A 54,852-nucleotide genomic window follows, 5' to 3' on the forward strand; every position below is an offset into this window, starting at 1 on the left:
TCTTCAAGGGCTACCGCCCGCAGTTCTACTTCCGCACCACGGACGTGACGGGCTCGGTGAAGCTGCCGGAGAACGTCGAAATGGTGATGCCGGGCGACAACATCGCCATCGAGGTGGAGCTCATCACCCCCGTGGCCATGGAGAAGGAGCTGCGCTTCGCTGTTCGCGAGGGTGGCCGCACGGTGGGCGCCGGCGTCGTGGCGGAAATCATCGAGTAGCGCAAACCCCCAGTGGCTCCCTGCGTTCCCAATTCCGGGAAATTTCAGGGAGCCGTTGGGAATCATGTTGCACACCCTGGGGCGGGATGGTACACACCGCGCCCCTTCGTTCTGAAGAAACGGCTCTGTGAAATCCAGGGGACGTCGGTCGTAACGCCCTCCCGCGGCAGAGGCAGAGTCCGTTCAAAGAGGTTCTTGCGAATGGCGACACAGAAGATCCGCATCCGGCTGAAGGCGTACGACTCGAAGCTCCTGGACCAGAGCGCGGGTGAGATCGTCGAGACGGCCAAGCGCACAGGCGCGAAGGTGGCCGGTCCGATCCCCCTTCCCACGCGCATCAACAAGTTCACGGTGCTGCGGTCTCCGCACGTGGACAAGAAGAGCCGTGAGCAGTTCGAGATCCGCACGCACAAGCGCCTGCTCGATATCCTCGAGCCCACGCAGCAGACGCTGGATGCGCTGATGAAGCTGGATCTGTCGGCTGGCGTTGACGTCGAGATCAAGTCCTAGGAAGCGGGTGGGCGTTCGAGTGGTTTCACTCCGACCCCCGCGAGGAAAGTGCCATGGCGAAGTTTGACGTTGTCGACCTGGATTTGAAGAAGGTGTCGGAGATTGAGCTCTCCGACGATGTCTTCGGCACCGAGCCGAACGCCCACCTGTTTTACGAGGTGGCGAAGATGCAGCAGATCAACCGGCGCCGCGGCACGGTCGGGGTGAAGAACACCTCGCTGGTCAGCGGCGGCGGCAAGAAGCCCTGGAAGCAGAAGGGCACCGGCCGCGCTCGTCAGGGCTCCATCCGCGCTTCCCATTGGGTGGGCGGCGGTAAGGCGATGGCTCCCAAGGCGCGCGACTACTTCTACCGCCCGCCCCGCAAGGTGCGCCGCGGCGCCCTGAAGTCCGCGCTGTCCCTGCGGGCCCAGGAGAAGACGCTCATCATCCTGGACGGATTCTCCCTGGATGCTCCGAAGAGCAAGCAGGCCTTCGAGGTCCTCACCAAGCGTCTGAAGCTCCAGAACGCCCTGGTGATTGACGACAAGGGCAACACCAACCTGCACCGCAGCGTGCGCAACCTGGCGAAGTTCGACGTGCTGCCGCCCGAGGGCCTGAACCTCGAGGCCGTTCTCCGGCACTCGCACCTCGTCCTCACGTCCGCGGCCGCGAAGACCCTCGAGGGGGCGCTGTCATGAATCTGAACGACGTCATCAAGGGCCCGCTCATCACCGAGAAGCTGGACAAGGCCCGCGAGAAGTTCCGCCAGTACTCGTTCATCGTCGACCGCAAGGCGACGAAGCACGACGTCGCCCGCGCGGTGGAGACGCTCTTCAAGGTCACCGTCGAGGGCGTGAACACCAACATCGTCCGCGGCAAGATCAAGCGGGTGGGTCGTAGCATCGGCAAGCGGCCCAACTTCAAGAAGGCGGTTGTGACGCTGAAGCAGGGCGACTCGATCGAACTCTTCGAGGGAGGGGCGGCCTGACGCCACGGCGTCGAGCCAGCCTGAGGAACACACCATGGGCATCAAGAAGTACAAGCCGACTAGCGCCGCCCGCCGTCTGATGACGGTGTCCGACTTCGCGGACATCACCAAGGACTCGCCCGAGAAGAGCCTCACCGAGCCGCTCAAGCGCTCCGGTGGTCGCAACGTCCACGGGCACATCACCCGCCGGCATCAGGGCGGCGGCCACAAGCGCCGCTTCCGCGTCATCGACTTCAAGCGCCGGGACAAGGATGGCGTCCCCGCGAAGGTCGTGGCCGTCGAGTACGACCCCAACCGCACCGCCAACATCGCTCTGCTGCACTACGCGGACGGCGAGAAGCGTTACATCCTCGCTCCGGTGGGTCTGAGCGTGGGTGACACGGTGTTCGCCGGCGAAGGCGCGGACATCCGGCCTGGCAACAGCCTGCCGCTGCAGAACATCCCGGTGGGTACGGTCATCCACAACGTGGAGCTGAAGCCGGGCCGTGGCGCCCAGGTCATCCGCTCCGCCGGCACGTCCGGACAGCTGATGGCGAAGGAGGACCGTTACGCGCAGGTGCGTATGCCCTCCGGCACCGTCCGCAAGGTCCTCATCGAGTGCCGCGCCACCGTGGGCCAGGTCGGCAACATCGAGCACGAAATCATCCGTATCGGCAAGGCGGGTAAGAGCCGCTGGCTGGGCATTCGTCCCACCGTCCGCGGTCTGGCGATGAACCCGGTCGACCACCCGCACGGCGGTGGTGAAGGCAAGTCCGGTCAGGGTAACCCGCACCCTGTGTCGCCCTGGGGCAAGAAGACCAAGGGGCTCACCACGCGCACCAACAAGCGCACTGACAAGTTCATCGTGTCCGGCCGCCGCCAGGGCGCGCGCAGCCAGTAAGAGGATTCCATGGCTCGTTCGATCAAGAAGGGTCCGTTCGTCGACGACTTCCTCGTGAAGAAGATCGAGGACATGATCAAGACGAACAAGAAGGCCGTCGTAAAGACGTGGTCCCGTCGCTCCACGATTCTTCCGGAGTTCGTGGGTCACACCTTCGCGGTGCACAACGGGAAGAAGTTCATCCCGGTGTTCGTCACGGAGAACATGGTTGGCCACAAGCTCGGCGAGTTCGCCCCGACGCGTACGTTCGGCGGTCACTCGGCGGAGAAGAAGGTCGCCAAGGCCCCGGGCAAGTAGCCTGGCGCATTGCCTGAGAGCCTGAGGAGAAGACCATGGAGTCGACTGCACATCTGCGTTTCCTGCGCATGAGCCCCCGCAAGATTTCCACCGTTGCGGAGCTCATCCGGGGCAAGCCTGTTGAGGCGGCCCTCAACATCCTGAAGTTCACCAAGCGCGCCGCGGCCAAGCCGGTGGAGAAGCTCATCAAGAGCGCCGTGGCCAACGCGACTGACAAGTCCAAGGGCCAGGTCGACGTGGACACGCTCTACGTGAAGACCATCTCCGTGGACCAGGGTCCCACCCAGCGCCGGTTCATGCCGCGCGCCATGGGCCGGGCCACCCCCATCAAGAAGAAGACGGCCCACGTCCACGTGGTGCTCGCCGAGGCGAAGAAGTAGGACCCGTCGGGCCCTGCCCGGACGCTTCAAGGAGAATCACGTTGGGACAGAAAGTTCATCCGATCGGGTTCCGGCTTGGTGTCATCAAGACCTGGGACTCCAAGTGGTTCGAGCACAAGAACTACGCGCAGTGGCTCCACGAGGACATCCGCATCCGCGAGTTCGTGAAGAAGTCGCTGAACCACGCGGGCGTGTCGAAGGTGGAGATCGAGCGCGCGGCCAACAAGGTCAAGGTCAACGTCCACACTGCGCGGCCGGGCATCGTCATCGGCAAGCGCGGCGCGGGCATTGAGACGGTGAAGAAGGACCTCCAGCAGTTCACGAAGAACGAGGTCTTCCTCAACATCGTCGAGGTCCGCAAGGCTGAGACCGACGCGCAGTTGGTGGCGGAGAACATCGCCACGCAGCTCGAGCGCCGCATCGCGTTCCGCCGGGCCATGAAGAAGGCCCTGCAGACGGCGATGAAGTTCGGTGCCAAGGGCATCCGCGTGGCCTGCTCGGGCCGCCTCGGTGGCGCGGAGATGGCGCGCTACGAGTGGTACCGCGAGGGTCGCGTGCCCCTGCACACCCTGCGCGCGGACATTGACTACGGTTTCGCCGAGGCGAAGACGACCTACGGCAAGATCGGCTGCAAGGTCTGGGTCTGCAAGGGCGAGGTCCTCCCGGGCAAGGGTGGCCAGGCCCCCATGCCCTCCAACCGGTAATCAGCCCACCCGCGCCGGGCGCTCCCAAAAGGGGCGCCCGGGGCAGGGCGGCGAAGGACAGCGACGATGCTTCAGCCTGCTCGTACGAAGTACCGCAAGATGCACAAGGGCCGCATGCCTGGCAGTGCCCACCGGGGTAGCGACATGACCTACGGTGAGTACGGCCTGATGAGCCTCCAGCCGGGGTGGATCACCTCCCGGCAGATCGAGGCGGCTCGTATCGCGATGACGCGTCACGTGAAGCGTGGCGGCAAGATCTGGATCCGTATCTTCCCGGACAAGCCCATCACCAAGAAGCCCGCTGAGACCCGTATGGGTACCGGTAAGGGTGGCGTGGAGTACTACGTCGCGGTGGTGAAGCCCGGCCGCATCCTCTACGAGATGGAGGGTATGACGCCGGAAGTGGCCACCGGGGCGCTGAAGCTGGCGCAGGCGAAGCTGCCGGTGCTCACGAAGATCGTGAAGCGGGCGGACCTGAGCCTCTAAGGCACCGAGCGGCGGGAGCTGGTCCCCTGGACAGCTTCCGCTCGCATGGAGAGTGAAATGGCGACTGCGAAGGAATTGAAGGAACTGTCGGCGGACGACCTGAAGCAGCGCGCGGCCGAGCTGCGCGAGACGCTGTTCCAGGACCAGCTGAAGCGGCGGACCGGTTCGCTGGACAACCCGGCCGAGCGCACCCAGCACCGACGGGACCTGGCGCGGGTTCTGACCGTGCTGACCCAGAAGACGAAGGCTTAAGGGCTGAACACCCACGACTCCAAGCGCGCTCAGCTGATAGAGGAGCGCGTGCGGCCATCCGGGCGCCAATGCCCGGGTGCATGAGAGACAGTGAGAGAGAAGATGGCTGAAGCGACCGAGACGCAGGCTTCCGAGACTTCCACCCGTGGCCGTCCCAAGACGCGCGTGGGGATTGTCACCTCCAACAAGATGCAGAAGACGGTGGTCGTCACCGTCCAGCGCCGGGCTCCGCACCCGAAGTACGGGAAGATCATGAGCCTGCGCGAGAAGTACAAGGCGCACGTGGAGGATCACGACTACCCCAAGAAGGTCACCATCAACGAGGGTGATCGGGTCCGGATCGCCGAGACCAAGCCCGCTTCGAAGGACAAGCGTTGGCGCGTGGTCGAGGTGCTGGAGAAGAGCAAGAACGTCTAGCACGCATGTCCCTTCCGCGCGGCCGTGAGGCGGCGCGGGATGGTCACCGGCGACAGGAGATTCCCAGATGATTCAGATGACGAGCGTGCTCGACGTGGCGGACAACTCGGGCGCGAAGAAGGTGTTCTGCATCAAGGTGCTCGGTGGTTCGAAGCGCAAGTATGCGTCCATCGGCGACGTGATTGTCGTCTCGGTGCGCGAGGCGCTTCCCAACTCGAAGGTGAAGAAGGGTGACGTGGCCAAGGCCGTCATCGTTCGCACCAAGCGCGAGGTGGGTCGTCCGGACGGCAGCTACATCAAGTTCGACGGCAACTCCGCGGTCCTCATCAACAAGGACATGGAGCCCATTGGTACGCGTATCTTCGGGCCGGTGGCCCGTGAGCTCCGCGCCCGCAAGTTCATGAAGATCATCTCGCTGGCGCCCGAAGTCCTCTGAGAGGACGGCAGGCCGGACGGCGAGCAGCCAGAGAGAGGAAGCCATGCAGAAGCTGAAGGTTGGAGACACGATCCAGGTCATGGCCGGGGCCGAAGCCTCCGAGAAGAACCCGGCGACCAAGCGCGGCAAGGTACTGAAGATCGATCGCGAGGCTGAGCGCGTGACGGTCGAGGGCCTGCGCCTGGTCAAGCGTCACATGAAGAAGACGCCCCAGAGCCCGGAAGGCGGCATCGTCGAGAAGCCGGGCACGATCGCGCTGGCGAACGTGCAGGTGGTTTGCGCCAAGTGCGACAAGCCGACCCGAGTGGGCATCCGTACTGAAGGTGAAGAGGGCAAGAAGAAGCGGTTCTGCAAGAACTGCGACGCCCTGATTGACTAGGTGTCCGCGTTGGTGCATGTATGCGCGCCCTTTGCCCACCCTGGTGGTGGCGAAGGGCGGGCGTGCAGGCATGGAGGGCCCGTGGAGCAACAGGGGCCCTCGCGGTGTTTCCAGGTTCCATACGAAGGACTGATCGGGCGTGCTGGGTCCACGACGGCGCCCCGAAGCAGAGGACAGGACGATGGCTGACGAGAAGAAGGCCGAGCAGAAGGAAAAGAAGGCGAAGCGGGGCAAGAAGGAAGAGGCCAAGAAGGTTGGCTTCGCCGCTAATATCGAGGAGGGCCTGGAGTCCAAGCCGGCCCGACTGAAGGTGCGTTTCTTCAAGGAAGGTGTTCCGTCCCTCCTGAAGGAGCTGAGCCTGAAGAACCCGATGCAGGTTCCCCGGCTGGAGAAGATCGTCGTCAACATGGGTCTGGGCGAGGCGCTCGCCAACAACAAGATCCTGGAGTCGGCGGTGGAGCAGCTCGCGGCGATCACCGGCCAGAAGCCGATCGTCACGCGCGCCCGCAAGTCCATCGCGAACTTCAAGCTGCGCCAGGGGCAGGCCATCGGTGCCGCCGTCACGCTGCGCGGCGACCGTATGTACGAGTTCATGGACCGCCTCATCACCGTGGCGCTGCCGCGCGTGCGTGACTTCAAGGGCGTGTCCCCCAAGGCGTTCGACGGGAAGGGCAACTACACGCTCGGCGTGCGCGAGCAGATCATCTTCCCTGAGATCAACTACGACCAGATCGAGAAGGTGAAGGGGCTCAACATCAGCTTCGTCACCACTGCTGCCAACGACGAGCAGGGGCTGGCGCTGATGCGTCACTTCGGCATGCCGTTCCGTCAGTAAGCCCTCGAGTCAAGGACCCGACGAAACATGGCCAAGCTCTCCAAGATCGCCCAGGCAAAGCGCAAGCCGAAGTTCTCGGTGCGCCAGTACAACCGCTGCCCGCTGTGTGGCCGGCCGCGCGCGTTCCTGCGCAAGTTCAAGATGTGCCGTATCTGCCTCCGCAACCGCGCTCTCCGCGGCGAGGTCACCGGCGTTACCAAGTCGTCCTGGTAGCCGGAAGGGCAGGGTGCCTGGCGGGCCTCATCGGCCGGCCAGGCACATTGAAGTAGGAAGTTCGTAGTGGCGGTCAGCGCGAACCCCCGGGATGGGCCCGGCAGGCGCGATGGCCGCGAACACGGGGCGCCCGGTACGGGGCCTCGTTTGGGAAGGTACTCCATGCCGGTCAATGATCCCGTCGGCGACATGCTGACCCGCCTGCGCAACGCTTCGCGCGCGCGTCACGACAAGGTCGTCATCCCCCACTCGAAGCTCAAGCTCGAGATCATCAAGGTCCTCAAGGACGAGGGCTACATCGGCGAGTTCGTGGTGCACGAGCAGACCGTGCAGAACAAGCGCACGGTGTTCCCTGAGATCTCCGTGCAGCTGAAGTACGGTCCGGACCGTGCGCCTGCCATCACCGGTATCCGTCGCGTGTCGAAGCCGGGCCTGCGTCGCTATGCCGCCGCGCGTGAGATTCCGCAGGTGCTGGGTGGCCTGGGTATCTCCATCCTGTCCACCTCCCGCGGCATCATGGTGGATTCCGAGGCCCGCAAGCAGAAGGTCGGCGGCGAGCTGCTCTGCACCGTCTACTAGCCAGCCGCCAGGGTGCGGCGCCCCGTGAGGGAGCGCGCCCCAGGCACACAGGACCGAGGCAACCATGAGTCGGATTGGAAAACTGGCGATCAAGCTCGGCGACAAGACGAAGGCCGTCATCGCCGGCGAGCAGGTGAACTTCGAGGGCCCCAAGGGCAAGCTGTCGGTGAAGCTGCCTGGCAAGGTCAAGGTCGAGATCAAGGACGGCGAGATGACCGTGCAGCGCGAGGATGACTCGCGCGAGGCGCGCAGCCTGCACGGCCTGACCCGGACCATCCTCGCGAACGCTGCGAAGGGTGTGAGCACGGGCTTCGAGAAGAAGCTGGACATTCGCGGCGTTGGTTTCCGCGCCGAGGTGAAGGGCAAGGCCATTCACTTCGCGTTGGGGTTCTCGCACCCGGTGGTGTTCAACCTGCCCGAGGGCGTGACCGCCGAAGTCGACAAGGCGCCGCGCAACGAGGACAGCTTGCCCACCGTGGGCCTGACGCTCCGTTCTTCGGACAAGGAAGCGCTGGGCGCGACGGCGGTGAACATCCGCTCGCTGCGTCCTCCCGAGCCCTACAAGGGCAAGGGCATCAAGTACGCCGAGGAGCGCATCCGCCGCAAGGAGGGCAAGACCGGTACGACCTAGTCGTCCTGTCTTTCCTAAGTGTTCCAAACTCCACCGGGTCCTCGGGACCTGGTGGCATCATCCGGAGGCGGAAGGCCGCATCGCCTCCGGACGGAAAAGGAAGCAGCCATGCCTACGAAGATTGAAGCCCGTCTCAAGAGGAAGAACCGCATCCGCAAGAAGCTGTCGGGTACGACAGAGCGGCCACGGCTCACCGTGTACAAGAGCCTCAAGCACATCTACGCGCAGGTGGTGGATGACACCACGGGCAAGACGCTCGCGTTTGCCTCGTCGCTGTCCAAGGACCTGAAGGGTCAGGACGAGGGCGACAAGAAGGCGGATGCGAAGCGGGTTGGTGCTCTGATTGCGCAGAAGTGCAAGGCCGCCAACGTCGAAGCGGTGGTGTTCGACCGCAACGGCTTCCCTTATCACGGGCGCATCGCCGCCGTGGCCGACGCCGCGCGCGAGGCCGGGCTGAAGTTCTAAGAATTCGAAAGGAATCCCCCAAGTGGCAACTCCGATCAATCCGAACGATCTGGACCTCACCGACCGCGTGGTGAATATCAACCGCGTGGCCAAGGTCGTGAAGGGCGGCCGCCGTTTCTCGTTCGCCGCCCTGGTGGTGGTGGGGGACGGCGCCGGACACGTGGGCGTCGGCCTGGGTAAGGCCAACGAAGTCCCCGAGGCCATCCGCAAGGGTGGTGAGAACGCGAAGAAGAACCTGTTCCGCGTCCCGCTCGTGGGTCACACCATTCCGCACGAGGTGCTCGGGCACTTCGGCGCTGGCTGGGTGCTGCTGAAGCCGGCCACCCAGGGTACGGGCGTCATCGCCGGCGGCGCGGTTCGCGCGGTGCTGGAGGCGGCGGGCATCCGGAACATCCTGACCAAGAGCCAGGGGTCGCGGAATCCGCACAACGTGCTGAAGGCCACTGTCGCTGGTCTGAAGCTGCTGCGCAGCGCGGAGCAGGTTTCGCGTCTCCGTGGCAAGGACGTCGAGCCGGCGAAGCTCGCCGGGGAGCAGAGGGGCTAGCCCATGGCGCTCAAGGTGAAGCTGGTGAAGAGCTTTGCGGGTGCGTCCAGCGACATGCTGGACACCATCCGTGGGCTGGGCCTGAAGAAGTTCGGTGACGAGCGGCTCCTCAAGGACACGCCTGCGGTTCGCGGGATGGCGTTCAAGGTGAAGCACCTGGTCACCCTGGAAACCGTTTCCGGCGACGCGCCGGCGCCCAAGCGCCGCAAGCCCGCCAAGATTGCCCTGCGGGAGCGGGCGATCGCGTATCAGGCCAAGCAGAACAAGGCCTGAGTCACGAGAGGATCGAGACGATGAGCACTCTGAACAAACTGCAGCGTCCGGCGCGCTCGTGGCACCGCAAGAAGCGCGTAGGCCGCGGCCAGGGTAGTGGTCTTGGCAAGACGGCCGGCCGTGGTGGCAAGGGCCAGAAGGCCCGCACCGGCAACATGCGGTTCGAAGGCTTCGAGGGCGGCCAGAGCCCCCTGCAGCGGCGCCTGCCGAAGTTTGGCTTCACGCCGCCGAACCGGACGGTCTACGCGGTCGTCAACCTGTCGGACCTCGAGCAGCACTTCGATGCCGGCGCCACGGCGGACGTGGAGACGTTGCGCAAGGTCGGCCTGGTCAAGGGCCGCTACCATGGCGTGAAGCTGCTGGCCCGCGGCGAGCTGACCAAGAAGGTCACCGTGGTCGTGCACAAGGCGTCTGAGGCGGCGAAGGCGGCCATCCAGAAGGCGGGCGGCGCGGTGGAAGAGATTCCGCTGGTGGCCCACAAGCCGGAGTCCGCGGCCAAGGCGCACGCTGGCAAGGGCGTCAAGGCTCCTCGGCAGCCCAAGGCCTGAGCGTGCCTGGCGCGCATCACTTGCTGGTGGTGCGCGCAGTTTCGCTTGTGTAGGCTTCTGCGCCCCTTTCCCACTCGTGGAACAGGGGCGTTTTGTCGTCCTGGCAGAACCCTCTCGAAGAGGATGGCTACCCCGTGGCTCTGAACGCCTTCGCCAACGTCTTCCGTATCGCTGAGCTGCGCAGTCGGCTCGCGTATACGCTCGCGCTGCTCGCCGTCTATCGCATCGGCATCTTCATCAACACGCCAGGCGTGGACCGTTCGGCGATGAACGCGTTCATGGACGCCCAGAAGCAGTCGGGCGGCCTCGTCTCGCTGTTCAACCTCTTCTCCGGCGGCGCGCTGGAGCAGATGTCCATCTTCGGATTGGGCATCATGCCGTACGTCAGCGCCTCCATCATCATGCAGCTGCTCGCCGTGGTGGTACCCAGCCTGGAGCGGCTGCAGAAGGAAGGCGCCGGCGGTCGGCAGAAGATCAACCAGTACACCCGCTACGGCACGATCGCGCTCTCCGTCGTGCAGGGCATCGGCATCTCGCGGTGGCTGGCGTCGCTGGGCCGCTCCGACGGTGGCCAGAGCGGTTTCAACCAGGTGGTCGTCCCCGACGACAGCGCCTGGTTCACCTTCATGACGGTGGTCAGCCTCACGGCCGGCACGGCCTTCATCATGTGGCTGGGTGAGCGCATCACCGAGCGCGGCATCGGCAACGGCATCTCGCTCATCATCTTCGCCGGTATCGTGGCGGGCCTGCTCCCGGGCGCGAAGCAGCTGCTGGACCTGACCCGTCAGGACGTCATCTCGATGGCCGAGGTGCTGGCGCTGGTCGTCTTCATGCTCATCATCATCGCCGCGGTCGTCTACGTGGAGCGCGGCATGCGGCGCATCCCCATCCAGTACGCCAAGCGGATGGCGGGACGGCGGATGTTCGCCGGCCAGGCGACGTACTTCCCGATGAAGGTGAACACCTCGGGCGTGATTCCTCCCATCTTCGCGGGCGCGGTGTTGTCCTTCCCGGCCACGCTGGGAACCTGGTTCCCGTTCCTGCAGGGATTCCAGCGTGCCATCGAAGGCAACCTGTGGATCTACAACGGGCTGTTCGTCGTGATGGTCATCTTCTTCGCCTACTTCTATACGGCGCTGACGTTCCGGCCGGACGACGTGGCGGACAACATCAAGAAGCAGGGTGGCTACATCCCGGGCATCCGTCCGGGCCGTCAGACGGCGGAGTTCATCGAGCGCGTGCTCAACCGGCTCACGTTCGGTGGCGCCATCTACCTGTCGGTCGTCTGCGTGATTCCGTCGGTCATCAGCGGCTTGCTGGGGGTGCGGTTCACCTTCGGCGGCACGGCGCTGCTGATCGTCGTGGGCGTGGCGCTCGATACGGTGCAGCAGATCGAGGGCCACCTCATCAGTCGTAACTACGAGGGCTTCGCCGGCCCTCGCGGTCCGCGCATCCGGGGCCGGGTGCGCGTGGCGGCCTGAGCCTCCGCGCGGGCGTTCCGGGCGCCTCTCCCCGTCGCGGGGAGGGGCGCCTCGTCGTTCCCAGGCTAGGTGTTGTTCAAGGATATTCGCTGGTGCACACGGAGCGCGCTCGGGGGTTTGAGTCCTACGACTTCCGTGCCTTCCTTCGGAGCTGAGAGGACACATGAACCTGATCCTGTTGGGGCCGCCGAACGCGGGGAAGGGTACGCAGGCGAGGCGACTGTTCGCCGACTTCCAGATCCCCCAGATCTCCACCGGGGACATCCTCCGCAAAGCAGTCGCGGAGGGCACGGAGCTGGGCCGGGTGGCTGGCCCGCTGATGGCCGCCGGGCAGTACGTCCCGGACGACGTCGTGATTGGCATCGTCGAGGAGCGCCTCAAGGAGGCGGACGTGGCCAAGGGCTTCGTCCTGGACGGCTTTCCGCGAACGCCGGGCCAGGCGGACGCGCTGGACAAGATGCTGGGTCGCCTGGGCAAGCAGCTGAGCGCCGTCATCTCGCTCGAGGTGCCGCACGCGAAGCTGGTGGAGCGCGGCTCCGGCCGCCGGGTCTGCCCGGTGGACGGCAGCGTCTACCACGTCTACCAGAGCCCGCCGAAGCGGGCGGGGTACTGTGACAAGTGCAATACCGGGCTTGTCCAGCGCCCGGATGACATGCCCGAGGTCATCGAGAAGCGCCTTCAGAAGTACGACTCGGAGACGGCGCCACTGAAGGCCTTCTATGAGAAGAAGGGCCTGCTCAAGAGCGTGGACGGCGTGGGTGCGCCCGAGGGCATCTACGAGGAGATCAAGGCCGCTGCGGGCAAGGCCTGATCCATCTGGCGGGTGGGGTACCGGCCTGGCTGGTACCTCCTCGCCGGTTCGTCGCTTCAGCGACGGAGCTTGCTTTCGCTGGACATGGGGAGCTCCGGCCTGGGGGGTCTGGACTCCCGTCAGGGATGGGCGCATTTTCACCCCGCCGGGAGAGCACCCGCTCCAGGTGTGGGCCTTGACGTGGGTCTCACAGATTGAGTTGATTTTCCCATGACTGCGGGTGAAGTAGCCCGCTGTTATGAGGGGTTAGTAGGAAACCAAGTTTTGCAGTCGCGCGACGCTTGCCACTTGCGGACCAAAGTGCTATCCCGCCGCGCTTCCAAGAGGTTCGTGGTCCGGGGAAGAGAGTCTGACGCTTGCCGAAGGATGATTCCATCGAAGTCGAGGGGACCGTGATGGAGCCCCTCCCGAACGCGATGTTCCGCGTGGTGCTGGACAACGGCCACAAGGTGCTCGCGCACATCTCGGGCAAGATGAGGATGCACTTCATCCGCATCCTCCCGGGTGACAAGGTGAAGGTCGAACTGTCTCCGTACGACCTGACGCGCGGGCGGATCACGTACCGGGCGAAGTAGTAGGGTGCACCCGCCTGGGAATGGCGGGCCGCCCGTTGGGCTTTTCTTTAGCTGAGGAAGGAAGTTCGCTCCAATGAAGGTACGGGCGTCCGTCAAGAAGATCTGCGACAAGTGCAAGATTGTTCGCCGTAAGGGAATCGTGCGCATCATTTGCGCCTCCAACCCCCGGCACAAGCAGCGCCAGGGCTAACGGCCAAGCGGCCGTTGGCTTCAGACCAACTCCACTTAAGAAGGAAGACCGAAGATGGCTCGTATCGCCGGCATCGATCTGCCGCCCAACAAGCGCGCGGTGATCTCGCTCCAGTACATCTACGGGATCGGCAACAAGTCCGCGCAAGACATCATTGCTGCGGCGGGCATCGATCCCACGACCCGGACCAAGGACCTCACCGAGGAGCAGGCCCGCAAGATCCGCGAGATCATCGAGGCCAGCTACAAGGTGGAGGGCGACCTCCGGCGCGAAGTCACCATGAACATCAAGCGGCTGATGGACCTGGGTTGCTACCGGGGCCTTCGTCACCGCAAGGGCCTGCCGGTTCGTGGCCAGCGGACCCACACCAACGCGCGTACCCGCAAGGGTCCGAAGCGGGGCATCGTCCGGGCGAAGCCGGCAGCTCCGGCCCGGTAAACGCAGCGCTGGCCCGTAAGGTGCCGGCGTCGATCACCTCCTCCCAGGAGCAGCAATTCACATGGCTGACGAGATCAATACTTCGGCTGCGGCGTCCACGGGCGCCGAGGGCGAGGCCCCTGCCGCGAAGAAGTCGAAGCGCAAGGGCAAGAAGAGCATCCTCAACGGCGTGGTCCACATCCAGTCCACGTTCAACAACACCATCATCACGATCACGGACGTGTCCGGGAACGTGATCTCCTGGTCGTCCGCCGGGGCGCGTGGCTTCAAGGGAAGCCGCAAGTCCACCCCGTTCGCGGCGCAGGTGGCGGCTGGCGACGCCGCGGCGAAGGCGATGGAGCACGGCCTGAAGAACGTGTCCGTGTTCGTGAAGGGCCCGGGCGCGGGCCGCGAGTCGGCGCTGCGCGCGCTGGCGGCCGCCGGTCTGAAGATCAACCTCATCCGCGACGTGACGCCCATCCCGCACAACGGATGCCGTCAGCCCAAGCGTCGCCGCGTCTAACCCCTTCGTCAGGGCTGCCCTTGCACCTTGGTGTGGGGGCGGCTCCAGATCACCTCTAAGGACCTCTCAATGGCTCGTTACACTGCCAGCGCCTGCCGCATCTGCCGGCGCGAAAACCTGAAGATGTACCTCAAGGGCGACCGTTGCTACACGGACAAGTGCGCCATTGAGCGCCGCCCCTATCCCCCGGGTCAGCACGGCCAGGGCCGCGTGAAGTTCTCCGGCTACGGCGTGCAGCTGCGCGAGAAGCAGAAGGTCAAGCGCATGTACGGCCTGCTGGAGAACCAGTTCCGCGGCTACTACCACCGCGCGTCCGCCGCCAAGGGCAAGACGGGTGACAACCTCCTGCAGCAGCTGGAGCTCCGTCTGGACAACGTGGTGTTCCGCATGGGCTTCGCGGACACGCGCAACGAGGCGCGCCAGCTGGTGCGTCACGGTCACTTCCAGGTGAACGGCCGCAAGGTGAACATCCCCTCGTTCGCCGTGAAGCCGGGCACCGCGGTGGAGGTGGTGGAGAAGAGCCGCAAGGTGCTCCGCATCTCCGAGGCGCTGGAGACGGTGGACCGCCGTGGCGTTCCGCAGTGGATCTCCCTGGACAAGAAGGCGTTCAAGGGCACGGTCACCACGGTTCCGAACCGTGAGGACCTGACGATGCCCATCTCCGAGCAGCTCATCGTCGAGCTCTACTCGAAGTAAGCACGCTGGATGTCGCAGTGGACGCCCTGGCCGACGAGGCCGGGGCGTCTTGCTTTCAAGCAGTCGCAGTCCCCGCGTGCGCATCCTCCCGCCAGGCCGGTGGGTAAGTCGGTGGTGCGGCACGAACCGAGGAGCGGTACACCATGGCTGATACGTTCGTTGCGAAGAACTGGCGTGACCTGATCAAGCCCCGTCGCATGGAGGTGGATCAGGACAGCGCGACCCCCACCTACGGCAAGTTCGTCGCGGAGCCGCTCGAGCGCGGTTTCGGTACTACGCTGGGCAACTCGCTCCGCCGGGTGCTGCTGTCGTCGCTGCAGGGCGCCGCCATCACCACCGTCAAGATTGAAGGCGTGGACCACGAGTTCACGACCATCCCCGAGGTGTCCGAGGACGTCACGGACGTCGTGCTGAACCTGAAGGAAGTCCTCCTTCGGATGCACACGAACGAGACGAAGACGCTCCGCATCGAGGCGGAGGGCCCCAAGGAGGTCAAGGCCGGTGACATCATCACCGACCCGGACACCGAGATCCTCAACCCGGGCCACCACATCTGCACCATCTCCGAGGGTGGCAAGCTCCGCATGGAGCTGACCTGCCGCCGCGGCCGCGGTTACACGCCGGCCAACGTGAACAAGGTCGCCGGTTCGCCCATCGGCACCATCCCCATCGACTCGCTGTTCTCGCCCATCCGCAAGGTGAACTACCAGGTCACCAACGCGCGCGTCGGTCAGGTCACGGACTTCGACAAGCTGTCGCTCGAGGTCTGGACGGACGGCTCCGTGTCCCCGCAGGACGCGGTGGCGTACGCGGCGAAGATCATCAAGGAGCAGCTCACCGTCTTCGTGAACTTCGACGAGACGGAGGAGCCCGTCGTCGCCGAGGCGCCGAAGGAAGAGGCGAAGCTGAACGAGAACCTGTTCCGCTCGGTGGATGAGCTCGAGCTGTCGGTCCGCTCGGCGAACTGCCTGCAGCAGGCGAACATCAAGTCCATTGGCGACCTCGTGCAGCGCACCGAGGCCGAGATGCTCAAGACGAAGAACTTCGGCCGCAAGTCTCTGAAGGAGATCAAGGAGATCCTCGCGGAGATGGGTCTGTCGCTGGGCATGAAGCTGGAGAACTGGCCGCCGAAGCAGGCGCCGGCTCCCGCGCAGCCGAAGGCGTAGTAGGGTTCACGCAGGGCCCCCCCACGCGGCCGCGGTACGGCAGTCAGCGGCGCGAGGGGAGGGGGCTGGGACGTCTTCCGGTCCAAATGACAGCGGCGGACCTCGTGCCGGGTCCGCCCATCCCACCCGGTACCTGATACGGCCGGAGTGGTGGAGTCCTTACCAGGACTCCGGAGCACGACGATGCGCCATAAGGTCGGACAGAGGAAGCTTCACCGCAGCACGAGCCACCGGCTCGCGATGCTCAACAACATGGTGACCTCGCTGCTGGAGCACCAGGCCATCCGCACCACGCTTCCCAAGGCCAAGGAGGCCCGGAAGATCGCGGAGCGGATCATCACCCTGGGCAAGCGTGGCGGCCTCGCCAACGTTCGCCTGGCGGCCCGTACGGTCAAGGACCGCGACGTGCTGCAGAAGGTGTTCGGCGAGTACAAGGACCGGTACGCCAGCCGTCCCGGTGGCTACACCCGCATCGTTCGGCTCGGCTTCCGCCGGGGCGACGCCGCGGAGATGGCCCTCCTGGAGCTCGTGGACCGGCCGGAGAAGGCCGCTCCCGTCGACACCGAGGCGGCTGCGCCTGCGGAAGAGACGAAGGCGGAGTAGTCCAGCACGGACTGCATACCTGGCTCCTTCGTGAGAAGGGGCTGGGAGCAACGCGAGGGCGCACTTCCGAGAGGAAGGGCGCCCTTCGTGTTTCCACGGCGGACTACCGCTGCGGCTTGTGAATGCGCTCCCAGGCGGCGTTGAGGTCCTCTGTGAGGTCCGCGCTGTCATCCCGGCTGCGCATCTGGATGGACTGGAAGCGGAGGTCCGCGGGCGCGGCGCCGCTGGAGCCCATCAGCTGCTTGGGAGTGATGGTGATGAACTCACCGGGGGCCACCGTTAGCACCGCCGCCTGGTACTGCCCGTTGACGGTGAGGGTGACGTCGTACCAGGGCTCCTTGCTCTCGTTCCAGATGGTGACCGAGGGCCGGTCCAACCTGTCACTGAGCACCAGGCGCGCGTCCATGTCCCCCTTGCGCACCGTGCTGCCGGGGCACGCAATGGCCAAGCTCGTCACCGTCATCACCAGCCAGCCGGCGATGATGGACGCCTTGTATTTGAAGAAGCGGTCGCTCCGTCGGAAATCCGAGACCAGCTCCTTGAGGATGGAGAGGCCATTGAGGAGGTGGTTCGACGCATCTCCCGCCAGGCGCTTCCCCAGCGGTCCGTCTGGCTTCTCCTTCAGGAGCGGCTCGGCGCGCGCGGCGGACATCACCCGCAGGTTGGACTGGCTGGGTGCGCGCGGCATGCCGGGGTTCGTCGGCGTGCGCGGCTGAGAGCCAGACGGAGACGCCGCCCGAGGAGGCTGCGTTCCAGGCTGGGGGGGCTTGCGACCGTCGCTCATCGGACAACGAGTGTAGAGGGCTGGGCCCGTGGATGGCTACTGTGCCTTGAGTTGCTGAAGCGCGCGTGATGCCACCGCGTTTTCCGGCTGGGTCTCCAGCACCTTCATCAGCCAACGCTCGGCCTCGCTGGCCGCTGTCTTCCGCGCCTCGGGGCGCGAAGCCTTCATCGCCTGCTCCGTGTAGAGCAACCCCAGCCGCAGGCTGAACTCCATGTTCTCCGGGTCCTTTTCGACCACGCGGCGCAGCTCGCGCTCGGCGGCGGCGAAGTCACCCTCCAGTTGGTACACGAGCGCCAGCTTGCCTCGCATCGCCACGGCTTCCGGTGCCAGGGCGGTGGCCACGGTGAAGGACTCGCGGGCGGCCGTGAGGTCCCTGCGCTCCAGGTGGATGTCACCCAGGTGGAACCACGCGGTCTCCAGCAGCGGATGGAGCGCCACGGCCTTCTCGAAGGAGAGGCGGGCCGCGTCGGGGCGCTGGCGCGCCAGGTAGAGCTCGCCCAGATAGAAGTGGTTCTTGCCGTCGCGGGGGGCGCGTTCGATGGCCTGCTTGAATTCATCCACCGCGCGACCCGCGTCATCCAGGCGTTGGTAGGCCAGGCCCAGCAGGGCGTGCACCACCGCGACGTCCGGGTAGTCGAGCAGGATCTCCTCGAAGGCGAGGATGGCGTGCTGGGGCGCATCCAGGTCCTTCAGGTAGCGCATGCCTTCTTCCAGCTTGGCCTCGGCGGCCTTGGGGAAGCCGGAGAACGGATCCGCGATCTGCTCCATCAATGCCCGCGCGGTGGTGACCTCGGCCGGCGTGGGCTGGCCCCGCACCACCGTGCCCAGGGCTTCCACGGCCCCGGGCGCGTCTCCCGTGCGGTGCAGCGCCTTGGCCAACGGCAGGCGCCAGGCGGTGCGGGCTGGCTCCAACGCCGTGGCGCGCCGCAGGGGCCCGAGCGCCTCCGTGTACTGTTCTGACTCCAGCTGCGCGAGCCCCAGCCGGTAGTGGAACTCCGCGGTGTCCGGTGCCAGGGTCGCGGCGCGCTCGAAGGCAGCGACGCTGGGCGCCCCCGCGTCGCGAGCGCGTGAGAAGAGGGCGAGGCCCAGCATGTACTGGTCAACCGCGCGCTCACCCGCCGCGATTCGCTTCTGGAGCTCCGCGATCCACGCGTCCGTCTGCCCCGCCTTCACGTAGGCCTCGGTGAGCGAGCGCGCCACGTCCAGGTCGTCCGGCGTCTGCCGGTGCAGGTCCGTCAGCAGCCCCAGGGCCTTCGTGGGCTGATGCTCGTCCAGGTAGGCCCGCGCCTGGGAGAGCGGATCGGTGGGGCGCGCCTTGGCGGAGTTGGAGGAGGTGGTGCTGCAACCAGTCAGGAGGCCCACGCCGAGTACCGCGGCGCGAATCCAGGGACGGGAACGGAGGTGGCGAATGGTCATCTCGGAGAGGCGTCTCAGGTGGAGGAGAGGGCTCGGGCGCTCGCGTCGCTGACGCCCTCGGCGCCCGCGGCGGCCACGGCGTCATCCACGTCGCCGCCCTTGCCCCCGAGGGACAGGCTGTCCGCGATGATGACGGCGCGGACGGCTCGGGCCAGCCCTTCGCGGTCGTTCTCGGCGAACGTGGTCGTGTCGATGGGCTTGCCAATCTTCACGCGGATGGGACCGGGGGTGATGTTCCAGGTGGACTTGGGCATCAGGTCGCCGGAGCCCTCGATGGTGACGGGGCAGACGGGGACGCGGGCCTTCAGCGCCAGGGCGAAGGGGCCCTTCTTGAAGGGCAGGACGCGGCCGTCCGTCGAGCGGGTGCCTTCCGGATACAGGAAGATGCTGGTGCCGCCGCGAATCTTGGCCGCTGCCGCGTTGAGCGAGGCGATGGCCTTGGAGCGGTTGGACCGGTTGATGAAGACGTGGCCCGCGAGCGCCAGGTACCAGCCGATGAGGGGCACCCACTTGAGCTGCGTCTTGGCGACGTAGCGGAAAGGGATGGGGACGGCCAGGAAGTGCGCCGGGATGTCGATGGTGGACTGGTGGTTGGCCACGTATATGGTGGGCCGATTCGGGTCCACGTTCTCCCGGCCGATGACTTCCAGCTTCGCGCCCCCTGCCCACAGCAGCACGGGCGACCAGAGCTCGCGCGCCACCCAGATGGAGCGCGATGGGTTGAGCGTGAGCAGCATCGCCAAGATGGCAATGGGGAAACAGAAGAGCGTCCAGACGCCCGCCACGAAAATGCAAAAGAGCTTGCGCATCCCTCAGCCCGCCTCCTGGGGGCCGATGTTCAGAGCCGGAAGGTGCCCGGGCCCGCGGGCTTGCCCGCCGAAGCTCCCTGGCCAGGCGGTCAGGCGGCGACTCCCACGAGGGAGGACGGCGGCACCTGTCACGCGTTGAACGGGACGACGGGGGGGCATGCACTTCTTCTACCACGTCCTACCTACACGTTGTTTCTGGTGCGCGTCGCTCGGCGGGGTTACAAGCAGGGGTGGTGTGGCCAGGAAAAAGTTCATCGCCATCGCGGGCAACATCGGCGCCGGAAAGACGGAGCTGACGTCCTTCCTCTGCCGGAAGTACGGGTTGACGCCCTCTTTCGAACCCAACGACCAGAACCCTTATCTGGCGGACTTCTACAAGGACATGAAGACGTGGGCGTTCCGCTCACAGCTCTTCTTCTTGACGCACAAGTTCCGCCTGCACCGGGAGCTGGAGCGCACCTCCGGGACAGTGCTTCAGGACCGCACCCTCTATGAGGACGCGGAGATTTTCGCCAAGAACCTCCACCGGCAGCGGCTCATCGACAAGCGGGACTGGAAGACGTACTGCGAGCTGTACGAGACGATTTCGGAGTCGTTGCGGCCCCCCGACCTGATGATCTACCTCCGCTGCCCTGTGCAGACGATTCGTGAACGCATCCGCATCCGTGGCCGGGCCATGGAGCGGGACATCCCCACCCGCTACCTGCAGCGCCTCAATGCCCTCTATGAGGAGTGGTTCGAGGGCTACCGCCTGTCACCGGTGCTCGTGCTTCCCACGGACAAGCTCGACTATTTGACCAACCTGGTGGACCGCGTGGACCTCTTCCGACAGATCGAGAAGCACCTGTGATGGAGGTCTACCTGCTGGCGACGGAGCAGGAGGGCCCGGCTCCCCTCGATGCACTGCGCGCGTCCTTCGCGAACGATGAGGTGGAGTTCACCCCGGACGCGGACGGCGAGGGTTTCACGCTGAGGGCGGACGGCTCCGAGGTGCTGGTGCGCCTGACGCGGGGCTCCGAGGGACTGCCGCGCTTCCGCAAGGAGGTGTTCAGCGGCAGCCCGGAGGCCTTCGAGCGGCTGGGGCGCGCCAAGGCCTACTACCATCTGTCCGTGGAGCCGGGCGGGGCGCAGCCCACGCTGCCTGTCTTCGAGGCCCTGTGGGCCGTGCGCACGCTGCTGGAGCACGTGCAGGGCGTGCTGGTGGACCTCACCGCCTTCAAGCTCCACGAGCCCGACGACGTGGCGGAAATCACGGAGCTGGACTTCGACATCCGCGACCACGTCCACCTCCATGCCGTGGAGGCGACGGAGGGGGACACGCCCCTGTGGGTGCACTCGCACGGGATGGAGAAGTTCGGGGCCCGGGACCTGGAAATCTTCCACCTGGCCGAGAAGGACCTGCTGGCCGCGGAGAGCTTCCTTCACGAGCTGTGCACCGACCTGGCCTTTGGACAGGGGCCGGCTCTGCGCACCCAGGTGGGCACCAGCGAGGGGCAGGTCTTCACGCTCGTGCCCTCGGAAGAGGCCCGCGCCAACCTGCTGGGCGTCCCCCTGGACACCTTCGAGGGCCATGAGGGGCTCTTCCTCACCGTGGTGTCCCCGCTGGGCCGGCACAACACGTCCCAGCTCCTGGCGCCCTACCGCGAGCGCTTCGAGAAGGAGCCGGAGGAGCAGACCCAGGCCATGCGGCGGGAGGCCCAACTGGTGCTCCCGTCCTTCCTGGCGCGCTTCCAGCGCAAGGGCCTGATGGAGCCGCTCACCTTCCTGGTGCGTGCTCCTTTCGACACCCACCCCGAAGGGAACACCGTCACGGAGAACCTGTGGCTGGAGGTCATGGGGCGGGACGAGGGCTCCGTGGTGGGCAAGCTCGTTGATGGCGCGGTGCATACAACCGAGTGGCGCAAGGGTGCCCACGTGGAGGTCGCGGAGACCCAGGTCAACGCGCTGGCCATCAGCCGGGAAGGCCGGGCGCTGGACGAGCGGGAACTCCGTGAACTCCTGAACGCCGAACGGCCGATGTAGCAAGCGGCGCCGGGGGCCTTGCCCAGCCATCGCGGGGCGCTAGGCTCCGCGCCCCATGCCCGCCCTCCTGCTGCTCACCGGTCCTTCCGCGGGGCGTCGTCACGACGTGCTCGCGGAGGCGACGATTGGCCGCAGTCCATCGTGTGAAATCCCGCTGGATGACCATCAGGTCTCCCGCAAGCACGCGCTGATTTCCGTTCTGGACGGGCTGGCGCGCATCCGCGACTTGCGCTCGCGCAACGGGACGTTCGTCAACGGCGAGCGCCTCGTGGATGAGGTGGTGCTCAAGCCCGGTGACCAGGTGCGAGTGGGCGTGACGACGGCCCTCTTCGAGCCGCCCCCGGTGACCCTGGTGGCCGACGGGCCGGAGAAGATGGGGCAGGTGCCCATCGAGGAAGTGCTGCCGCACGTGGGCGCGGCGGCGGCGATGTACTCGGCGGGCATTGCCCTGCTGGGCGCGACGAGTGGCGCCCTGGTGCTGCGGCGCCTGGCGGATGAGGTCGCGCATGCACTCAATGCCGACCGCGCGGCCGCGCTGCTGGGCAGCAGTGATGGCTTGCTCACCGCGGCGGTGGCGGGCGCGGAGGCGCTGACGATGCCGCGCGCGCTGGCGCAGGCCGCGCTGGAGCGCAAGGAGCTGGTCCAGACGGATGACGTCCTCTGCGCGCCGCTGGTCGCCTCAGGCGGCATGCCCTTCGGCGTGCTGTACGTGACGCGGGCGGAGCCGAAGTTCAGTGAGGGCGAGGGCCAGTTGCTCGCCGCGCTGGGACGGTTGGGTGGCGAGGCCTACACCACCGTGCGCTCCCGCGTAGACGCGGAGCCGCCCGTGGCCGCGCTCTCCGGGACGTCCCGGCCGCTGCGGGCCTTGCTGGAGCTGGCGCGCCGGGTGGCCGCCAGCGCCGCGCCGGTGGTGATTCATGGCGAGCCGGGCGTGGGCAAGGCGCTGCTGGCGCGCTTCGTCCATGCGCGGTCGCCTCGGGCCCTGGGGCCTTTCATCGTGGTGGACTGCCGGGAGCCGGCCGATGCCGTGGAGGAGGCGCTGTTCGGCAGGGCGAGCGGGCCCGGGCAGCCGCCTGTCGTCTCCGCGCTGCTGCGCGCGGATGGGGGCTCGCTGGTGCTGCTCCACGTGGAGTCGCTCGCGCGGCCTGCTTCGGAGCGGTTGGCGAGGGCCCTGGCGCGCCGTTCAGCGCCCGCGCGGCAAGGCGGCGAGGAGCCCGTGGACGTGCGGGTGCTGGCCACCGCGCCCGCGTCGGTGTCGTTGCTGGCGGCGCGCGGCGACGTGGAGGCCTCGTTGGCTCGGGCGCTGTCGGGCTTCGAGCTGGATGTCCCGCCCATCCGCGAGCGGCGCGCGGACGTGCTGCCGCTCCTGGAGCAGTTCTCGGCGCGCGCGGCCCGCCGGATTCGCAAGGAGCCACCGACGCTCAGTCCCGAGGCCCGGCGCCTGCTGACGGAGTACGGGTGGCCGCAGAACCTGCGGGAGCTGGAGCTGGTGGGGGAGCGCCTGGGCCTGCTGTACGCGGCGAGCCGAGTGGGCGCGCTGCAACTGCCCCCAGAGTTCCAGGAGGGCGGCGACGAGGGCGCGAAGACGTTGCAGGGACGCGTGGCCCGGCTGGAGCGGGATGCCATCGCCGAGGCCCTGCGCGAGGCGTCGGGAAAGAAGGTCCGCGCCGCGGCGCTGCTCGGCATCAGCCGGCCCACGCTGGACAAGAAGATTGAGGAGTACGGGCTCGCGGTGGAGCGGGGGCGCCGGGAGTGAGTCAGGCCCTGGCGCCTACGACTTCCGCCGGCTGAGCAACACGCCGGAGAGGACGAGCCCCGCGCCGAGCACCTGCGTCCAGGTGGGCCGCTCTCCACGCACGGCCCACGCCGTGAGGGCGGCCACCACGGGGATGCCCGTGTTGTAGAGCCCCGCGCGGCTGCTGCCCACCTTCTGCACGGTGCGGCCCCAGATGAAGTACGCGAGCACCAGCGGCACCAGCGCCGAGTACACGACGCCCGCCCAGGCGCCGGCGCGGATGTTCTCGGTTTCCAGTCGCAGCAACTCGGGCACGCCCACGAGCACCACGCCCGGTGCGCCCGTGAGCATGCTGATGGCGGTGATGCGCAGCGCGGACACCTCCGGGCCCACGGTGCGGATGCCCACCGTGTAGATGGCCCAGCAGAGGCTCGCGCCGACGATGAGCCCATCGCCGAGCAAGGACGCGCCATGTTCGGAAGCGCCGCGTCCCCCCAGCACCAGCAGCATCCCCACCACGCCCAGCGCCAGTGCCGCGATGAGCGGGCGGGTGAGCCGATCCACGCCGAACAGGGCGCCAAGCGTGGCCACCAGCACGGGCGTCACCGCTGTCAGCATCCCGCTGTTCGCCACCGAGGTGTTCGCCAGGCCGACGATGAAGCACACCTGGTACACGGTGTTGCCCACCAGCCCGAGCCCCAGCAGCTTGAGGAACACCGGGCGCGGAAGCGGCTTCCAGCCTTCGACGCCGAGGAGCAGCGCGCCCATGGCCAACGCCGCGATCGTGAAGCGCAGCGACATGAAGGCCAGGGGAGGGAGTGTCTCCATCGCCTCCTTCACCACCGTGTAGTTGGTGCCCCAGGCAATCACGACGCCGACGATGGCCAGGTCGGACGCGGAGATGCCGCGTGAGGGGACAGGCACAACGGCGGTGGTGGGCGTGGACACGGCGGCAGGGGAATAGGCCCGAGGGGCCGCGCGCGCAAGCCGACGTTTGAAGCCGGGCATGCTAAACGCCTGGGCATGGACCTACGCTTTTCGGAAGAGGTGCGTCGCGCGCTCAAGGCCGGCCAACCGCTGGTGGCCCTGGAGACGAGCGTCGTGGCCCAGGGCCTTCCGTATCCGGACAACCTGGCGGCGGCCCGAGCGTGCGAGGAGGCCATCCGCCGCGCTGGCGCCGTTCCCGCCGCCACCGCCATCATCGACGGGCAGCTGTGCGTCGGGCTGGAGGAGCCGGAGATGCGCCGGCTGGCGGAGGGCAAGGAGCGCCTGCTCAAGGTGGCGTCCCGGGACCTGGCCGTCGCCATGGCCACGCGCGCCACGGGAGGCACCACCGTGAGCGCCACGTGTGAGATGGCCGCCGCCGCGGGCATTCGTGTCTTCTCCACCGGTGGCATCGGGGGTGTGCACCGCGGGGCGTCGGAGCACTTCGACATCTCCCAGGACATCGCCGCGCTGGCGCGCTTCCCCGTCGCCGTGGTGTGCGCGGGCGCCAAGTCCGTGTTGGATCTGCCCAAGACGATGGAGCTGCTCGAGACGGCCGGCGTGCCCGTCATCGGCGTGGGGACGGACGAGCTGCCGTCGTTCTACAGCCGGGGTTCTGGCATCCCCCTGGAGCATCGCGCGGATGACGTGGACACGGCTGCCCGCATCGCCCGCGCCCGCTTCGAGGCGCTGAAGCAGGGTGGGGTGCTCTACACCGTGCCTCCGCCCGAGGAGACGTCCCTGCCTCGCAACGAGGTGGAGTTGCACATCGCCGCGACGCTCGCCGACGCGGACCGGCAGGGCATCCGCGGCAAGGCCGTGACGCCCTTCCTCCTGTCGGAAATGGCGAAGCGCACCGGGGGCAAGACGCTCAAGGCCAACGTGGCGCTGCTCACCAACAACGCGCGCTTCGCCGGTCAGCTCGCCGTGGCGTACGCACGCGCGAGCTGAGTCCCCGGACGCGGGCCGCCGCTACCGCTGGAACCAGCGCACCAGCTCTTCCAGCTCGCGGCGGTCCACTTCGTCGAAGGCGTTCTTGTGCTCGGAGTCGATGTCGAGCACGGCCAGCAGCTCCCGGTTGCGGCCGAACACCGGGACGACGATTTCCGATGCCGAGCGCCCGTCACAGGTGATGTGGCCCGGGAAGGCGTGGACGTCCGCCACCACCACCGACTCGCCCTTCGCCGCGGAGGTACCGCACACGCCCTTGCCGAACGGGATTTCCAGGCACCCGAGCGTGCCTTGGTAAGGGCCCACCCTCAGCAGCCGGCCCGGCGTGACGACGCGGTAGAATCCCGTCCACAGGTGCCCGAAGGCGTGGTGCAGCAGGCAGCTCATGGTGGCCATGCCGGTGATGTCGTCGTCGATGCCCTCGAGCACCGCGCGCACATGCTGCTTCAGCTCGGCGTAGGCTTCGGCCTTGGGCATGCCGCGCAGATCCAGGGTGACTTCCGCCATGATGGGACCTCGCAAGGCGACCTCCCGCGAGCACCAGGCCCCGGTAGGGTCAGCGTCCCATCCATAGCTTGATTCGCTTTCCGCCGCACAGGAGCCGACATGGATTCGCTCATCCTCGATTCGAATACCTGGCTGCTCGTTCTCACGGGCGCGGGAGTCTCCGCTGAAAGCGGAGTCCCCACCTTCCGCGGGATGAGCGGACTCTGGGAGGACCAACCCGTGGAGGCCGTGGCGTCGCCGGAGGGCTTCCGGAAGGACCCGGCGCTGGTGTGGCGCTTCTACTCGGAGCGCCGCAAGGCCGCCGCCGCTGTCCACCCCAACCCGGGCCACGAGGCGCTCGTCGCCTGGGAACGCCACCTGGGGGACCGCTTCCTGCTCGCCACCCAGAACGTCGATGGCCTGCACACGCGCGCCGGAAGTCAGCGGGTGGTGGAGATGCACGGCAACCTCTTCAAGACGCGCTGTAGCCGCTGCGAGCGGCCCCCGTTCGAGGACGCCACCGTGTACCCCGCGGGGGTGGTGCCCGAGTGCGACGCGTGTGGGAAGCTGCTGCGGCCCCACATCGTCTGGTTCGGCGAATACCTGGACCCGGCGGACATCCAGCGCATCGAGGACTTCTCGCTGCGGGCCGCCACCTCGGGTGGACGCTTCGTCTTTCTGGCGGCGGGGACCTCTGGCGCCGTGTACCCGGCCGCAGGAATCGTGGACCAGGTGCGCAAGGCGGGCGGGAAGACGTGGCTCGTCAACCTGGACCCGGCGGAGAACTCCAACCGCTTCGAGCACCGCATCGTGGGCAAGAGCGGGGAAGTCCTCCCGACCCTCGCGAAGCTCGCCTGACGCGGGTGTCGGAAGGACAGGGGGCACCGCGGCGCTTCCGCGTGCCCCCTGAGGGACTATTCGAAGACGGAGATGTCAGGCCCGGACGGGCTCGCCGGCTTCGGCGGGGGGCGCGGCGAACGCCCGGGGGCCGCGGCTCGCACGGGCTCCAGCACCACGTTCGCCGTCTGCGTATCCCCGGCCACCCGGCGCAGGTTGAGCGTGAGCTCCTTGTCCTGGTGTCCCGGCAAGCGGAAGCTGAAGGAGTGCACCTTGTCGCGGCGGAGCTGGAGCTTCGTGGGCGTGGTGCCCACCATCTCCTCGCCTTCGTAGATGGATGCGCCGGACGGCGTCGAATCGAGGCTCACTGTGAGGACGGGCGCCTCCTCGGGCGTTCCCGTCGTGCCGGTCGCGGTCTGCGTCGTGGCCGGTGGGGCATCGCGGGGGACGTTCACCACCACCGGCGTCGCGGGGGCGCTGCCGCCCGGGGTGCCCAGGACCACGGCCGCGCCAATGCCCAGCAGGACCAGCGGCACGGCGACCAGGGCCACCTTCTTGCCGGTGGACATGCCCTCCGGCTCGGGAGGCGGGGGCGGCGGCGCGGACCGGGATGTCTGCGAGCGGACGCGGCTGGGAGAGGACGACGAGCTGCTCCCGCCGCCCTGGGACCTGGCGACGACGACGTTGGACGGCGTGGAGCCCCGGCCCAGGGTCGGCGCGGCGCCCACCCGCGAGGAGCGGATGCCGCTCTGGCTCCCCTGACGGCTGGAACGGCTGCGGCTGTTGCTGCCGCGCTCGCTGGCGCTGGGGACGCCGCCGCTCGGCATGGCGTCGAGCTCCTCGGAGGTGAGGTCCGCCACGGTGTCCAGCATCGCGTCGATGAACTCCTGCGCGTTCTGGTACCGGTCCTCCTTCTCCGGGGCGAGCGCCTTCTTGAAGAAGGCATCCAGCGCGGCCGGCACGGGGGCGCCCTGGCGCTTGGTGTTGACGGCGGGCACCGCCTGGGTGAGCGACGCCGTCAGCGCCTTGCGCACCGTGTTCGCGCCGAAGGGCGAGCTGCCGGTGAGGCAGAAGTAGAGCACGCCGGCCATGGAGTAGAGGTCGGAGCGCTGGTCCACGGACTCGCCGCCGGCCTGCTCGGGCGGCATGTACTGGGGCGTGCCCAGCACCTGTCCGGTCGAGGTGAGCTGCTCCTCCTCCTCGGACTCCATGGCCTTCACCAGACCGAAGTCCAGCACCTTGACGAAGTCCTGGCCGCTGAGCTGCTGCACCATGATGTTGTGCGGCTTCAGGTCGCGGTGGACACAACCCTCCGCGTGCGCGTGCGCCAGGCCCTGCGACGCCTGCTCCACGAGGCTCAAGGCCCGTCGCAGGGACATGGGGCCCTGGCGCTTCACCGTCTCCTTCAGGCTTTCGCCTTCCAGGAGCTCCATCACGTAGTAGCAGGTGCCGTCCGGCGAACGGCCGAAGTCGAAGATGGTGATGACGTTGGGGTGCCGCAGTCGGCTGGCGAGCTCCGCCTCCCGGCGAAAGCGCTCGAAGAACTGGGGGGCGGCGGCCAGCGACGGGTTGAGCGTCTTCACCGCCACCGGGCGTTGCACGGACGTCTGGGTGGCGCGAAACACCATGCCCATGCCGCCCTGGCCCAGGACGCTTTCGATTTTATAACGGCCGTCGAGCACCTGGCCGAGGAGCTGGAGGCTCTGGCCTGAACAGAGGTGGTCGACGCCGTCGGTGCTTCCGCAATGGGGACAGGGGGCAGCCATGTGGGGTCAGAGTATAGACAGGCCCCGGCCCAACCCGGAAAGCCCCTGTAGGGCCCCTGAGCGAACGGACGGGCACATCCGACATTCCCGAGGGGCTCGCGGGCTGTTACATCCCCGGCGCCATGAGCCTCGTCATCGCCCAGGACCTCTGTCTCTCCTACGGAAAGAAGGTCCTCTTCGATCAGGACAGTTTCACACTGGGTCCCAGGGACCGGGTGGGCCTCGTAGGGGCCAACGGGACGGGCAAGAGCTCGCTGATGAAAATCCTGGCGGGCGTGTCCCAGCCCGACTCGGGGACGGTGCAGTACAGCCGCAAGGCCCGAGCGGGCTACCTGCCGCAGGAAATCGCCGGGCTGCCGGATGGCACCGTGGTGGAGGCGGTGATGAGCACCGTGCCCGGCCGCGATGCCATGGAGGCGCGCCTCAAGGAGACGGAGGCGGCGCTCGCCGCCGCCACGGACGAGGAGGACCAGCTGGAGCTGTCCCAGTCCCTGGCGGACCTGCACGCGGAGCTGGACGACTTCGAGAACCGCTACGGTCGCCACCACGCCGAGCGCATCCTCAAGGGCCTGGGCTTCCGCGACACGGACCTGGCCAAGCCCACCTCCGCGCTGTCCGGCGGCTGGCGGATGCGCGCGGCCCTGGCGGGACTGCTGCTCCAGGACCCCGACCTGCTCCTGTTGGACGAGCCCACCAACCACCTGGACGTGCCCACGCTCACGTGGTTCGACGACTTCATGCGCCGCTCCAACAAGGCGCTGGTGCTCATCTCCCACGACAAGGACTTCCTCAACCGGCAGATCAACCGGGTGGTGTCCCTGGAAGTGGAGGGCGTGCGCGAGTACGCGGGAAACTACGACGAGTACAAGCGCCTGCGCGCCGAGGAGAAGGAGCTGCTGAGGGCCCGCGCCGAGAAGGTGGAGTCGCGCCGCGCGGAGCTGCAGGGCTTCATCGACCGCTTCGGCGCCAAGGCCACCAAGGCGCGTCAGGCCCAGAGCCGCGCCAAGATGTTGGAGAAGCTGGAGAAGGTGCAGGTCCTGGAGGAGCGGACGTCGATGAAGTTCCGCTTCCCCGAGGTCGAGCGGAGCGGGCGCGACGTGGTGACGCTGGAGGGCATCACCAAACGGTACGGCGCGCAGACCATCTACGACGGCCTCACCGGGCGCGTGGAGCGCGGGCAGCGCATCGCCGTGGTGGGCGCGAATGGCGCGGGCAAGACGACACTCCTGAAGATGGTCGCTGGCGAGCTGGCGCCGGACACCGGGACGGTGACGCTGGGGCACAACGTGGTGGTGGGCTATTACGCGCAGCACCACGCGGACAAGCTGAACCGGCAGAACACCATCATCGAAGAGGTGCGCCCGCTGGCCGCAGACAAGCCGGAGAGCTACGTGCGCGGCGTGCTGGGCGCGTTCCTCTTCAGCGGCGACGATGTGGAGAAGCCCATTGGCGTGCTGAGTGGTGGTGAGCGCGCGCGGGTGGCGCTGGCCAAGCTGTTGCTGGTGCCGTCCAACTTCCTGCTGATGGACGAGCCCACCAACCACCTGGACCTGGACTCGGCCGAGATGCTGATTGAAGCGCTGAAGGGCTACGGCGGCACGTTGCTGTTCGTCAGCCACAGCCGGAGCTTCATCAACGGCCTGGCGTCGCACGTGTGGGAGGTCGCGGACGGGAAGCTCACGCCGCATCCGGGCAACCTGGACGACTACCTGTACCACCAGCAGAAGCTCCAGCAGGCGGAGGCCTCGGCCATGGCGGCCGGCCAGGCGCGGGGCGAGAAGGTGGCCTCCGGGCCGATGACGGAGAAGGACCGCAAGCGGCTGGAGGCGGAGGCGCGCCAGCGCCGCAGCGTGGTGGAAGGGCCCCTCAAGAAGGAGATCGCGAAGCTGGAGGCGCGCATCGCCGAGGTGGAGGCCGGACAGAAGGAGCGCGAGGCGCAGCTCGCGGACCCGGCCCTCTACAACGACTTCGCGCGCGCCAAGCCGCTGATGGACACGCACCGCGCGAGCAAGGAGGAGCTGGAAGACCTCTATGCCCGCTGGGAGGCCGCGCAGGAGAAGCTGGCCGAGGCGTCCGCGTCACTGGGATGAGGGCCGCGCGGCGCTCGCCCGGCTCATCGGGTGAGCATCCGGTGGAGCAGCCACATCAAGCCCTCGGAGGCGTACCCGGCCAGGTTGAAGGTCTTGCCTCCGCGCCGGGTGGGGACGAACATCGGGATGTCATGGCTGCTGAACGTTTCCCTGTAGGGGGTGGCGCCACTGGGCGCGCAGCTTCCGCAGTAGAGGCGCTCCTCCGCGACGAAGCCGTGCTCCAGCCGGAGCTTGCGTCGGCACGCGGTACAGCAGGGGGGCCCTTCGAGCCGCACCGTGGCGCGGGCATCCAGCGGCTCGTCGCGGTACGTCTCCACGGCGTCTTGCAGTTGCTGGAGCTCGCCCTCGTCCAGGGCCACGCCCGCGCAGCCCGAGCACACCTCCATGGGGACCCCGAACACCTCCACCACGGGCAGGGGCGCGCGGCCACAGCGTGGACAGGTGGGGGCTCGGGTTCCGCAGTGTGCGCACTCCGGGACGGACTGGAGCTCGCCCTGACAGCCCTTGCAGCATCCTGGGCGGTTCTTCGCGCGTCGCAGGAGCGCATCCGACACGGAGCCTCCCATGACTTTCGTGAGCGCTTCGCCCTCGAACCACACCGCGCCACAGGCGCCACAGGTCTCCAGGGGAAGCTCACCGCTGGGCGTGAGCTGCATCGAGTTCTGGCAGAAGGGGCATGCGCTCATGGGGATGACCTATAGGCGCTCGCCCCCAGGGGTGAAAGCAGCAATGTCCGGAAGGCGCGTTCCCCTGGTGTACCGCCCAGTGTCGCTACGCGCGGAGCCGCTTGCGGCGCTCTCGCTTGGCGCGGCCGTCCACATGCGATGGCTTGCCCGCGTCGCGCAGTTCATCGGACACGGGCAATGACTGCGACGGCCGCTTCCCGGCAGGCAGGCCGTCCACGGAGATGGCCTCCGCGGGTGGCTGCTCGGAGGGGAGGGCGGGGAGGCGGATGACGAACGTGGTGCCTTCGCCCATCTTGCTCTGCACGGAGATGCTTCCGCCGTGGTTCTTCACGATGCGTTGGCAGATGGCCAGCCCCAGGCCGGTGCCTTTCTGCTTCGTCGTGTAGAACGGCACGAAGATGTGCGGGTGCTGGTCCGAAGGAATGCCGGGCCCGTTGTCGGACACCTGCACCTCCACGAACTCGGTGCCGGCGCTGCGCAGCTCACCGAAGCGCTCCGGCTTCTCCGTGCGCACGCTGATGCGGCCCTCGCGCGTCTCGAGCGCCTGCACCGCGTTCTGCACCAGATTGATGAGCACCTGCTTGAGCTGCTCCGCGTCGCCGTCCACGCGCGGCAGCATCAAGTCCAGCTCCACGGCCAGGTGGAGGTTGGACGGCACATCGTTCTGGATGAGCCGCATGGTGCGTGTGACGACCTCGTTGAGGTCGGTGGTGCCGAAGCTCTGCTTCAGCGGGCGCGCGTAGTCGAGGAACGCCGTCACCACGCCGTTGAGCCGGTTGACCTCCTCGACGATGACTTCGAGGAACTCCGCGTCTTCGCCCTGGTAGTGCGCCGGGTCCAGGCACTGCGCCGCGCCCTTGATGGCGCCCAGCGGATTGCGAATCTCATGCGCGAGACCCGCCGCCATCTCGCCCAGCGCGGCCAGGCGGTCCCGCTCGCGAATCTTCTCGTAGAGCTTGGAGTTCTCCAGCACCGTCGCCAGCCGCTCCGCCACCTCCAGGATGATAGCGATTTCGTCGGACGCGAAGGCCTCCGGCACCCGTTCGTCCCACAGGTTGAGGAACCCGATGACGCGGTCATTGCCCATCAGCGGCACGGCGATGCCGGCCTTCACCTGCACCAGCGCCGTGCGCGTGTCGTTGAGCCGCTTGAGCTCGTCCCGGTAGCGCTTGCCCTCCACCGCCTGCAGCCGCATGGTGGCCATGCGGCGCTCCACGTTCTCCCGGAGCACCGCCTTCTGTCCGCTGGCCGCCGCGAAGAGCAGGCCGCGCGCCACCGCCGTGTCCAGGAAGGCCACCGGCAGCGGGCCGCGCGAATCCAGCAGCCGGTACCCGGGCCGGTCCTCCGCCAGCAGGTACACGGAGGCGTGCGTGACGCGGCCCGTCTCGTGGAGCGTATCCAGCACCAGCCGGGCCAGCTCGGAGATTTCGATGACGTTCGCCATGCGCGCGCGCAGCGCGCCCAGCGAGTCCAGGAGGGCGAAGCGCTCGCGGAAGAAGATGCGCACCACCATCTCCTCCACCTTCACCTTCAGCGGCTCCAGGAGGATGAGGATGACGAACGCGGCCACCACGGTGTTGAAGAGGAAGAGGCCGGTGTTCTCCTTGCCCCACGCCGTCAGCACCGTGAAGACGGCGGCCAGGATGCTGGCCAGCACCGTCTGCGAGGCAATCTTGCCCAGCAGCTCGTGCAGGTCCATCAGCCGCAGCCGTAGCAGCGTGTGGGCCAGGAAGAACAGGTACAGCGTGGAGAAGACCGACCCCAGCGTGGGGAAGGGGATGCCGAAGCTGACCAGGAAATCCAGTGCGGAGAAGAGGATGGCCGCGCCCGCGCCACTGGCCAGGTAGGCCAGCCGGAACTTCTCGATGCGCGACTCGGTGGTGCGGACCCGGTGGAGCAGCAATGAACCGTAGGTCAGCAGCGTGCCCAGCACCCACACGCCCATGCCCACCCGGGCCCAGAGCTTGTCGGCCAGGGGGGTGACCGCCACGGTCAGCCCCAGGACGGCGGACAGCAGGGCGAGCCGGCGGCCCACCAGGTTCGTCCCCTTGCTGACCCCCAGGAACTCCAGGAAGAAGGCCACGGCCGCGCCCGGCACCAGGGAACCCACCAGGATGGTGGCGCCCACGAAGATGCGGGATGTCCACGGGTAGTCGCCGGCCGGGAAGACGCTGTGAAAGAAGAGCGAAAGGTAGTAGCCGGCCACCGTCAGCGCGAAGACGGAGTACAGCGTCAGTACCCTGGGCCTGCCGGGCCGCAGCAACATGGACACGCCCAGGGCGAGCCCGATGATGGATGCCAGCAGCGCGCTCTGTGTCCGGATGTCCATGAGGAGGCGGACAGTCTAACCTGTGTCAGCCTCCGGAAATTTTCCATGACCTGCCGGTTGTCCTGGGGCGAGCCCGCGCGCATCTCCCTGGGACCCAGCCCCCGCGTATGAAGCCCTTCCTTTCCAAGCTCGCCGTCGCCGCCTCCGCGCTCCTGATGACCGCGCAGGCACCCGCCCCGCAGGCGGTTTCGTCCACCCCGGCCGAGCCCGAGGCGTCCGAAGCGCCGGCCCAGCACCCCAGCAACGCGCCTCCAGAGGCGCAGTTGTCGCCCCCTCCCGATTCGGAGAAGGCGCCGCTTCCGGTGGGCTACGTGGAGGTGCTCAACCCCGCCTTCCCCAATGCCGCGCCGCCCACACCGGTGGTGCACCGGGGCCGCCGCTACGCGCTGGAGGACCTGGCGCCTTACTTCGGCGAGGGCAAGAAGAAGGAGGCCCGTGACGCGTTCGACCGTGGACAGTACGCGCGCGCCCGCGAGCTGCTGAAAGACGAGGGCGACAGCCCGCCGGTGCGCTACCTGCGCGCCCTGGCCGCAGTCCGCGCCGGAGATGACGCGTCCGCCGCCAAGGAATTCGCCGCGCTGGCCCCGGACTATCCCGCGCTGAAGGACCGCTGCCTGACGCATGGCGGCGTGGCGCTGGAGAGCCTGCGCCGCTTCGATGAGGCCGCGGTGCTGCTGGAGCAGGTACCCCCCGAGTCCAAGCTGTACGTGGACGCGCGCCTGGCCCTGTCGCGGGTGCTGCGCAAGAAGAAGGACGCGGCGGGCGCCATGGCCGCGCTGGAGCCGCTCACGTCGCGCGCGGCGCCCAGTTGGGGCCGCAACGTGGGCGCCGAGGCGCTGATGGCCATCGCCGACATCGCCGCGGAGAAGAAGGACAAGGCCGCCGAGCGCGCCGCGCTGTGGCGCCTGTGGGCCGCGCACCCGCTGTCCGCCTTGTCGAAGCAGGCCGAGAAGCGCCTCAAGGGGCAGACGCCGCCCGTCGACGCGAGGGTGGGGCGTGGCGAGGCGCTGGTGGAGCTGCACCGGAACAAGGCCGGCCTGGAGCAGTTGGAGCCGCTGCTGCCGAAGCTGGCGCTTCCGGATCCGCTGGCCTGCCGCGCGCACTTCGCCTTCGGCAAGGGCATGCGCAAGGAGCGCCAGCACACGCGCGCCATCCAGGTGCTGACGCCCGTGGCGGAGAAGTGCCAGGACCGCGACCTGCTGGCGCGCGTGCTGTACGTGCTCGGCTCGTCGCGCTCCATCGTCGACCAGGCGCGGGGTACGGAGACCTACGAGCGGCTGGCGCGCGAGTTCCCGGACCACTCGTTCGCGGATGACGGCCTCTTCTACGCGGCCGACCTCTACCTGAAGACGGGCCGTCCGAAGGAGGCCATGGCCCGCCTGGACACGTTGGCCCGGCTGTATCCGCAGGGGGACTTCCTGGGCGAGGCGCTCTTCAAGGCGTTCTGGATTGCCCGCACCACGGGCGTGGAGGACTCCGGCCTGTCGTTCCTGGACCGCATCGAGGCGCAGTTCGCCAAGGCGGACGAGAGCTACGACGTGGAGCGCGCGCGCTACTGGCGGGCGCGGACGATGCAAGAGAAGGGCAACATCCAGGGCGCGGCGGAGCTGTTCGAGAAGCTCTCCGTGGACCACCCGGCGACCTACTACGGGCTGATGGCGCGCTCGCAGCTGGCGAAGGTGGACCCGCCGCGGCTGGAGAAGGTGTCCGCCGAAATCTTCACCGTGCCCGAGGCCGCCAGCCCCTGGCCGCTGTTCGCCGGCCCCATGGGCGAGGACCCGCACTTCCGCGCGGGCGTGGAGCTGTACCGCCTGGGCTTCAAGGAAGCCGTGTCGTCCGAGATGCTGGCCGTCAATCGGACCAATCTGCCCGCGGAGTCCGTGCGCCTGCTGGTGCTGGTGCTGCACGAGGCCGGGGACGAGCGCTCCGCCCACGCGGTGGCGCGGCTGGCGCTGCGGAAGGACTTGAGCGGGCGCATCACGCCGGAGACGCGCGTGGTGTGGGAGGTGGCCTATCCCAACGCCTTCCGCGACAGCATCGAGAAGCACACCGCGGACGCGGGCGTGGAGCCGGACCTTCTCCAGGCGTTGATGCGGGAGGAGAGTGCGCTGGACCCCAAGGCGCTCTCGTGGGCGGGAGCGATGGGCCTCACCCAGTTGATGCCGTCCACCGCGAAGGGCGTGGCGCGCGAGCTGAAGCTCAAGCGCTTCAGCGTGGACCAGTTGCTCCAGCCCGACCTCAACATCCGCATGGGGGCCCACTACCTGGGCGGCTTGCTCAAGCGCTTCAACGGGCACACGCCCTATGCGGTGGGCAGCTACAACGCCGGTCCTGGCGCGGTGAATCGTTGGAGGTCCGACAGGCCGGACATGGCGCTGGACGCATGGGTGGAGGAAATCCCCATCTCCGAGACGCGCGGCTACATCAAGCGCGTGCTGCGCTCCTTCAACACGTACCAACTGCTGTACGGACGGGCGCCCAAGCTGCCGGTGCTCAAGAGCGCCGCGAAGTAGGTGCGCTGCCGCCTTCCGGGCGCCTGCTGGGTGGTGTCGGTGGAGAATTCGTGCGGAATGGGGCGCGGATGCCGCGGGTTATGTCCACGCCCGGAAAAAGGGTGCCTGCGTGTGGGGGACCCCCTATGCAACTGGCCGGAAACGTGACACATGGCCAAGGCCGCACCCTCACACGGCGTGGCAACCAGCTCAATTCATGAAGCTGGTAGAGAAAGACGAAGAGAAGCGTAATGGCGACTGGTACCGTGAAGTGGTTCAACGATGCGAAGGGCTTTGGGTTCATCATGCAGGACGGCGGCGGCGAGGACCTCTTCTGCCACCACACTGCGATTCAGACCCAGGGCTTCCGCACGCTGCAGGAAGGCCAGAAGGTCGAGTTCGACGTGGCCCGTGGCCCCAAGGGCCTGCAGGCTCAGAACGTTCGCCCGGTCTGAGTACCTACTGAGCGCTCATAGCGCTTAGTCCGAAGGCTCAGTCTCCCCGAGGGAGGCTGGGCCTTTTCCTTTTTGTCACCCCGATGTTCCAGGGCGCGCCTGGAACTTGCCTGGCGGCTCCCCTAGACTCGGGGCATGGGCGCCCCGTCGAACAGTGGAGACGGTGGGAAGAATGCGCTCTTGCGCGCGCTCCCCTCCGTCGAGCAGCTCCTGCGGCGCCCGTCGCTGGAACCCCTGTTGAGCGGCGTCCCCAGGGCCCGTGCCGTGGCCGCGCTCCGGCTGGCGGTGGACCGGGCCCGGGGCCGGTTGGTGGCGTCGGGCGGGCCGGGCTTCGAGGATGCGGACGTCCAGCACGCCCTGGACACGCTGGCCACACCGGGGCTCCGGCCCGTGCTCAACGCCACCGGGGTGGTGCTGCACACCAACCTGGGACGCGCCCCCCTGGCGGCCTCGGCCGTGGCGCGCGTGGCGGAGGTGGCCCGGGGGTATTCCAACCTCGAGTACGACCTGGATGAGGGAGAGCGGGGCAGTCGCTACGCGCCGTTGGTGGGGCTGCTGCGCTCGTTGACGGGCGCGGAGGACGCGGTCGTCGTCAACAACTGCGCGGGCGCGGTGCTGCTGGTGCTGGCGGCGTTGGCGTCCGGCCGCGAGTGCGTGGTGTCGCGCGGTGAACTGGTGGAGATTGGCGGCGGCTTCCGTGTCCCGGAGGTGATGCGGCAGTCGGGCGCGAAGCTGGTGGAGGTGGGCACCACCAACCGGACGCGGCTGTCGGATTACTCGGCGGCGCTGGGCCCGGAGTCGGCGCTGCTGGTGAAGGTGCACCGCTCCAACTTCGCGCTGGTGGGCTTCACGGAAGAGGTGGAGGTCGCGGAGCTCTCGGCGCTGGGCCGCGCGCGCGGCGTGCCGGTGTTCCAGGACCTGGGCGCGGGCGCGCTGGTGCCGCTGAAGGGCGAGGGCCTGAGCCGGGAGCTCACGGTGGCCCAGGCCGTGGCGGCGGGCGCGGATGTGGTCGCCTTTTCGGGAGACAAGCTGTTGGGAGGACCCCAGGCGGGAGTCGTGGTGGGCCGGTCCGTGCTGCTGGCATGCATCAAGGCCCACCCGCTCATGCGGGCCCTGCGGGTGGACAAGCTGACGGTCGCTGCGCTTGAAGCCACCCTGGCGCTGTACCGGGATGGCCGGGCGGACGAGGTTCCGGTGCATCGCCTGCTTGCCCAGTCGCCGGAAGACCTGCGCGCTCGGGCGGTACGGCTGCAGGGCCTGCTGGCGGGGCGGGGTGTGCGTGCGCGGGTGGCCAGCGTGGAGGGGCAGGTGGGTGGGGGTGCCATGCCGCTGGCCAGGTTGCCGTCCTCCGCGTGCATCCTCACCCTAGGGACGCCGGAAGAATTCCTGGAGCGCCTGCGCGGAGGAATGTCGCCGGTTATTGGGAGGATCGCGGATGGCGAGGTGCTCCTCGACGTCCGGTGTCTCGAGGAGGAGGAGCTCCAGGCCGTCGCGGATGCCGTCGCGGCCGCCATTCCAGGGAACCCGCCATGATCAACAGCGCCGTGCTTGTCCTCAACCGGTACTACCAGCCGGTGCATGTCACCTCGGTGAAGCGGGCGTTCTCGCTCCTGTACCTGGGTGTGGCCAAGGCCATCGACTCGCAGTACCGGCTCTACGAGTTCGCGGATTGGGCAGAGCTGAGCGCGACACAGGACTGCATCACCACCATCGAGCGCACCATCCGCGTTCCTCGTGTCCTGGTGCTCAGCGCGTATGACCATCTGCCCCGAGGCCGGGTGCGCTTCTCCCGGCTCAACATCTACGCGCGCGACAACGACACCTGCCAGTACTGCGGCAAGAACCTGCCGCGCAGCGAGCTGAACCTGGACCACGTCATGCCGCGCACGCAGGGCGGCAAGACGACGTGGGAGAACGTGGTGTGCTCCTGCGTGCCTTGCAACCTGAGGAAGGGTGGGCGGACGCCGGAGCAGGCCCACATGAAGCTGCTCAAGAAGCCCGTGCGCCCGCGCTGGACGCCGCTGTTCCGCGGCGCCACCCGCAAGGTGACGTACCGGGAGTGGCTGCCGTTCCTGCACCTGGCGGATGCTTCGTACTGGAACGTCGAGCTGCTCGACGAGTAGCGCCTGCCTGGTGGGCATCCGGGCTCGACGCAGGGGCTGGAAACACCGGGAGTGACGGGTTTCCGGCGCATGCGCGGGCCGGGATGTTCCACTGAACGGATGAAGAAGGCCGGGGAGTCGACGTGACCCCGGGTTCGCGATTTGATGGGGGAGCATGCCCCAACCCTCGCCAGCGCCCTGGACCGAATCCCGTGTCCTGGGCCCCACGGAGCCAGGCTCCATGGTCTCCGGCCCTCCTGGTCTGTCACGCCGTCCTCGCCCGCGGCGCATCATCGCCGTGGGAGGCGGGAAGGGCGGCATTGGCAAGTCCATGGTGTCCGCCAACCTGGGCGTGGCTCTGGCCCAATCCGGGGCCAACGTGCTGCTCGTGGACGTGGACCTGGGCGGCGCCAACCTCCACACGTGCCTGGGGGTCGGACAGCCCAACGCGACGCTGTCCGACTTTCTTCGTCGGAACAAGGCGCAGCTGGAAGAGGTCATCATTCCGACGGGCGTGCCCCGGCTGTCGCTGATCGCCGGCGCGCAGGATGCGCTGGACGCGGCCAACCTCAAGTACGCGCAGAAGCAGAAGCTGCTGCGGACGTTGATGGGCACGTCGGCGGACTACCTCATCCTGGACCTGGGCGCGGGGACGAGCTTCAACACCATCGACTTCTTCATCCTCGCTGACCACGGCGTGCTGGTGATGCTGCCCGAGCCCACGTCGGTGGAGAACGCCTACCGCTTCGCGAAGGCGGCCTTCTTCCGCAAGCTCCAGCAGGTGGAGTCGCAGTACGGCATCGAGGACCTGGTGGAGGACGCGCTCACCACCCGTGAGGGGGCGCTGCGCACGCTGCATGACGTGCTGGCGCAGGCCCGGCGCAAGGACCCGGCCATCGCGGACCGCTTGGAGCGCGAGCTCTCCGCGTTCCGCATCCGGCTGATCGTGAACCAAGCGCGCACGGACGCGGACCTGTCGGTGGGCACCTCGGTGGCCGCCGCATGGAAGAAGTTCTTTGGCATCGAAATGGATGTCCTGGGAGCCATTCGCTACGACGACGAGGCGTGGCGCGCGGTGCGCAAGCGCAAGCCCGTCCTCATCGAGCGACCCGACTCCGCGGCGGCCACTGCCATTCAGGGCATCGCAACGCGTATCCTCTCACTCGACGGCTCCGCCCAGCGTTCCACACCATGAAGCCCTTCGAGCAGCAGACCTATTACGAGATTCTCGAAGTCCCCGTCACCGCTCCAAAGGAGGAGATTCAGGCGGCGTACGAACGGCTGACGGAGCTGTATTCGCCGGACTCCATCGCCGTCTATGCGCTCGTGGACGAGGGCCAGGTGGATGAACTCCGCACTCGGCTTGCCGAGGCGCTGGAGATTCTCTCCGACGAAGAGCTGCGCGCCGAGTACGACAAGGACCTCGGGCTCCCGGCCCGCCGGTTGATGGACGCGGTGTCGACCGGGGGCGAGGTGGCACACACCGCCGCGCCGGTGGAGCCGGAGCTCGTTGGGGTTGCCGCTTCCGGCGCGGAAGATCAAACTGGCCACCTTTCGACGCAGGTCCCCGAAATGGGGACGAACGGGAGGACAGGAGCAGTGCGAGACGTGCCGGTGGAGGACTCGGAGACCGCGATGGCGGGGCGGGATGGGGAAGGGGATGCCGGGGCCCATGCGACGGAGCCTCGGGTGGAGGCGATGCCGGCGTCCTCGGGACAGGCGGACTTCCGGGCGTCGTTTTTCCGTGGGTTCTCGTTCGCGTACGTGTCCAGCTCGTTGCAGGACACGCAGCGACTGGGGAGCGCGGTGGATGTTCCCGTTGCGTCGATTCAGCCCCAGGTTTCGGGTGGTGGCACAGGGGCCGCGAGCGCTGAGTCGCAGCGCGAGGCCTCTGGTGTGGTGGCTGCGGCTCCGGTGGGTGAGCCGTCCGCGGCGCATGAGGCCGCTGCGGTGGTGCCTGGAGTCGTGGCGGCCAGCGCAACTGCTGCGGTTTCCCCAGGGGGCCCTGCGGTAACGGGCAGCGCGCCGGCTCCGGCGACGGCTCCCCAGGTCAGCGTCCCATCTTCGGGCAGCGACGCCTCGGTGACTGCTTCGGCCGCCGTGCCGACACCTGGTCCGGGTGCGCTGGCTCCGGTCAGCGATGCGCCGGTGCCTGCGACGGCCGCCGTGCCGACGCCTGGTCCGGCTGGCGCTGTCAGTGCGCCGGCTCCGGTCAGTGATGCGCCGGCGACTGCTTCGGCCGCCGTACCGACGCCTGGTCCGGCAGGCGCTGTCAGCGCGCTGGCTCCGGTCAGTGATGCGCCGGTGACTCCTTCGGCCGCCGTACCGACGCCAGGTCCGGCAGTCGCTGTCAGCGCGCCGGCTCCGGTCAGCGATGCGCCGGTGCCTGCGACGCCCGCCTCGGCCGCTCCCGTCAGCGCCCCGGTGGTGGAAAGCAGTGCCGCGGTGGCTGCCTCGGCCACTCCGACCAGCGGCCCAGCCGCCGCGCCGTCCTCCACGCAAGGCGCCCCGGCCAGCGCCGTGGCGGCCCAGCCCCCGTCGGCGCCTGCTACCGCCGTGACTGGCGCCCCGGCATCGGAAGCCAGCGCTGAGCCCCACCCGCCGGTTCCAGCGAGTGCCAGCCCGGTACCGCCGGCCTCCCAGGCACCCGAGGCCGAGTCGACCGCCCTCGTCCCTGTCCGTCCGTCGCCCGCCACGGAGGCCCAGCCCGAGCCGGGCCGGGCCGGAGCGCGTCCCGGGCGGCCCCTGGGAGACGCGCCGCAGATCGCCCAGGACTCCGCCATCGCCACGGCGGAGGCGGCGCTGGCGCAGGCGTCCCAGGCCGCGTCGCGGGCCCGTGAGCCCCGGCCTCGCGTTCCGGACATCCCGTCCGATGCCGAGTTCAACGGCGAACTGCTCCGGCAGGTCCGAGAGGCCCGAGGGGTGACCCTCCAGCAGGTGGCCGACCGCACCCGCATCACGCGCATGCACCTGGAGAACGTCGAGGCGGACCGCTACAACCTGCTCCCGCCCTCGGTCTACCTGCGAGGTATCCTGATGAGCCTCGCCCGCGAGCTGGGGTTGGATCCACTCCGCGTGTCCAAGAGCTACCTGGCCCTGTCTTCTGAGAAGTCAGGCCGGAAGTAGGGGAGGCGCCCGGAAGTGCTCGGATGTCACCGGCGTTGCGAGGAAAGTTGACTCGCCTCCAGCCGCTGCCTAAGTAGGTAGCACGATGACGGACGAGGAAAAGGTCAAGGCGATGCGGCTCGCCCGTGCGATTGCCTCGGATATCTCGCTCTACAACGAGCAGAAGATCATCAAGGGAATCGAACAGGACAACCTCTTCGAGGTCCTCAAGGAGGAACTGGAAGAGGGCCGCGAGCTCTACAAGAGCCGCGTCAGCCAGGAGATCTTCACGAAGATGAACTTCTTCGAGCGGGCGATCAACGACATCGTCCTGCGCTCGAAGGCGCATGTGAAGTCGAAGATCTGGTAACCCCCTCCCCGTGGTAGCGCCTGACACGCGAGAGCACCGCGCTCCGCCCGAAGCTCGCGGCGAGCGCGTCGACCAATACCTCGCGCGCGCGTTCCCGGACCTCACGCGCTCTCGCATCCACGGCCTCATCGAGGCCGGGCATGTGCTCGCGGACGGCCAGCCGGCCAAACCGGCCCGGCGTCTGCGTGGCGGTGAGCTGCTCGTCCTCCACATTCCGGCGCCCGTTCCCGCCGTCCCGTTGGCGGAGGAGCTCCCGCTCGCGCTGCTGCACGAGGACCGCGACCTGGTCGTCGTGGACAAGGCGGCGGGCATGGTCGTCCACCCCGGCGCGGGCCACGCCTCCGGCACCCTGGTCAACGCGCTGCTGCACCGGGTGAAGGACCTGGCCGGTGTTGGCGGCGAGCTGCGGCCCGGCATCGTCCATCGGCTCGACAAGGACACCACCGGCTGCCTCGTCGTGGCGAAGAACGAGCAGGCGCTGGTGGCGCTCCAGAAGGCCTTCAAGACGCGCGCGGTGGAGAAGACGTACCTGGCGCTGGTCCACGGCGTCCCGCCGGCGGAAGGGCGCATCGAGACGCTCTACGGCCGCCACCCCGTCCACCGCCAGCGCTTCACGGGCAAGGTGAAGGAGGGCAAGAACGCCATCACCGAGTACCGCGTCCTCGAGGCCTTCGATGGCGCCGCGCTGGTGGAGGTGGACCTGCTCACCGGCCGCACGCACCAGATTCGCGTGCACCTCTCCGAAGCCGGCCACCCCCTGCTCTGCGACGCGCTCTACGGCGCCGGACGCAAGGCGAAGGGCGCCGCGGCGGAGGCCCAGGAGCGGCTGGGGCGCCAGGCGCTCCATGCGTGGCGCTTGTCCTTCGCGCACCCGCGCACGGGCAAGGTGCTGAAGCTGGAGGCGCCCATTCCCGCGGACCTGGAGGCGGCCCTGACGCTGCTCCGGGCCACCGTCCCCGCGCCGCCGGAGGCCCCTCCCGCCACCCGAAAGCAGCCCGCGCCCCGGAAGGCGGCGGGCGGCTCGAAGCGGACTACAGGCCGGACACGCTGAGCGACTGCTGGCGCTTGGACAGCACCTTCACGGGCTGGATGGCCATCACCCGCATGAAGACGGACAGCAGCTCCGGGTCGAACTTGTTCCGCATCTCCGACCACATCAGCATCAGCGCCACCTCCGGGCCGTAGGCATCCCGGTACGGGCGCTTGGAGGTGAGGGCGTCGTACGCGTCGCAGATGGCGATGATCTTCGCGTACACCCCGAGGTTCGTCTTCGGGATGATCATCTGGATGTTGCCGCGGGAGTCGCGCACGGCGGTACCGAAGTCCGTCTTGTGCTCGAACGTCGTCACCACGCGCAGCAGCGTGGAGCGGCTGAAGCCCTTCTCCATCAGGATGTTGCGCACGGAGATGAGCGGCGCGCGCTGCACCGTCTGCTTCTCCTCGGGCGTCAGCGCGCCTCGCTTCGTCGACAGCTCCTCCGACAGCGTGGCCATGCCGGCGTCGTGGAAGAGGGCGATGTAGCCCAGGTCGCGCAGCTGCGGCTTCGTCAGTCCCAGCTCCGCGCCGAAGACGACGCTCATGAGGCACACGTTGACCTGGTGGTACACGAGGTAGTCGTCCTCGCGCCGCATGGTCGTCATGCCCAGGAAGTGCGTCCGCTGCTCATAGGAGATGTCGACGAAGTCCTGCACCAGGCGCAGCGCCTTGGAGGCGTTGATGGGCTTTCCGGCGCGCACCGACTCCAGGTACTTCGTGAGGAAGAACACGGCGCGCGCGTAGATGGTCATCGCGTACTTCTTGCGGTCCACCTTCTGGTCGCCCGGGTTGTCCAGGTCCTTGTTCAGCTTCTCCTTCAGCTTGGAGAACTTGGCCACCCGCATGTTGAGCAACTTGCGGTTGGACAGGCCGTCCTCTTCGGACGCGGTCGTCTGCTCCTTGCTGAAGATCCAGATGAAGTTCTTCAGCTCCGGAACGGTGACGGGCTTGGTGAGTGTGAAGCCGCCCACGTCCTTCGAGCGCAGCTCCGCCAGCAGGTATCGCTGGTTCTCGATGGAGTTGAGGTCCACCTTCACCAGCATGCCGTTCAGGTAGAACGACTCCTTGACGCCCGTGAGCTCCAGGCGGCCTTCCTTGCCGATGATTTGATTGATGATGTCCTGGAGCTGGTGCAGCGGCTTCTGGAAGACCGCGTTCTCCGGGTCATACATCTTCACCGAGCGCACCAGCATGTACAGGCCGGCCACCAGCGAGCGCGCCAGGACCTGGAGCTTCTCGTTGTGCTCGCGGCCGTACTCGTTGGTGTTCTCGTCCTGCGCCTGGGTGATTTTCAGGTTGTCGGCCATGCGCCTATGCCTCCTCCGACAGCGCCGAGTCTCCGAAGAGCGCCTTCTTCGTCTGGTACATCGCCTTGCGAGCCGAGGTGAGGACCTCCAACGGCTGGTTCTTGTCCTCCACCACCGCCTGCAACAGCTTGTAGCCCTGGATGGAGCACGCGCCGCCCAGGCCGTGGATGGCCAGCAGCTTGTCCTCCAGCACGCGCTTCTTGTTGAGCAGCGAGGGCTTCGTCGCGAGCATCTGCTGCATCATCGACAGGGCGCCCGGGGTGCCCGTGGAGCCGATGGCCGCGTACACCGCGGCGCGCTCGTCGGGCGTCTTCTTGTCGAAGCCGGGCTCCCGCACCAGGCGCATCAGGTCCGCGTAGCCCTTGTCGCGGTCGAACTCCGGCAGCAGCTTCGCTGCCAGCATGCGCACCTGGGAGATGGAGTCCGTGAGTGCGTCCGCGATGATGCGCCGGGCCTCGCCCGTGCGGCCGCGGCCGATGATGTTGAGCACCTCCAACTTCACCACCAGGTTGGGGCTCTTGAGCACCTGGCCGAACATCTTCACCCGGTCCGGGTGGTTGCTCTTCTCCAGGATGTAGACCATGTCGCGCACTGTCTGCGGTCGCTCTGACATCAGCCGCGCGACGAAGGGGTCGGGCAGCTCGCGCGCGAAACCTGCGAGGGCGTCACAGAGCAGGGTGCGGTTGTCGGCGACCTCGATGCTCTCCAGCACCGACAGCAGGGGGATGATGGAGTCCCGGTCCAACACCTGCAGGTAGCGCGACACGTCCGCAGGGTTCTTCGGACGCGTCGACTTGAGCGACTCGCCCAACCGCATCAGTCGCTGCTCCTCGCCCATCTTGTGGAGGAAGTTCTCCAACATCTTCGCCAGGTCCTCGCTGCCTTCGCGCTGGGACAGCGCGCGCAGCTTGAGGACGATCTGGTTGATGGTGCCGAAGTCGTCCTGGAGGAGGAGCATGTCCAGCAACTGCACGAAGATTTCCTCGAGCAGGGACGCGTCATCCACGCCGCCTTCCACCACCTGGAACACGGCGCTCACCAGCTTGGGGAACAGCCGGGCGTTCTCCTCCTCGGAGACTTCGCGCTGTAGCTTGGCCTTCAGCTCGTCCGAGGCATGCCGTCCACCCACCACGAGTCCGCGAATCTGCTCCACGCCGTCCAGCTTGGCGTCCAGGTCCTCCGCGGACACGCGCGCGAAGCGCAGGTAGTCATCCGAGTTCGTCTGCAGGCGCGAGTAGAGGTAGCCCACCACCTTGTCCACCTCGACCTGCACTTCCTCCTCGCTGGCGTTCTCCATGGAGAAGCCTTCCACCACCACGTACTCCACGTGCTCCATGCTCGCGCGCCACAGCTGCGCCAGCACGTCCTCCGCGCCGCGCTCCGGCTCGGACAGGGCGATGAGCGTGAAGGTGGTCAGCTCCTCCACCGTGAGACCCGGGCGGAAGATGAGCTGCCGGATGCCGTCGCGGAAGAACTTGTAGGGCAGCGGGGTGTCCTCGGAGAACAGCGACTCACCGAGGAGCAGGAAGTTCTGCTGCTCCACCTTCATCGACAGGGGACCGAACTTGTCGGTGTAGGTGGCAATCGACTCGAGCGCCTTCCCGAGGAACTCCGGGAAGCGCGACTCGTTGTGGCGATACATCCCGATCTGCTTGATGCCCTTGAGCAGGTGGAAGGCGAACGTCTTCGCCAACTCAACCTTCTCACGTGCCTCAGGCGAAAGCTGGGGCTCCGCGTTGGATTCCTGGATGGCTTTAGGGGGGTGGGCCATGCTGTCACCCAAGCCTAACCCGATTTTGGACGGCCACCCAGGAGACGGCCCGTGGAAGTCTCATGGCTTGGGTGTCGTCCCCGTGACGAGGCATGAGAATGACGGGGATTTCTGGTTGTGTTGCCACATGCGTCATCCGCCGGAACGGGGTGACGTCCATGGCGCGGTTGCTGACGTGCTCGCTGCTGCTGGTTTCGTTGACGTTGACGGGGTGTTTCCGGATGAGCCTCCGTTCCGGAGCGCCGCGCGGAGGAGCGCCCGAAGAGCAGACCGGAGCCAGCCTGGTCGCCGGACTGACGACCTCGAACGTGGTGGCGCCGGAGTGCCAGCACGGCTTCTCCCGCGTGGATGTGTATTGGCCGTGGTGGAGCCCCATCGTCTACGCGGCGACCTTCGGCATCGTCGCGCCGTTGCGCACGGAGTACGTGTGCGCGGAGGCCGCGGAGGCCGCTGGCCCCGTGCGGCCTGAGCCCGTGCCGTCCTCCCACTCGCCGCTCTGAGCGAGACGACCCGGGTGGGTGCTCGTCGCCTCCTGGACGGGGTTTCAGGAGGCACGCCGCACCCGCTCTGGAAATGAGCGAGGCGGCGAGGATTGCTCCTCGCCGCCCCGGATGTCTCAGCGGTGTTTCACCCGGCCTCCAGGAGGAGGCCCGGGCACGTGGCCTACGCCTCCTTCTGCGGCGGCGGGGACATGGCGGCGCTCTGGCCCTTGAGGGCGGAGCGCAGCAGGAACAGCGTCAGGCCGGCGAAGAAGAGCAGGCCCCAGAGGTTGGACCACAGCGGGTGGGCGTGCTCGCTCTCGCCCACCATGTTGAGGAAGCCGCCCAGGCCGCCCTGGTTGCCCAGCAGGGCAGGCAGGTTCAGCGCGCGGGTGCCTGCTCCGTCGGTGGCGATTTCCAGGAAGGCGATGAGCACGCCCGCGATGGAGCCACCGGCGATGAAGCCGGAGGAGAGCAGCGTGCCCGGCGAGAAGTCGGACTCGCCGCCGCGGATGCGGTCCACGAAGTAGCGCACCATGCCGCCCACGAAGAGCGGCGCGCTGCTGCTGATGGGCAGGTACACGCCCACCGCGAAGGGCAGGGAGGACACGCCGCACAGCTCCAGCATCAGCGCGATGAACACGCCCAGGAGCACCAGGTCCCACGGCAGCTTCTGGGTGAGGATGCCGTCGATGATGAGCGAGAACAGCTGCGCCTTGGGCGCCGCGTAGCGCGTCAGCTGCTGGCCTTCATAGACGCTGACGCGGCCACCGATGCCCGGGTCCACCACGTACTGGATGGTGTCGGACTCATCGAGCAGGTACTTGCCCGCCGGCACCGGCGTGTCCGCGCCGCGCACGTAGCCTTCCTTGTAGGTGCGCTCCGGGCCGTCCGTGACGGCGCCCAGGTCCGCCACCTTGATGGGGGCGCCGCTGGAGACGTTGAGCGTCACCGCGCCCAGGTCCTGCGAGGACACGTCGCGCCAGCTGCGCAGCTCCATCGCGCCGCTCTGCGTGTTCAGCTCGTAGCCCTGCGCCCAGACGGCCTTGCGCAGCGCCGCCTCGTCCAGGCCGCGGGCCGCCATCGCGTCGGCGGAGACGGCCCAGGAGAAGGTGTGCTGGACGCGCGTCTCGTTGGAGAACTCCGTCACCTTCACGCCCGGGTGGGGCTCGGGGATGGTGACGGTGGCGCCGCGGTTGAGCGTCACCAGCACCAGGCCGATGAACATCGCGCTGGTGAGCACACCGACGAACAGCGCCAACTGCTGGCGACGCGGCGTTCCGCCGACCAGGAAGGCCGTCTTGAGGTCCTGCGCGGTGGTGCCGCCGTTGGACGCGGCGATGCCGACGATGGCCGCCGTGGTGAGGGCCATGAAGCGGTCCTCGGACGACGTCCAGCCCATGAGCAGGTACACGAGACAGGTGATGAGCAGCGTGGCCACCACCATGCCGGAGATGGGGTTGGACGAACTGCCAATCTCACCGGTGATGCGCGCGCTCACCGTGACGAAGAAGAAGCCGAAGATGACGATGAGGAAGGCGGAGATGAAGTTCACCTCCAGCGGCGGCGACAGCCAGATGGCCAGCACCAGCAGCGCGCTGCCACCCAGCACCACGGTGATGGGCAGGTCCTGCTCCGTGCGCAGCAACTGCGGCATGGCGCCCTGACCCCGCGACGCCTTCAGCGACTCCAGGCTGCGCTTGAAGGCCCCGACGATGGTGGGCAGCGAGCGGATGAGGCTGATGAGACCGCCCGTCGCCACGGCGCCCGCGCCGATGTAGAGCACGTACGCATTGCGAATCTGGTCCGGCGACATGTCCCGGATGAGCTGGCCGTTGTGCATCAGCAGCGGCGTCTCCAGCCCGCTGCCGAAGAACGAGATGGCCGGGATGAGGATGAGGTAGCTCAGCACACCACCGGCGAAGGTGATGGCCGCCACGCGGGGGCCGATGATGTAGCCCACGCCCAGCAGCTCCGGGCTCACCTCGGTGGAGACGGTCGCGCTCTTGAGCCCCTGCAGCGGCGTGCTCAGCACCTCGCGGAACAGCTTCATGCCGGAGTAGGCGAGCTTGTAGATGCCGCCCACCAAGAAGCCGGTGATGACGGTGCGGGCGTTGGTGCCGCCCTGCTCGCCGACGATGAGGACGTCCGCGCTGGCGGTGCCCTCCGGGTAGGGCAGCTTGCCGTGCTCCTGGACGATGAGGCCCTGGCGCAGCGGAATCATCATCAGCACGCCGAGCACGCCGCCCAGCGCCGCCGTGAGGAAGGCGTGGGTGAGGCTGATGTCGTAGCCCAGCAGCAGCAGGGCGGGCAGCGCGGCGGCCACACCGAAGGCGAGCGACTCACCGGCCGAGCCCGTCGTCTGGACGATGGTGTTCTCCAGGATGCTGGAGTTGCCCAGGGCCCGGAAGATGGCGATGGAGAGCACCGCGACGGGAATGGACGCGGAGACCGTGAGGCCCACCTTGATGGCCAGGTACACGGACGAGGCGGCGAACACGATGCCCAGCACCGAGCCGAGCACCAGGGCTCGAATCGTCATCTCCGCCGGAGACTTGTCGGGGGGGACGTACGGGGTATGGGCGACTTTCGCGAGTGTCTGCGCGACCGGGACGCGATCCTCGGAGATTGGCGGCGAACCGTGGGCCAAGCGGGGGGCTCCTTCGAAGGGAAACCGACTCCTTCTAGCAGGCCCCCGGCTGGCCGTGAAACAACGCCCTCAAATGACAAGCGCCTCCGCCGGTAGGGCAGAGGCGCTTCGATGCGGGCCAGCCCCGGAATGCTGGGGCAACTGGCCGGGTCAATTCCGGCTCACTGCTGGGCGGCGACGGCCTCGGGGTCCACCTCGGCCATGAGCGCGGCCAGCTCCGACTTGAGCTTGTCCTTGGCGCGAATCTCCAACTGGCGGGCGCGCTCGCGCGAGAAGCCGAAGTGCTCCCCCAGCTCCTTGAGCGTCATGGGGCGCTCGTTCATGACGCGTTGCTCGATGATGAAGCGCTCTCGCGGGTCCAGGCGCATCAGCGCGGTACGGACACGGGCGTTGATGAGGCCCGCCTCCTCCTTGTCCGCGAACTCGTCGTCCTGCGGGGCCGCGGCGCTCACCACGAAGTCCACGTGGCTGTTGCCGCCGTCCTCGCCCATGGGCGCGTCCAGCGACAGGTCTCGGCCCCCCATGCGCTGCTCCATCTCCCGCACCTCACCCGGCTTCACGTGGAGCCGGCGGGCGATGTCATCCACGTTCACCGCCGCGTCACCGCTGCCAAACTTCTCCAGCTCGCGGCGCGTGCGGGCCAGACTGAAGAACAGCTTCCGCTGCGCCTGGGTGGTCCCCAGCTTCACGAGCGACCAGCTCTTGAGGATGTAGTTCTGGATGTACGCGCGAATCCACCAGACGGCGTAGGAGATGAGACGGATGCCCTTGTCCGGATCGAACTTCTGTACGGCCTTCATCAGGCCGATGTTCCCCTCCTGGATGAGGTCCGACATCTTGATGCCGTATGAGCGGTACTCATAGGCGACCTTCACCACGAAGCGCAGGTTGGCGGTCACCATCCGGTGCCCGGCCGCCAGGTCGCCCTTGAGGAAGCGGCGCGCGAGCTCCTGCTCCTCCTCCACCTTGAGGAGGGAGTAGTGGTTGATCTCCGAGAGGTACATCGCCAGGGAGCCGGAGTTGGACGACTGCTCGGTGGATGCCTGCATGAATGATTTCTCCGCCGGTGGGCCTCGCGGTGAGGCCGGGATGGATGGATTTCGTCTGACGACGTGACGAAGGGAGCTTGAGCAACAGAAATGCCAACCTGCCCCGAAGGGCCATTCCCAATGTCTGCGAGGGGTTGGCGTGCTCCAGCGGCGCGTACAGCGCCGCAATCCTGTAACCGTTACGTCGCACCGGCATGAATCGCCGGATGCGCTAGCTGTAGGAGCTTCAGAACTGTTCGCATTCAAGCCTCCCGGGGGCTGCGCAGGGCCGTGCTCCCAGTGAGGGCGCGGCCATTGGAGCGATGCCCGTCACACGACGTGGCCGCCCGCGGGAAAAGGCGTAACGACGCCTCGGGCCGCTGACACACCCGGGCCGCCGGCACGCGCGGTGGGCAGCCTGGCGGTCAGGCGCGAGGACCGAGGTCCGGGTGTCAGGAAGCGCGCGCTTGGGGCGGGCGAGTGCCCTCGCTGGCGACGCGCTGGGACTCCGTGAGAACAGCGCGTCTCAAGTCCGACAGCAGCCGCGTCGCCTCTCCCTGCTGGAGCGGGCGACCGCCGAAGCGGGCTTCCAGGTAGCGCCGGGTGACGGGCGTCAGGGCGGGGGACAGCGGGTGCCGCTCCCGGGCGAGCCGAGCGTCCAGTGCTTCCAGTGTCTCACCGTCGACACGTGTGATTCGCGCGGAGGCGAGCTGCGCCTCCACCGCGTCCGCGAAGCGCGTGGCCTCCAACGGCCGCTTGCGCGACAGGAACTGTGTCAGCAGCCGCCAGGCGGTATAGGCCGCGGCGGCCGCGAGCAGCGCGGCACCAAAGGCCCGGGGGGGCGGCGTGCGGCTGGGCGGCTCGTCCTTCTTCGGGACCTCGCGCGAGCGAGTGAGCGAGCGGACGACGGTCAGCTGATCGCGGAAGTTGTAGTCCAGGACGACGTCACGCCACTGCGACTCCACGATTTCATAGAAGTTGATGAGCTGCTCCAGCAGGCGAGGGGACTGGTTCGCGCGGTGGGCCGGTGGCGTCGCGTCCACGGTGATGAAGCCGCGCCCCGGCACCAGCACGTGCGTCCAGGCATGCGCATCACCCGCCCGGACGACGTAGCCGCCCGTCACGCGCTCGCCGCCAAAGAAGCCGGTGGCCAGCCGCGCCCGCATGCCCTGGGTGCGCAGCATCAACGTGAGCGCGGTGGCGAAGTGCTCGCAGTGTCCCTGCTTGCGCTGGAAGAGGAAGTCGGCGACCGGGTCCGGCACGTCGCCGCTCAACTCCAGCGTGTAGCTGTATTCGCGTTGCAGCCACGCGGACAGCTTCCGCGCGGCGGCCAGCGGGTCGCGTTCGCCATTCAGCACCCGCGCGGCTGTCTGGCCGACGCGGACGTCCAGCCCGTCCGGCAGCGACAGCAGGGCATCCTGCTCCTCCGGGGGCAGGTCCTGGACGTCGTCGCCGCTGGCGCCGGGCGGGAGGCTGTAGGCCTCATATGAATACGAGATGCCGGAGTCTCGGAAGCGCACCTCGCCGCCGCCCAGTTCGTGGATTTGCGTGCGCCGGGAGCCCACCTGCGTGTTGGCCACGGCGTTGCCCAGCCGCGAGGGCGTCTCCAGCGCCACCAGCGTGCGCGCGCCGTACGCGGGCATCAGCTCCACGTGCTGGTGGACCAGGTTCTCCTGGCCCGGCCGCAGCGTCGTCATGAACTCGGAGCCGTGGCTGGTGGCGCTCGCGTTGGACCACTCCATGCCGTCGAAGACGTCATAGGTGCGGCCCACCCAGTACGCGTCGAGCGTTTCCTTCTCCGGGTCCGGGGTCAGGGTGGCGCGCAGCACGATGCGCGGGTTGCCCTTGATGGTGCCCGCGCCGCCCAGGCGCACGGTGTTGGAGAAGCCCGCGGTGGCCACGCCCAGGCCGGGCGAGGCGCTGGGGCCAATCATGTTCCAGTTGAGGCGGGGGAAGAGGATGAAGAAGGCCACCGCGCCCACCACGGCGAAGCCCACGCCCGTGGCCAGCGGGCCCATCACCGCGCGCACCGGCACCGGCTCGCCTTCGGGGACCGCGGACTCCACCACGCCCAGCGCCAGGGCGATGCTGGCCAGCACGCCGAAGACCATGAGGAAGAGGCCGTAGACGAGCTCGCCGGAGAGCGCCGCGCCGCCCGCCACCATCAACAGGCCGGACAGGTGGACCTGGCCGTCGGTGGCCGCGTCCGGCGTGGACAGCAGACGCTGCGCGGAGATGAGGCCGGCGAAGGCACAGGCCGCCACCACCAGGTTGAGCGAGCCCGCGAGCACGTTCGTGCCCAGCGTCAGCGCCACGGCCAGCAGCAGCAGCGCGGTGAGCTTCACCCGGTTGGCGAAGGGGCGCCGCCCCGCCAGCGCGACCACCAGGGCCACGCCGTAGAGGGCCAGGGACCAGATGGGGAGCTGGCCCGACACCGCCATGGAGGCGAAGGCGGACCCGGAGCCCAGGTCTCGCAGCACCAGCCTCAGCCGCGTGCCCTTCCTCATGCCGCCTCCTCGTCACCGCGAGGGCGCTCGTACCCCAGCCACGCCAGCGCCCGCAGCAGGCGCCGCTCCTGGGCCGTGCCCGCGGCGGGCCGGATGCGCTCCTCCGGCGTGTCCAGGCCCACCTCGTGACCTTCCTCGATGAGCCGGTGGGCCAGGGCGGCCACTTCCTCGCAGCGGCGCTCGAGCGCCTCCGCGTCGAGCCCGTCCGCCACCGTCAGCACGAAGGTGCGCCGCTCCTCGTGCTCGCGCTCCACCCGCAGCAGCTTCCCGGCGGAGGCGCTCTTCATCCAGTGGATGCGCCGGGCGTCCTCACCCGGCGCCAGCTCGCGCAGGCCGCTCACGTCCCCGTTGCCGTCATTGCGGCGGGGGTTGCCCGCGTCGCCCACGGGGCCTTGCTCCGGCGCGCCCGGGTCCTGACAGGCGTAGGTCCGCCGCGGGTAGATGAGCAGCGTGCTCTCCAGCGGAAAGGTGCGCGTCTTGGCGAACAGCCCCAGCGGCCAGGTGGTGGTGACACGCACGCCCGTGAGCAGCACGGGCCCACGCTGGGGCGCGGTGAGGTCCGCTCGCACGACGTGGTCCACGCCCGCGGGCAGGTAACCCACGCCGCCCGCGCCGGTGAGCGGCGAGTCCGCCTCCGACAGCGTGAGGGCGAAGGCGTGGCCCTGGCCGCGGGAAACGGCCCACCGGAAGGCGAAGGGCTCCTGGGCGAAGGCCGCGTCCGCGCCCACGCGCCGCACCGACAGGTAACGCAGGCAGCGCTCGGACAGGACGCCCGACACCACCACCATGCTCAGCAGCAGGCCCAGCAGCAGGTAGAGGAGGTTGTTGCCGGTGTTGAGCGCGCCGAGGCCCACGCCGAACGTCACCACCAGATAGGTGCGTCCGATGCGCGTCACCTTGAGGGTGCGCGGCGGGCGGAGCCGCGAGCGAACCCGGGCCCACCATGACGGCAGCCGGGGCTTCACCGGGGCGCCGGGACCTTTCGGGCAATCTCCTCCAGCAGGTGCGCCGCCTCGTCGCGCGCGGTCACGCCCTGCACGGCGCTGCGCAGCATGATGCGGTGGGCCCAGCAGGGCACCAGCGCCGCGCGGACGTCACCGGGCGTGGCGAAGTCCCGGGCGTCCCACAGCGCGTGGGCCCGTGCGGCCGCGCCCAGCGCGAGCACCGCGCGGGTGGAGGCGCCTCGCTCCAGGTCGCCATGCGAGCGCGTGGCCGTGGCCAGCCGCACCACGTAGTCCGCGACCGACGCGTCCAACCGCAGCGCCGCGGCGAACGAGCGCAGGGACGCCAGCTCCTCGGGCTCGGAGACGGTCTCCACCGCGTCCAGGGGCGGCGTGCCGTCGCGGGTGACGAGCAGCCCGGCCTCCACCTCCGGCGTCGGGTGGCCCAGGGACATGCGCACCATGAAGCGGTCCAGCTGCGAGTCGGGCAGCGGGTAGGTGCCGGAGAAGTCCACCGGGTTCTGCGTGGCCACCACCGTGAAGGGCGCGGGCAGCGCGTGCGTGGCGCCGTCCAGGGAGACCTGGCCCTGGGCCATGGCCTCCAGCAGCGCGGACTGGGTGCGCGGCGGGGCGCGGTTCAGCTCATCCGCCAGCACCAGTTGCCGGAAGAGGGGACCGGGGCGGAACTGGAAGGTGGCCGTCTGCGCGTGGAAGACCTGGGCGCCCAGCACGTCCGCGGGCATCAGGTCCGCGGTGAACTGGACGCGGGCGAAGCTCAGGCCGCAGGCCTTGGCCAGGGCCTCGGCGAGCGTCGTCTTGCCCACGCCCGGGACGTCCTCCAGCAGCACGTGGCCGCCGGCGACCAGGGACGTCACCACGAGCTGGAGTTGGGAGGATTTTCCCTGCACCGCGCGGCCCAGCTGGGTGGCGATGCGTTCCATCGCCGAGCGCGCGTTTGCGGGGGAAGGCACCGGGGAGAGGGCGCGGGCAGGCTGGTTCATCTGCCGCCACTCTAGCCGACTCCCTCGATTGCCAACACGCTTCGCGTCCGGGCTTGCAGCGCGGACGCTCCCTCCCTCCCGAGGCGGCGAAGCGCCTACGCCAGGAAGACGTCCTCGGGCGTGTAGTAGGCAGGGCGCGGCGACGTCCCTGTGCCCACACCGAAGTACCGGAACATCCGCTCGTGGTGGGTGGCCAGGCCGCGCAGTTGGACGGGGCGCTCCACCAGGCCCCGTGTCA

General features: G+C 68.1%; 60 protein-coding genes and 1 pseudogene (1 of these 61 only partly in view). 45 read left to right on the plus strand and 16 right to left on the minus strand.

From position 1 onward, the window contains the following. The 30 genes and pseudogenes from tuf to rplQ form a co-directional block, all read left to right on the plus strand. Nucleotides 1-218: pseudogene (gene tuf / locus FL344_RS21605) on the plus strand (elongation factor Tu); the annotation flags it as partial. Between the two features lie 201 nt (nt 219-419). Beyond that, nucleotides 420-728: a 30S ribosomal protein S10 gene (rpsJ, locus tag FL344_RS21610; RefSeq protein ID WP_002633608.1), complete on the plus strand. Its 309-nt coding sequence runs from the start codon at nt 420-422 to the stop codon at nt 726-728. 53 nt (nt 729-781) lie between these two features. After that, on the plus strand, nt 782-1,405 hold the full coding sequence (gene rplD, locus FL344_RS21615; RefSeq protein WP_002633607.1) for a 50S ribosomal protein L4: 624 nt from the start codon (nt 782-784) through the stop codon (nt 1,403-1,405). Beyond that, nucleotides 1,402-1,695, plus strand: coding sequence for a 50S ribosomal protein L23 (locus FL344_RS21620; RefSeq protein ID WP_002633606.1), 294 nt, complete (start codon nt 1,402-1,404; stop codon nt 1,693-1,695). The genes rplD and FL344_RS21620 overlap by 4 nt, the downstream gene beginning before the upstream one ends. A 34-nt stretch (nt 1,696-1,729) precedes the next feature. After that, nucleotides 1,730-2,575, plus strand: a complete 846-nt coding sequence (gene rplB, locus FL344_RS21625) for a 50S ribosomal protein L2 (RefSeq protein ID WP_141592467.1) — start codon at nt 1,730-1,732, stop codon at nt 2,573-2,575. Nucleotides 2,576-2,584: 9 nt separating this feature from the next. Next, nucleotides 2,585-2,872 carry a 30S ribosomal protein S19 gene (gene rpsS / locus FL344_RS21630; protein WP_002633604.1) on the plus strand — a complete coding sequence of 96 codons (288 nt, stop codon included), beginning with the start codon at nt 2,585-2,587 and terminating at the stop codon, nt 2,870-2,872. Between the two features lie 35 nt (nt 2,873-2,907). Beyond that, nucleotides 2,908-3,252: a 50S ribosomal protein L22 gene (gene rplV / locus FL344_RS21635; RefSeq protein ID WP_002633603.1), complete on the plus strand. Its 345-nt coding sequence runs from the start codon at nt 2,908-2,910 to the stop codon at nt 3,250-3,252. A gap of 41 nt (nt 3,253-3,293) precedes the next feature. Then, a complete protein-coding gene (gene rpsC / locus FL344_RS21640; RefSeq protein WP_002633602.1) occupies nt 3,294-3,956 on the plus strand; it encodes a 30S ribosomal protein S3 in 663 nt (220 codons plus the stop codon). 66 nt (nt 3,957-4,022) lie between these two features. Beyond that, nucleotides 4,023-4,442: a 50S ribosomal protein L16 gene (gene rplP / locus FL344_RS21645; RefSeq protein WP_002633601.1), complete on the plus strand. Its 420-nt coding sequence runs from the start codon at nt 4,023-4,025 to the stop codon at nt 4,440-4,442. 45 nt (nt 4,443-4,487) lie between these two features. Further along, nucleotides 4,488-4,694: a 50S ribosomal protein L29 gene (gene rpmC, locus FL344_RS21650; protein WP_011553344.1), complete on the plus strand. Its 207-nt coding sequence runs from the start codon at nt 4,488-4,490 to the stop codon at nt 4,692-4,694. Nucleotides 4,695-4,784: 90 nt separating this feature from the next. Further along, a complete protein-coding gene (gene rpsQ / locus FL344_RS21655) occupies nt 4,785-5,111 on the plus strand; it encodes a 30S ribosomal protein S17 (RefSeq protein WP_194858534.1) in 327 nt (108 codons plus the stop codon). A 67-nt stretch (nt 5,112-5,178) separates the two neighbouring features. Then, on the plus strand, nt 5,179-5,547 hold the full coding sequence (gene rplN, locus FL344_RS21660) for a 50S ribosomal protein L14 (RefSeq protein ID WP_002633598.1): 369 nt from the start codon (nt 5,179-5,181) through the stop codon (nt 5,545-5,547). 43 nt (nt 5,548-5,590) lie between these two features. Beyond that, a complete protein-coding gene (gene rplX, locus FL344_RS21665) occupies nt 5,591-5,926 on the plus strand; it encodes a 50S ribosomal protein L24 (RefSeq protein WP_011553346.1) in 336 nt (111 codons plus the stop codon). Nucleotides 5,927-6,107: 181 nt separating this feature from the next. Next, the gene (rplE, locus tag FL344_RS21670) at nt 6,108-6,761 is read left to right on the plus strand and encodes a 50S ribosomal protein L5 (RefSeq protein ID WP_020478749.1); all 654 of its coding nucleotides are present in this window, start codon (nt 6,108-6,110) and stop codon (nt 6,759-6,761) included. A 27-nt stretch (nt 6,762-6,788) separates the two neighbouring features. After that, a complete protein-coding gene (locus tag FL344_RS21675; protein ID WP_011553348.1) occupies nt 6,789-6,974 on the plus strand; it encodes a type Z 30S ribosomal protein S14 in 186 nt (61 codons plus the stop codon). A 162-nt stretch (nt 6,975-7,136) separates the two neighbouring features. Further along, the gene (gene rpsH / locus FL344_RS21680; protein WP_011553349.1) at nt 7,137-7,553 is read left to right on the plus strand and encodes a 30S ribosomal protein S8; all 417 of its coding nucleotides are present in this window, start codon (nt 7,137-7,139) and stop codon (nt 7,551-7,553) included. Nucleotides 7,554-7,617: 64 nt separating this feature from the next. Then, nucleotides 7,618-8,184, plus strand: coding sequence for a 50S ribosomal protein L6 (rplF, locus tag FL344_RS21685; protein ID WP_141592469.1), 567 nt, complete (start codon nt 7,618-7,620; stop codon nt 8,182-8,184). A 108-nt stretch (nt 8,185-8,292) separates the two neighbouring features. After that, complete coding sequence (rplR, locus tag FL344_RS21690) at nt 8,293-8,649, plus strand: 50S ribosomal protein L18 (protein WP_026114014.1); 357 nt, start codon at nt 8,293-8,295, stop codon at nt 8,647-8,649. Nucleotides 8,650-8,671: 22 nt separating this feature from the next. Beyond that, complete coding sequence (gene rpsE, locus FL344_RS21695; RefSeq protein WP_011553352.1) at nt 8,672-9,193, plus strand: 30S ribosomal protein S5; 522 nt, start codon at nt 8,672-8,674, stop codon at nt 9,191-9,193. A gap of 3 nt (nt 9,194-9,196) precedes the next feature. After that, complete coding sequence (gene rpmD, locus FL344_RS21700) at nt 9,197-9,466, plus strand: 50S ribosomal protein L30 (protein WP_011553353.1); 270 nt, start codon at nt 9,197-9,199, stop codon at nt 9,464-9,466. A 20-nt stretch (nt 9,467-9,486) separates the two neighbouring features. Beyond that, entirely contained in the window at nt 9,487-10,014 is a 528-nt protein-coding gene (gene rplO, locus FL344_RS21705; protein ID WP_011553354.1) for a 50S ribosomal protein L15, read from the plus strand. A gap of 134 nt (nt 10,015-10,148) precedes the next feature. Further along, on the plus strand, nt 10,149-11,495 hold the full coding sequence (gene secY / locus FL344_RS21710; RefSeq protein ID WP_090491527.1) for a preprotein translocase subunit SecY: 1,347 nt from the start codon (nt 10,149-10,151) through the stop codon (nt 11,493-11,495). 163 nt (nt 11,496-11,658) lie between these two features. After that, the gene (locus FL344_RS21715) at nt 11,659-12,306 is read left to right on the plus strand and encodes an adenylate kinase (protein WP_141619872.1); all 648 of its coding nucleotides are present in this window, start codon (nt 11,659-11,661) and stop codon (nt 12,304-12,306) included. A gap of 356 nt (nt 12,307-12,662) precedes the next feature. Further along, nucleotides 12,663-12,881 carry a translation initiation factor IF-1 gene (infA, locus tag FL344_RS21720; protein WP_002614803.1) on the plus strand — a complete coding sequence of 73 codons (219 nt, stop codon included), beginning with the start codon at nt 12,663-12,665 and terminating at the stop codon, nt 12,879-12,881. 73 nt (nt 12,882-12,954) lie between these two features. Further along, nucleotides 12,955-13,071 carry a 50S ribosomal protein L36 gene (rpmJ, locus tag FL344_RS21725; protein ID WP_011553357.1) on the plus strand — a complete coding sequence of 39 codons (117 nt, stop codon included), beginning with the start codon at nt 12,955-12,957 and terminating at the stop codon, nt 13,069-13,071. Nucleotides 13,072-13,125: 54 nt separating this feature from the next. Beyond that, nucleotides 13,126-13,509, plus strand: a complete 384-nt coding sequence (gene rpsM / locus FL344_RS21730) for a 30S ribosomal protein S13 (RefSeq protein ID WP_011553358.1) — start codon at nt 13,126-13,128, stop codon at nt 13,507-13,509. 61 nt (nt 13,510-13,570) lie between these two features. Continuing rightward, nucleotides 13,571-14,011 carry a 30S ribosomal protein S11 gene (gene rpsK / locus FL344_RS21735; RefSeq protein WP_140862539.1) on the plus strand — a complete coding sequence of 147 codons (441 nt, stop codon included), beginning with the start codon at nt 13,571-13,573 and terminating at the stop codon, nt 14,009-14,011. Between the two features lie 69 nt (nt 14,012-14,080). Then, the gene (rpsD, locus tag FL344_RS21740) at nt 14,081-14,707 is read left to right on the plus strand and encodes a 30S ribosomal protein S4 (protein ID WP_141592471.1); all 627 of its coding nucleotides are present in this window, start codon (nt 14,081-14,083) and stop codon (nt 14,705-14,707) included. Nucleotides 14,708-14,850: 143 nt separating this feature from the next. Beyond that, the gene (locus FL344_RS21745) at nt 14,851-15,873 is read left to right on the plus strand and encodes a DNA-directed RNA polymerase subunit alpha (RefSeq protein WP_011553361.1); all 1,023 of its coding nucleotides are present in this window, start codon (nt 14,851-14,853) and stop codon (nt 15,871-15,873) included. A gap of 183 nt (nt 15,874-16,056) precedes the next feature. Beyond that, complete coding sequence (gene rplQ / locus FL344_RS21750; protein WP_011553362.1) at nt 16,057-16,476, plus strand: 50S ribosomal protein L17; 420 nt, start codon at nt 16,057-16,059, stop codon at nt 16,474-16,476. A 103-nt stretch (nt 16,477-16,579) separates the two neighbouring features. On the opposite strand, the gene FL344_RS21755 is transcribed toward rplQ, so the two are convergent. The 3 genes from FL344_RS21755 to FL344_RS21765 form a co-directional block, all read right to left on the minus strand. Next, nucleotides 16,580-17,164, minus strand: coding sequence for a hypothetical protein (locus FL344_RS21755; RefSeq protein WP_228565254.1), 585 nt, complete (start codon nt 17,162-17,164; stop codon nt 16,580-16,582). A 132-nt stretch (nt 17,165-17,296) separates the two neighbouring features. After that, nucleotides 17,297-18,676 (minus strand): lipopolysaccharide assembly protein LapB, encoded by a 1,380-nt coding sequence (locus tag FL344_RS39945; protein ID WP_141592473.1) that lies wholly within the window; start codon nt 18,674-18,676, stop codon nt 17,297-17,299. 14 nt (nt 18,677-18,690) lie between these two features. After that, nucleotides 18,691-19,485 (minus strand): 1-acyl-sn-glycerol-3-phosphate acyltransferase, encoded by a 795-nt coding sequence (locus FL344_RS21765; RefSeq protein WP_141619874.1) that lies wholly within the window; start codon nt 19,483-19,485, stop codon nt 18,691-18,693. A gap of 235 nt (nt 19,486-19,720) precedes the next feature. Here FL344_RS21765 and FL344_RS21770 point away from each other — a divergent pair, with 235 nt between their 5' ends. From FL344_RS21770 to FL344_RS21780, 3 genes are read left to right on the plus strand one after another with little or no spacing between them, the layout of a single operon-like run. Further along, a complete protein-coding gene (locus tag FL344_RS21770; protein ID WP_011553366.1) occupies nt 19,721-20,335 on the plus strand; it encodes a deoxynucleoside kinase in 615 nt (204 codons plus the stop codon). Beyond that, entirely contained in the window at nt 20,332-21,507 is a 1,176-nt protein-coding gene (locus tag FL344_RS21775; protein ID WP_186817663.1) for a hypothetical protein, read from the plus strand. The genes FL344_RS21770 and FL344_RS21775 overlap by 4 nt, the downstream gene beginning before the upstream one ends. A 55-nt stretch (nt 21,508-21,562) precedes the next feature. Further along, nucleotides 21,563-23,263 carry an FHA domain-containing protein gene (locus tag FL344_RS21780; protein WP_141619875.1) on the plus strand — a complete coding sequence of 567 codons (1,701 nt, stop codon included), beginning with the start codon at nt 21,563-21,565 and terminating at the stop codon, nt 23,261-23,263. A 15-nt stretch (nt 23,264-23,278) separates the two neighbouring features. Here FL344_RS21780 and FL344_RS21785 read toward each other — a convergent pair whose 3' ends face one another. Beyond that, complete coding sequence (locus FL344_RS21785) at nt 23,279-24,190, minus strand: DMT family transporter (RefSeq protein WP_141592493.1); 912 nt, start codon at nt 24,188-24,190, stop codon at nt 23,279-23,281. Between the two features lie 75 nt (nt 24,191-24,265). Between FL344_RS21785 and FL344_RS21790 the strand changes: the two genes are divergently transcribed. After that, nucleotides 24,266-25,177, plus strand: a complete 912-nt coding sequence (locus tag FL344_RS21790) for a pseudouridine-5'-phosphate glycosidase (RefSeq protein WP_141619876.1) — start codon at nt 24,266-24,268, stop codon at nt 25,175-25,177. Between the two features lie 21 nt (nt 25,178-25,198). Here the strand turns inward: FL344_RS21790 and FL344_RS21795 are convergent, their stop codons facing one another. Next, a complete protein-coding gene (locus FL344_RS21795) occupies nt 25,199-25,684 on the minus strand; it encodes a GAF domain-containing protein (RefSeq protein ID WP_141592494.1) in 486 nt (161 codons plus the stop codon). Between the two features lie 99 nt (nt 25,685-25,783). Between FL344_RS21795 and FL344_RS21800 the strand changes: the two genes are divergently transcribed. Beyond that, complete coding sequence (locus FL344_RS21800) at nt 25,784-26,521, plus strand: NAD-dependent deacylase (protein WP_141619877.1); 738 nt, start codon at nt 25,784-25,786, stop codon at nt 26,519-26,521. A gap of 56 nt (nt 26,522-26,577) precedes the next feature. Here the strand turns inward: FL344_RS21800 and FL344_RS21805 are convergent, their stop codons facing one another. After that, nucleotides 26,578-28,266 carry a serine/threonine-protein kinase gene (locus tag FL344_RS21805; RefSeq protein WP_194863204.1) on the minus strand — a complete coding sequence of 563 codons (1,689 nt, stop codon included), beginning with the start codon at nt 28,264-28,266 and terminating at the stop codon, nt 26,578-26,580. A 122-nt stretch (nt 28,267-28,388) separates the two neighbouring features. Here FL344_RS21805 and FL344_RS21810 point away from each other — a divergent pair, with 122 nt between their 5' ends. Beyond that, nucleotides 28,389-30,356 carry an ABC-F family ATP-binding cassette domain-containing protein gene (locus tag FL344_RS21810; RefSeq protein WP_141619878.1) on the plus strand — a complete coding sequence of 656 codons (1,968 nt, stop codon included), beginning with the start codon at nt 28,389-28,391 and terminating at the stop codon, nt 30,354-30,356. A gap of 23 nt (nt 30,357-30,379) precedes the next feature. Here FL344_RS21810 and FL344_RS21815 read toward each other — a convergent pair whose 3' ends face one another. Together FL344_RS21815 and FL344_RS21820 are read right to left on the minus strand one after the other, a co-directional pair. After that, entirely contained in the window at nt 30,380-31,042 is a 663-nt protein-coding gene (locus FL344_RS21815; protein ID WP_141619879.1) for a zf-TFIIB domain-containing protein, read from the minus strand. 85 nt (nt 31,043-31,127) lie between these two features. Beyond that, on the minus strand, nt 31,128-33,371 hold the full coding sequence (locus tag FL344_RS21820) for a sensor histidine kinase (RefSeq protein ID WP_141619880.1): 2,244 nt from the start codon (nt 33,369-33,371) through the stop codon (nt 31,128-31,130). Between the two features lie 107 nt (nt 33,372-33,478). On the opposite strand from FL344_RS21820, the gene FL344_RS21825 reads away from it, so the two are divergent. The 8 genes from FL344_RS21825 (at nt 33,479) to FL344_RS21860 (ending at nt 42,946) form a co-directional block, all read left to right on the plus strand. After that, nucleotides 33,479-35,884 carry a transglycosylase SLT domain-containing protein gene (locus FL344_RS21825; protein WP_141619881.1) on the plus strand — a complete coding sequence of 802 codons (2,406 nt, stop codon included), beginning with the start codon at nt 33,479-33,481 and terminating at the stop codon, nt 35,882-35,884. 230 nt (nt 35,885-36,114) lie between these two features. Next, the gene (locus FL344_RS21830) at nt 36,115-36,318 is read left to right on the plus strand and encodes a cold-shock protein (protein ID WP_011553379.1); all 204 of its coding nucleotides are present in this window, start codon (nt 36,115-36,117) and stop codon (nt 36,316-36,318) included. Between the two features lie 135 nt (nt 36,319-36,453). Next, nucleotides 36,454-37,851 carry an L-seryl-tRNA(Sec) selenium transferase gene (gene selA, locus FL344_RS21835; protein ID WP_141619882.1) on the plus strand — a complete coding sequence of 466 codons (1,398 nt, stop codon included), beginning with the start codon at nt 36,454-36,456 and terminating at the stop codon, nt 37,849-37,851. Continuing rightward, the gene (locus FL344_RS21840) at nt 37,848-38,441 is read left to right on the plus strand and encodes an HNH endonuclease (RefSeq protein ID WP_140862554.1); all 594 of its coding nucleotides are present in this window, start codon (nt 37,848-37,850) and stop codon (nt 38,439-38,441) included. Before selA ends, FL344_RS21840 begins: the two co-directional genes overlap by 4 nt. A gap of 220 nt (nt 38,442-38,661) precedes the next feature. Further along, nucleotides 38,662-39,615 carry a P-loop NTPase gene (locus tag FL344_RS21845; protein WP_141592483.1) on the plus strand — a complete coding sequence of 318 codons (954 nt, stop codon included), beginning with the start codon at nt 38,662-38,664 and terminating at the stop codon, nt 39,613-39,615. Next, entirely contained in the window at nt 39,612-41,546 is a 1,935-nt protein-coding gene (locus FL344_RS21850; RefSeq protein WP_141619883.1) for a helix-turn-helix domain-containing protein, read from the plus strand. Before FL344_RS21845 ends, FL344_RS21850 begins: the two co-directional genes overlap by 4 nt. Nucleotides 41,547-41,631: 85 nt before the next feature. Continuing rightward, nucleotides 41,632-41,895, plus strand: coding sequence for a hypothetical protein (locus FL344_RS21855; protein ID WP_011553384.1), 264 nt, complete (start codon nt 41,632-41,634; stop codon nt 41,893-41,895). Between the two features lie 10 nt (nt 41,896-41,905). Then, nucleotides 41,906-42,946: an RluA family pseudouridine synthase gene (locus FL344_RS21860; RefSeq protein ID WP_141592485.1), complete on the plus strand. Its 1,041-nt coding sequence runs from the start codon at nt 41,906-41,908 to the stop codon at nt 42,944-42,946. On the opposite strand, the gene FL344_RS21865 is transcribed toward FL344_RS21860, so the two are convergent. Both FL344_RS21865 and FL344_RS21870 read right to left on the minus strand, forming a co-directional pair. Then, nucleotides 42,927-44,237: an HD-GYP domain-containing protein gene (locus tag FL344_RS21865; RefSeq protein ID WP_141592486.1), complete on the minus strand. Its 1,311-nt coding sequence runs from the start codon at nt 44,235-44,237 to the stop codon at nt 42,927-42,929. The genes FL344_RS21860 and FL344_RS21865 overlap by 20 nt on opposite strands. 4 nt (nt 44,238-44,241) lie before the next feature. Further along, nucleotides 44,242-46,008 carry a HEAT repeat domain-containing protein gene (locus FL344_RS21870; protein ID WP_141619884.1) on the minus strand — a complete coding sequence of 589 codons (1,767 nt, stop codon included), beginning with the start codon at nt 46,006-46,008 and terminating at the stop codon, nt 44,242-44,244. Nucleotides 46,009-46,166: 158 nt separating this feature from the next. On the opposite strand from FL344_RS21870, the gene FL344_RS21875 reads away from it, so the two are divergent. Then, nucleotides 46,167-46,508, plus strand: coding sequence for a hypothetical protein (locus tag FL344_RS21875; protein ID WP_141619885.1), 342 nt, complete (start codon nt 46,167-46,169; stop codon nt 46,506-46,508). A gap of 163 nt (nt 46,509-46,671) precedes the next feature. On the opposite strand, the gene FL344_RS21880 is transcribed toward FL344_RS21875, so the two are convergent. The 6 genes from FL344_RS21880 to FL344_RS21905 all read right to left on the minus strand — a co-directional run. Beyond that, nucleotides 46,672-49,137 (minus strand): OPT family oligopeptide transporter, encoded by a 2,466-nt coding sequence (locus tag FL344_RS21880; protein WP_141592489.1) that lies wholly within the window; start codon nt 49,135-49,137, stop codon nt 46,672-46,674. A gap of 161 nt (nt 49,138-49,298) precedes the next feature. Continuing rightward, a complete protein-coding gene (locus FL344_RS21885) occupies nt 49,299-50,186 on the minus strand; it encodes an RNA polymerase factor sigma-32 (RefSeq protein WP_020478755.1) in 888 nt (295 codons plus the stop codon). A 431-nt stretch (nt 50,187-50,617) separates the two neighbouring features. Further along, a complete protein-coding gene (locus tag FL344_RS21890) occupies nt 50,618-52,672 on the minus strand; it encodes a DUF3488 and transglutaminase-like domain-containing protein (protein ID WP_141619886.1) in 2,055 nt (684 codons plus the stop codon). After that, nucleotides 52,669-53,637: a DUF58 domain-containing protein gene (locus FL344_RS21895; protein ID WP_141619887.1), complete on the minus strand. Its 969-nt coding sequence runs from the start codon at nt 53,635-53,637 to the stop codon at nt 52,669-52,671. The genes FL344_RS21890 and FL344_RS21895 overlap by 4 nt, the downstream gene beginning before the upstream one ends. Then, nucleotides 53,634-54,614, minus strand: coding sequence for a MoxR family ATPase (locus tag FL344_RS21900; protein ID WP_141592492.1), 981 nt, complete (start codon nt 54,612-54,614; stop codon nt 53,634-53,636). The genes FL344_RS21895 and FL344_RS21900 overlap by 4 nt, the downstream gene beginning before the upstream one ends. Nucleotides 54,615-54,709: 95 nt before the next feature. Then, nucleotides 54,710-54,852: the 3' end of an STAS domain-containing protein gene (locus FL344_RS21905; RefSeq protein WP_090491309.1), read on the minus strand. Its footprint extends 181 nt past the window's final position; only the last 143 of its 324 coding nucleotides appear in the window; its start codon lies off the right edge, out of view — the gene reads right to left on this strand; its stop codon occupies nt 54,710-54,712.

Origin of the sequence: Myxococcus sp. AB036A (assembly GCF_006547355.1) — a bacterium.
Classification (GTDB): Bacteria; Myxococcota; Myxococcia; order Myxococcales; family Myxococcaceae; genus Myxococcus; species Myxococcus virescens.

Bases quoted from the DNA above. Each gene is read 5' to 3' on its own strand.
- FL344_RS21825 (WP_141619881.1), top strand. From the start codon at position 33,479: ATGAAGCCCTTCCTTTCCAAGCTCGCCGTCGCCGCCTCCGCGCTCCTG.
- FL344_RS21675 (WP_011553348.1), top strand. From the start codon at position 6,789: ATGGCCAAGCTCTCCAAGATCGCCCAGGCAAAGCGCAAGCCGAAGTTC.
- rpsK (WP_140862539.1), top strand. From the start codon at position 13,571: ATGGCTGACGAGATCAATACTTCGGCTGCGGCGTCCACGGGCGCCGAG.
- FL344_RS21795 (WP_141592494.1), bottom strand. From the start codon at position 25,684: ATGGCGGAAGTCACCCTGGATCTGCGCGGCATGCCCAAGGCCGAAGCC.
- rplX (WP_011553346.1), top strand. From the start codon at position 5,591: ATGCAGAAGCTGAAGGTTGGAGACACGATCCAGGTCATGGCCGGGGCC.
- FL344_RS21810 (WP_141619878.1), top strand. From the start codon at position 28,389: ATGAGCCTCGTCATCGCCCAGGACCTCTGTCTCTCCTACGGAAAGAAG.
- FL344_RS21820 (WP_141619880.1), bottom strand. From the start codon at position 33,371: ATGGACATCCGGACACAGAGCGCGCTGCTGGCATCCATCATCGGGCTC.
- FL344_RS21765 (WP_141619874.1), bottom strand. From the start codon at position 19,485: ATGCGCAAGCTCTTTTGCATTTTCGTGGCGGGCGTCTGGACGCTCTTC.
- FL344_RS21900 (WP_141592492.1), bottom strand. From the start codon at position 54,614: ATGAACCAGCCTGCCCGCGCCCTCTCCCCGGTGCCTTCCCCCGCAAAC.
- FL344_RS21865 (WP_141592486.1), bottom strand. From the start codon at position 44,237: ATGGCCGACAACCTGAAAATCACCCAGGCGCAGGACGAGAACACCAAC.
- FL344_RS21800 (WP_141619877.1), top strand. From the start codon at position 25,784: ATGGATTCGCTCATCCTCGATTCGAATACCTGGCTGCTCGTTCTCACG.
- rpsD (WP_141592471.1), top strand. From the start codon at position 14,081: ATGGCTCGTTACACTGCCAGCGCCTGCCGCATCTGCCGGCGCGAAAAC.
- FL344_RS21875 (WP_141619885.1), top strand. From the start codon at position 46,167: ATGGCGCGGTTGCTGACGTGCTCGCTGCTGCTGGTTTCGTTGACGTTG.
- rpsM (WP_011553358.1), top strand. From the start codon at position 13,126: ATGGCTCGTATCGCCGGCATCGATCTGCCGCCCAACAAGCGCGCGGTG.
- rpmJ (WP_011553357.1), top strand. From the start codon at position 12,955: ATGAAGGTACGGGCGTCCGTCAAGAAGATCTGCGACAAGTGCAAGATT.
- rpsH (WP_011553349.1), top strand. From the start codon at position 7,137: ATGCCGGTCAATGATCCCGTCGGCGACATGCTGACCCGCCTGCGCAAC.
- FL344_RS39945 (WP_141592473.1), bottom strand. From the start codon at position 18,676: ATGACCATTCGCCACCTCCGTTCCCGTCCCTGGATTCGCGCCGCGGTA.
- rplV (WP_002633603.1), top strand. From the start codon at position 2,908: ATGGAGTCGACTGCACATCTGCGTTTCCTGCGCATGAGCCCCCGCAAG.
- rplD (WP_002633607.1), top strand. From the start codon at position 782: ATGGCGAAGTTTGACGTTGTCGACCTGGATTTGAAGAAGGTGTCGGAG.
- rpsS (WP_002633604.1), top strand. From the start codon at position 2,585: ATGGCTCGTTCGATCAAGAAGGGTCCGTTCGTCGACGACTTCCTCGTG.
- rplF (WP_141592469.1), top strand. From the start codon at position 7,618: ATGAGTCGGATTGGAAAACTGGCGATCAAGCTCGGCGACAAGACGAAG.
- FL344_RS21780 (WP_141619875.1), top strand. From the start codon at position 21,563: ATGCCCGCCCTCCTGCTGCTCACCGGTCCTTCCGCGGGGCGTCGTCAC.
- FL344_RS21870 (WP_141619884.1), bottom strand. From the start codon at position 46,008: ATGGCCCACCCCCCTAAAGCCATCCAGGAATCCAACGCGGAGCCCCAG.
- rpsJ (WP_002633608.1), top strand. From the start codon at position 420: ATGGCGACACAGAAGATCCGCATCCGGCTGAAGGCGTACGACTCGAAG.
- rplR (WP_026114014.1), top strand. From the start codon at position 8,293: ATGCCTACGAAGATTGAAGCCCGTCTCAAGAGGAAGAACCGCATCCGC.
- FL344_RS21850 (WP_141619883.1), top strand. From the start codon at position 39,612: ATGAAGCCCTTCGAGCAGCAGACCTATTACGAGATTCTCGAAGTCCCC.
- rplN (WP_002633598.1), top strand. From the start codon at position 5,179: ATGATTCAGATGACGAGCGTGCTCGACGTGGCGGACAACTCGGGCGCG.
- FL344_RS21790 (WP_141619876.1), top strand. From the start codon at position 24,266: ATGGACCTACGCTTTTCGGAAGAGGTGCGTCGCGCGCTCAAGGCCGGC.
- rplP (WP_002633601.1), top strand. From the start codon at position 4,023: ATGCTTCAGCCTGCTCGTACGAAGTACCGCAAGATGCACAAGGGCCGC.
- FL344_RS21805 (WP_194863204.1), bottom strand. From the start codon at position 28,266: ATGGCTGCCCCCTGTCCCCATTGCGGAAGCACCGACGGCGTCGACCAC.
- rpmC (WP_011553344.1), top strand. From the start codon at position 4,488: ATGGAGAGTGAAATGGCGACTGCGAAGGAATTGAAGGAACTGTCGGCG.
- rplQ (WP_011553362.1), top strand. From the start codon at position 16,057: ATGCGCCATAAGGTCGGACAGAGGAAGCTTCACCGCAGCACGAGCCAC.
- selA (WP_141619882.1), top strand. From the start codon at position 36,454: ATGGGCGCCCCGTCGAACAGTGGAGACGGTGGGAAGAATGCGCTCTTG.
- rplE (WP_020478749.1), top strand. From the start codon at position 6,108: ATGGCTGACGAGAAGAAGGCCGAGCAGAAGGAAAAGAAGGCGAAGCGG.
- FL344_RS21830 (WP_011553379.1), top strand. From the start codon at position 36,115: ATGGCGACTGGTACCGTGAAGTGGTTCAACGATGCGAAGGGCTTTGGG.
- FL344_RS21845 (WP_141592483.1), top strand. From the start codon at position 38,662: ATGGTCTCCGGCCCTCCTGGTCTGTCACGCCGTCCTCGCCCGCGGCGC.
- FL344_RS21840 (WP_140862554.1), top strand. From the start codon at position 37,848: ATGATCAACAGCGCCGTGCTTGTCCTCAACCGGTACTACCAGCCGGTG.
- FL344_RS21620 (WP_002633606.1), top strand. From the start codon at position 1,402: ATGAATCTGAACGACGTCATCAAGGGCCCGCTCATCACCGAGAAGCTG.
- FL344_RS21890 (WP_141619886.1), bottom strand. From the start codon at position 52,672: ATGAGGAAGGGCACGCGGCTGAGGCTGGTGCTGCGAGACCTGGGCTCC.
- rpmD (WP_011553353.1), top strand. From the start codon at position 9,197: ATGGCGCTCAAGGTGAAGCTGGTGAAGAGCTTTGCGGGTGCGTCCAGC.
- FL344_RS21855 (WP_011553384.1), top strand. From the start codon at position 41,632: ATGACGGACGAGGAAAAGGTCAAGGCGATGCGGCTCGCCCGTGCGATT.
- rplO (WP_011553354.1), top strand. From the start codon at position 9,487: ATGAGCACTCTGAACAAACTGCAGCGTCCGGCGCGCTCGTGGCACCGC.
- FL344_RS21815 (WP_141619879.1), bottom strand. From the start codon at position 31,042: ATGAGCGCATGCCCCTTCTGCCAGAACTCGATGCAGCTCACGCCCAGC.
- FL344_RS21745 (WP_011553361.1), top strand. From the start codon at position 14,851: ATGGCTGATACGTTCGTTGCGAAGAACTGGCGTGACCTGATCAAGCCC.
- FL344_RS21715 (WP_141619872.1), top strand. From the start codon at position 11,659: ATGAACCTGATCCTGTTGGGGCCGCCGAACGCGGGGAAGGGTACGCAG.
- FL344_RS21755 (WP_228565254.1), bottom strand. From the start codon at position 17,164: ATGCCGCGCGCACCCAGCCAGTCCAACCTGCGGGTGATGTCCGCCGCG.
- FL344_RS21885 (WP_020478755.1), bottom strand. From the start codon at position 50,186: ATGCAGGCATCCACCGAGCAGTCGTCCAACTCCGGCTCCCTGGCGATG.
- rplB (WP_141592467.1), top strand. From the start codon at position 1,730: ATGGGCATCAAGAAGTACAAGCCGACTAGCGCCGCCCGCCGTCTGATG.